This window comes from Rothia sp. BD8 (genome assembly GCF_044878465.1).
Classification (GTDB): Bacteria; Actinomycetota; Actinomycetes; order Actinomycetales; family Micrococcaceae; genus Rothia; species Rothia kristinae.
This window is the reverse complement of sequence record NZ_JANJES010000016.1, coordinates 1-41,947: the sequence shown is the minus strand read 5'-3', so window position 1 is coordinate 41,947 and position 41,947 is coordinate 1. Positions and strand designations below refer to the sequence as shown.

Sequence of the window (41,947 nt, the reverse complement as noted above, 5' to 3'; positions counted from 1 at the left end):
GGGGCGGCCCCCCCCCCCCCCCCGCCCGGCCGGCCCCGCTCCCCAACCCCCCCCCCCCCCCCCCCCCCCCCCCCCCCCCCCCCCCCCCCCCCCCCCCCCCCCCCCCCCCCCGGGGGGGGGGGCCCCCCCCTCCCCCGGGGGCGTCTGCCCGCTCGCGAGAGGCTTCAGAACCTCCCGCCGGGACCACCGCCGGGCCCGCCCATGCCGCCGGGCCCGCCCATGCCGCCAGGTCCGCCCATGCCCCCGCCGGGTCCTCCCTCCGGGCCGCCCCGCCCCATGCCGCCGCGGGAGCCGCCTCCGGGCCCGTCGCCCCAGCCGGCGCCCATCGCACGTCCCCTTCCGGCGCCCATCCCGCCGCCGAACAGGCCGCCGTTGAACACTCCGCCGTCGAACGGCCCCGTGCCGCCTCCGGCCCCGAAGCCCCGGTGTCGGCCGAACAGGCGGGAGAGCAGGCCGGGGCGACCGCCGACACCGTCCCCGCCGGTCAGCGAACCCCACACCGCGGAGCCCACGAAGCCCGCGGCCAGCGAGGCCAGCACCGTGCCGCCGGTCCCCAGCCCGCTGGAGCCGAGCACACTGCTGAGCGTGCCGGGCTTCCTCATCTCCAGTCGGGTCGCCGCCCGAGCCAGCGACGAGGAGGAGGTGTCCGCGGGGGTCTCGCCCGAGCCGGACAGTGCGGTGAGGACCTGCTGGCGCTCCTGCGCGCTCATCGCGGCGAAGGCCTCTTCGTGGGCCTTCTCGATCTGATCCGGGCTGCTCGTGGACAGCAGGTAGCGGTACCGTGCGACGGCGTCGCCGCCGGTCGCGGCGGTCGTGGTGGTGGAGTCCGTGGTCATGGCCGATCATCCCTTCCCCGGCGGGCCCCGGTCGGGGCCCCTGCCGATGTCTCCACGCTAGGAAGCCACCCTGTGCCCGGAGCCCCGTGCTCCTGTGCTCGGGCTGTGACCGAACGGTCCCCAGGCCTCGCCCCCCGGTACGGTGGAAGGGTGAGCGAGGAAACCACCACCGACACCGGCGCGCCTGCCGCGAGGACCGGCGCGGACACCACCGCCGAGCACCCGGACACCCTCGAGGATCCGGCCCTGGAGGTCCTGCGCACCGTCTTCGGCTACGACTCCTTCCGCGGGGACCAGGCCGCGATCATCCACCGGGTCACCGCCGGGGGCGACGCCGTCGTGCTGATGCCCACCGGCGGCGGGAAGTCCCTGTGCTACCAGATCCCGGCGATCCTGCGGGAGGGCACCGGCGTCGTCGTCTCCCCGCTGATCGCGCTGATGCAGGACCAGGTGGAGGCCCTGGAAGCGGTGGGCATCCGCGCCGCGTACCTGAACTCATCCCTGGACCTCGAGCAGGCCCGGACCGTGGAGCGCGGACTGCTGGCCGGGGACTACGACCTGGTCTACCTCGCCCCGGAGCGGCTCGTGCAGGAGCGCACCCTGGACCTGCTGGGCCGGACGCGCCTGGCCCTGTTCGCGATCGACGAGGCGCACTGCGTCTCCCAGTGGGGCCACGACTTCCGGAAGGACTACCTCGGTCTGTCCGTGCTGGCCGATCGCTTCCCCGGGGTCCCGCGCATCGCCCTGACCGCCACCGCCACCGCCGCGACCCACCGGGAGCTGACCGAGCGGCTCGCCCTACAGGGGGCCGAGCACTTCGTCGCCAGCTTCGACCGGCCCAACATCCAGTACCGCATCACCGAGAAGAACTCCGCCCGCCAGCAGCTGCTGCGCCTGATCCGCACCGAGCACGACGGCGAGGCCGGCATCGTCTACTGCCTGTCCCGACGCCGCGTCGAGCAGACCGCCGCCTGGCTGCGGGACCAGGGGGTGGACGCGATGGCCTACCATGCCGGGATGTCCGAGGCGCAGCGGGCCGAGGGCCAGCGTCGGTTCCTGCGCGAGGACGGGGTGGTCATGGTCGCGACCATCGCCTTCGGGATGGGCATCGACAAACCCGATGTGCGCTTCGTCGCTCACCTGGACCTGCCCAAATCCGTGGAGGGGTACTACCAGGAGACCGGGCGCGCTGGGCGCGACGGGCTGCCCGCCACCGCCTGGCTGGCCTACGGGCTGCAGGACGTGGTGCAGCTGCGGCGGATGATCGACGAATCCGAGGGCAGCGAGGAGCACCGGCGGGTGCAGCGGGCCCACCTGGACGCGATGCTCGCCCTGTGTGAGACCACCGACTGCCGACGGGTGCAGATCCTGCGCTACTTCGGGCAGGAGACGGGTCCGTGCGGCAACTGCGATACCTGCCTCAATCCGCCGGCCAGCTGGGATGGGACCGTTCCCGTGCAGAAGCTGCTCTCCGCCGTCGTGCGCCTGGACCGGGAGCGGGGCCAGCGCTTCGGCGCCCAGCAGATCATCGCGGTGCTGCGGGGCACCCCCAACGAACGCTCCACCCGCTCCCGCCACGATCAGCTCAGCGTCTGGGGGATCGGGGCTGACCTGTCCGAGACCGCCTGGCGGGCGGTCATCCGGCAGCTGCTGGCCCGCGGGATCCTCGCCGCGACCGGGGAGTACGGGACGCTGGAGCTGGCCGGGCCTGCCGGGCCCATCCTGCGCGGGGAGCAGACCGTGACCCTGCGGGTCACCCCGGAGCGCACCGCGAAGGTCGCCCGGTCCCGCACTGGTGCCACGGGGTCCCGCTCGACGGTGGCCGCGGAGCTGGGGGAGGAGGACCGGGAGGTCTTCGAGCGGCTGCGGGCCTGGCGCACCGAGCAGGCCCGGGAGCAGGGGGTGCCCGCCTACGTCGTCTTCCCGGACGCGACCCTGATCGAGCTGGCCCGCGCCCGGCCCAGCTCGAGCGCCGCGCTGGCCGAGGTCAGTGGGGTGGGAGCGAAGAAGCTGGAGCGCTACGGCGAGGCGGTCCTGCGGGTGCTGGCCTAGCCGCCGGACCCCCGGTACCTCCCGGTGGACCGGATCGTGCATCGCGAGCCGGATGATCCGGTCCGGACTGCACGATTCAGTCCCGACGCCGTCGGCCCCGTCGCTGCGCGAGGGTCCGGGCCACCATCCTGGCTGTCGTGCCCGGCTGGTGCAGCGCCCGGGCGGCGTCCGTGCGCAGGATGAGCCACCCCCGTTCCATGAGCTCCACTTCGCGTTTGCGCTCCTGGTAGATCGCCGCGTCGGTGGGCCCGAAGTCGAAGTACTTGGCGCGACCATCCACCTCGAGGGCCACCCGCTCCTCCTCCCACGCCATATCCAGCCCCCGCCATCCTCGCCCGGTGCGCACCGGCAGCTGGAGCCCCGGACGGGGCACCCCGTACCTCACCAGCTCGGCCCTCGTCTGGGATTCCAGCACGGACTCGGAGGCCGCATCGGCGGCGTCGAGCACCGCCTGCGCCCGGGCGCGGTGACGGGATCCGCCCCGGGCCAGCAGCTCGTATCCGAGCTCACGGGACAGTCCCCGGTCCAGCGCCTGATCGGCCAGCACCAGACCGTCGGCGAAGGGCAGGCTCAGCAGCGACTGCACGAGGGCCACCGGCGGGGCGACGGTGTCCACACCGTATCGATCCACGTGGGCGCCGGCCTGTGCGTACGGATCCTCGTGGGTCGTCACATCGGGGGCGTGGTGGTGCGGGCGCGGGCTTCCCGCCACGTGCAGGCGCGAGGGCAGAGCCACGAGGGAGAGCCCGTGCAGCAGGAGGGCCGAATCATGGGAGAAGACCGGCGGACGGGAGAGTGCGGCCGGGCGGGTCAGCGCGAAGGCCAGGTGGTCGGCGATGCAGCGCTCCCTCGGGGACAGCCGCCGCCACAGATCGGCATCGATGCCCGCACCCGGCCTGAGCCGGATGAGCCGTCCGGTGCGCAGCACCTCGTAGAGGGCGCGTCTGCTCATGCCCAGGCCCAGGACGTCGCGGGCCAGGAGGATGTCGGATGGCGTGACCGCAGAGGGCAGCTCCGGGGCTTCGGAGGGCTGGTGGTTCGCGGTGATCGGGGGCGGCGTGCGGTGGTCCATGGCCCCACTGTGACGCGTCGCCGACGTCGGTCCGGCGAGCAGAGACCCCGGGGCGGCCGACCTGTGGATCCGTAACGTCCGGGCGGGGTCCGGAAGGATCCTGTGGATGACGCCCGGCCCTGCTATCGGCGGTCTGCGGCGGCTCCGACAGGTCCCGGACCGGATCGTGCGACGTGAGTCGGATGGTCCGGTCCAGACTGCACGATCCTGCCCACGGCGGGTGGGAGGTGGGGGCGGGTCAGTCGGAGAAGGGGTCCTCCCAGCACTCCACCAGGTCCGCGACCGATTCGATGATGCGGGTGGGGCGGTAGGGGTAGCGGTCGATCTCCTCGTCGTCGGAGATCCCGGAGCGCACCAGCAGGGTGCGCATGCCCGCCTCCAGCCCGGACTTCACATCCGTGTCCATCCGGTCCCCGATCATCACCGTGGACTCCGAGTGCGCCCCGATGGTGTTCAGGGCCGAGCGCATCATCACCGGGTTCGGCTTGCCCACGTAGTACGGCTTCTTCCCCGTGGCCGCGGTGATCAGCGCCGCGACCGCCCCCGTCGCCGGCAGCACCCCCTCCGGCGCCGGGCCCGTGATGTCCGGGTTGGTCCCGATGAACCGCGCCCCGCCCCGGATCAGGTTGATCGCCCGGGTGATCGCCTCGAAGGAGTACGTGCGGGTCTCGCCCAGGACCACGAAGTCGGGCTCGTTCTCCCCGAGGATCCACCCGGACTCGTGCAGGCTCGTGGTCAGTCCCGACTCCCCGACGACGTAGGCGGTGCCCACCTCCCGCTGGGTGCGCAGGAAGTGCGCGGTGGCCAGGGCGGAGGTCCAGATCCGCTCCTCCGGGATGTCCAGGCCGGTGGCACGCAGCCGCGCGGAGAGGTCCCGCGGGGTGTGGATCGAGTTGTTCGTCAGGACCATGTAGTTGACGTCGTTGTCCTGCAGGGTCCGCAGGAAGCGGTCCGCCCCGGGGATCATCTCCCCCTCCTTGATGAGGACGCCGTCCATGTCGGTCAGGTAGGAGATCTGCGCAGTCATGCTCCCATTGTGCCCGACGCCGCCCCGCCGGACGCCGACGACGCCCCGCCGGCCGTGGGCCGGAGCGTGCATCGCGGACCGGATCATCCGGCGCACGTGGCACGATCCGGTCCGGGAAGCGAGACGACGGGCCCATACCCGCCCGACGCAGCGGCTCGCCGGGACTCGGCGCGTCACCTGGCGGACGGCCTCGCCTCCGGCGGGCGCCGGTGTGGCAAGATCCTGGGGGACACCGCACCGTCGAGAGACTCAGGATCCCCCGTGAGCCAGAACCCGCCATCGCCGCAGAACCAGCCACCTCAGAACGGCCGGGCGCAGACCCCGCCGCACCGGAACCCGCCGCATCAGCCGGAGCGCCACAGCCCCGCCGATCTGCCCGAACACGCGGGGGACCTGGCCCACGCGGATCGCACGAGCTCCGGGCAGGGCCCGGTCCGCCCCGGATCGGTCCTGACCCGGTGGGGGATCCTGCCGTGGGTGCTGCTGGCGATCGTGCTGGGCCTGGTCTGCGGGACCTTCTTCCCCGAGGGGCTCTCGCGGGTGTTCTTCACCTTCAACGACATCTTCTCCCAGCTGCTGAACTTCGCGATCCCGCTGATCATCGTCGGCCTGGTGGTCCCGGCCATCGGGGACCTGGGGCGCGGGGCTGGGCGCTGGCTGGGGCTGACCGCGGGCCTGGCCTACGCCTCCACGATCTTCGCGGGCATGCTGACCCTCGCCGTCGCCCTGTGGATCTTCCCGGGCATCCTGCACCGGGGCACCTTCTCCGACGTGCACGCCACCGAGGACGATCTCGCCTCGACCTCCGGGTACTTCACGATCGAGATCCCCGCGCCCTTGGAGGTTATGACGGCGCTGATCCTCGCCTTCGTGCTGGGCATCGGGCTGTCCATCGTCCCGCGCGGGGTGCTGCGCCGGGGCTTCCTGGAGTTCCGGGAGATCATCACCGCCCTGATCAGCCGGATCATCATCCCGCTGCTGCCGCTGCACATCTTCGGGATCTTCCTGAACCTCACCCAGTCCGGGGAGGTCGGGAAGGTCATCTCCACGCTGCTGGTCGTCGTCGTGGTGGTGCTGGTGCTGGAGGTCGTGATCCTCGGGACCCAGTACGGGATCGCCGGGGCGGTGAGCCGACGCAACCCGGTGAAGGCCGTGTGGACCATGAAGGACGCCTACCTGACGGCCCTGGGCACCTCCTCCTCGGCGGCCACGATCCCGGTGACCCTGCGCCAGACCCTGAAGAACGGGGTGCGCCACCCGGTCGCGAACTTCGTGGTGCCCCTGTGCGCGACGATCCACCTGGCCGGCTCCGCCTCCAAGATCACCGCCTTCGCGATCGCGATCGCCTTCACCCAGGGGGTCGGGGTCTCCACGGGGCAGTGGATCGGCTTCGTGTTCATGCTCGGCATCGTGATGGTCGCCGCCCCCGGGGTGCCGGGCGGGGCGATCATGGCCGCCGTCGGCATCCTGCAGTCCATGCTCGGCTTCGACGAGCAGCAGATCGCCCTGATGATCGCGACCTACATCGCGCTGGACTCCTTCGGCACCGCGACGAACGTGACGGGGGACGGGGCGATCGCGATGGTCGTGGATCGGCTGATCGGGCGCCGGCTGGACGAGAAGCAGCGGGTCGCGCCCACCCACGAGTACGTGCCCTTCGATCCGGACGCCTACATCGAGCAGGTCAGCTACGAATAATCCGCTCCGCCCGCCACGACGCCGCCCGGCCCTCGACGATGCGAGGACCGGGCGGCGTCGTCGTGAACGGGGGTGTCAGTCCGCCTTGGGGATGATCAGCCAGGCCACGAGGTAGAAGATCGCCTGCGGACCGGGGATCAGCAGGGAGAGGATGAACAGCAGGCGCACGCGGGCGGGGGACCAGTCCAGGGACTCGGCGATGCCGCCGCACACGCCGGCGATGATCTTGTGGGTGCGGGAGCGCTTCAGTGCCATGCCCTCACTCTAGGCCCTGCCCGCCGGGTCCTCGTCGACCCGCCCGGGCTGCTCCCAGGTGCGGGCCGGCTTGGAGCCGGCGGACCACTCGAGCAGCCAGCCCGGCACCTCGCGTCCGGCCGGCAGGGGGCCGGTGAGCTCGAGGACCTCGTCGTGGCTGACGGAGCCCCCGCCGCGGCGCAGGAAGCGGGCGCGCACCGCGGCCTGCGCGTACAGATCGGCGCCGACGGCGAAGATCTGCTCCAGGTAGATCCACCGCTCATCCAGGCCCAGCACCCGCGTGTGCACCGTGAACCGCTGGCCCAGGGTCAGGGAGCGGCGGTAGCTGATGGTCTGCCCGGCCACGACCGGATACCAGCCCCGACGCCGCAGCCGGGCCCAGAACCCCGAGCGGGTCATCAGGTCCAGCCGGGCCAGGTCCATGATGGTCAGGTAGCGGCCGTTGTTCATGTGCCCGAGCACGTCCAGATCGGTGGGGGCCACCCGGAAGGCGGTCACGGCGGTGTCCCAGATGCTCAGCGGGCGACCACCGCGGCCAGCGCGGGCCCGCAGGCTCATCAGCAGCAGACGCAGGTACAGATTCACGGGTGTCCCTTCGGGATCGGATGCGATGCGGATCACTGTACCGGAGCCTGCCGGGTACCGGCCCGGGCCAGGGGGGCGACGCCGGGGCGGAGGGGGCTGATAGGATCATCACCAGGCGCGATGCCCCGTCCGACGGGGGCGGCACCGCCCTTCCACTCGCGGCGAGGAGGTCCCGATGCAGCACGGCCAGTACCTGCTCCTGCTCGGCGCCTGCCTGCTGCTGACCCTGCCGCTGGAGTTCGTCTTCCGCGCCCGGGTCTACCGCCGCCCGCTGCTGACGCTGCGGGTGATCGGCGTCGTGCTGGTCCTCTTCGGCGCGTGGGACGTCATCGCCTACCATCGCGGCCACTGGACCTACGACGCCCAGTACTTCCTGGGGATCTCGATCCCGGGCGGGCTGCCCCTGGAGGAGATCCTGTTCTTCGTGGCGATCCCTCTGTGCGCCCTGCTGACCTACGGCGCCGTGGGCACCTGCCTGGGCTGGCTGCGCCGCCTGCGCCGCGGGACGGGAGCACTCGTGCGGGGTCCCCGGGATCCGCGGGCCCTCGGGGCGGGGGAGGGGCCGCATGCCTGAGTACACGCTGTGGACCCTGCTGGGCATGGCCGCGGTCCTGCTCGCGGAGATCCTGTGGCTGCGCACCGGGATCTTCCGGCAGCCGCGCTACTGGACCTCCCTGGCCATCATCCTGGGCTTCCAGGTGCTGGTGGACGGCTGGCTGACCAAGCTCTCCGCCCCTCTGGTGATCTACCACCCGCGGGAGTTCTCCGGGATCCGCTTCCCCTGGGACATCCCCCTCGAGGACTTCGGCTTCGGCTGGGCCATGGTCACCCTCGCCATCATCCTGTGGAACCGGTGGGGCGGAGCCGACGACGCCCCGGCCCGCCGCACCCCCGACGATCGGGAGATCCGATGACACCCCATCGCCCAGCCCCGGGCATCCGGGACCGCCGCGCCGAGCTGATCCCCGGGCCGGAGGGAGCCGAGCGGCCGGATGCGCGCCGCCGGGTGCTCGTCATCGGCGGCGGCATCGCCGGACTGGCCGCGGCCACCGGACTGGCCGAGCGCGGCGTCGAGGTGCACCTGGTGGAGAAGCACCCGCAGCTGGGCGGACGGGTGCGCTCCTGGCCCATCACGACCCCGCAGGGGCCGGCCACGATGGGCCGGGGCTTCCACGCCTTCTTCCGGCAGTACTACAACCTCCGGGCGCTGCTGCGGCGCCTGCCCCCGGAGGCCCCCGGGCTGGTGCCGATCCCGGACTACCCGCTGGTCTCCTCCACCGGGCTCGCCGACTCCTTCCGGCGCATCCCCCGCACCCCGCCGTTCAGCTTCATCGGATTCGTCCTGACCAGCCCCAGCTTCCGGCTCACAGACCTGCCGCGGGTGGACCTGGACGCGGCCCTGTCCCTGCTGGACGTGGACTTCCCGGACACCTTCCGCCGCTGGGACGGGGTCAGCGCCCAGCGGTTCCTGGATGAGCTGGGCTTCCCGCCGCGGGCCCGGCACCTGGCCCTGGAGGTCTTCGCCCGCAGCTTCTTCGCCGACCCCCGGGACTTCTCCGCCGGTGAGCTGGTGGCGATGTTCCACACCTACTTCCTCGGCTCGGCCGAGGGCCTGCTGTTCGACACCGCCGCCGAGGACTTCGACACCGCCCTGTGGCGGCCCCTGCGCGGACACCTGGAGGGCCTGGGCGTGCGCTTCGCGACGGATCGGGTGCAGGCCCTGGACCTGCGCGGGCCCGCGATCCGGGCCCGCTTCGACGACGCGGCGCCTGAGGAGTACGACGCCGCGGTGCTCGCCGCCGGCCCGGAGGGCATCCGCCGGCTCGTCGAGACGGCCGAGGGGGTGGAGGATGCGGACTGGCGCTCGCGGGTCGGGCAGCTGCGCACCGCCCCGCCGTTCGCGGTGTGGCGCCTGTGGCTGGACCGCCCGGTGCACCGCGACCGCCCGGCGTTCCTGGGCACCGCCGGGTACGGCCCGCTGGACAACGTCAGCGTCCTGGAGCGCTTCGAGGCCGGGGCGGCCCGGTGGCGCGCCGAGCACGGCGGCAGCGTCATCGAGCTGCACGCCTACGCCCTGCCCGAAGCGAGCGACCCCGAGCGGCTGCGCACGCGGCTGCGCGCGGAGCTGGCCCGGGTCTGGCCGGAGACCGCCGCGGCCGGGATCCGTCACGAGGAGCTGCTGATCGAACGGGACTGCCCGCTGATCGGCACCGAGCCGTGGGAGCGCCGACCCACCGTGGCCACCCCGGATCCCCGGCTGATGCTGGCCGGTGACTGCCTGCGCACGGACCTGCCGGTGGCGCTGATGGAGCGGGCCGCGACCACCGGCTGGCAGGCGGCCAACGCCCTGCTGGAAGGGTGGGGCGTGCGCGGACACGACCTGCTGTCCCCGCCGCGCACCGCCCGCGCCTCCTGGCCGGGGTGGGCCCGCCGGGCCCTGGGTGCCCTGCCCGGGGCGAGACGCGGCCGGAAATCCGAGGAGAGGCGCGGATGAGACCGACCGGACTGGACCTGTACGACGCCGCGGCCTCGGCCGGAGCCGGCACCGTGATCCGCCGCTACTCCACCTCCTTCGGGTTGGCCAGCCGCCTGCTCTCCCGGCGGATCCGCCCGCGCATCGCCGACGTCTACGCCCTGGTGCGGGTCGCCGATGAGATCGTCGATGGCCCCGCCGAGCAGGCCGGGTTCGATGCGGCCCAGCGCCGCAGCGAGCTGGATGCCCTGGAGGCCCGCACCGAACGCGCCCTGCAGATCGGCTTCAGCGGGGACCTCATCGTGCACGCCTTCGCCCGCACCGCCCGGGAGCACGGGATCGGCGTCGAGCTGACCCGGCCCTTCTTCGCCTCGATGCGCACCGACCTGCACCGACGCGAGTTCAGCCCGGAGCAGGCCCGGGACTACGTCTACGGCTCCGCGGAGGTCATCGGACTGATGTGCCTGCGGATCTTCGAGGCGGGCCGGACCCGCACCGCGCAGCAGGAGCGCATCCTCACCGCGGGGGCCCGGTCCTTGGGGAGGGCCTTCCAGCGGGTGAACTTCCTGCGGGACTGGGCCGCGGACACCGGCCAGCTGCACCGAGTCTACCTGCCCGAGGCGGCCGCGGGCCTGGACGGGCCCGCCCGGGACGCCGTCGTCGCCTCGATCCGGTGCGACCTCGCCGAGGCCGACGCCGCGATCCCGCTGCTGGATCCCGGCGCCCGCCCCGCGGTGCAGGCGGCCCGGGACCTGTTCGGGGAGCTGACCGACCGGCTGGCCCGGACCGACCCGCAGCGGCTGCGCCGGGACCGCATCCGCGTGCCCGCACCCCGCAAGGCCGCCCTGCTGCTGCGCGCCGCGACCCGAAGGAGCCGCGCATGATCCCCCGCCCCGGCCGACGCCGGAACCGACCTCGCCCGCAGACGCGCCGCCCCGCCGAGGAGCCGGTGATCGTGATCGGCGGGGGCATCGCCGGGCTGGCCACCGCCTGCCTGCTGGCCCGGGACGGGCACCCGGTCACCGTGCTCGAGCGCAACGAGCGGGTCGGCGGCCGGGCCGGCACCTGGGCGCCGGAAGGCTGGGTCTTCGACACCGGCCCCTCCTGGTACCTCATGCCGGAGACCTTCGACCACTTTTTCGCGATGCTGGGCACCAGCACGCGCCGGGAGCTGGAGCTGACCCGGCTGGACCCGGCCTACCGCGTCTACCCGGCTCCGCGGGACGACGGGCCCGCGGACCCGGTGGACGTGATCACCGGGGACGGGCCGGCCGAGCGGCTGTTCGAGCGGCTGGAACCCGGATCGGGGCCGCGGCTGCGCCGCTACCTGCGCTCGGCCACCCGCGCCTACCGGGCCGCCCTGGCCGCCTTCCTGTACAACCGGTTCTCCACCGTGCGGGACCTGACCCACCCGCGGGTGCTGGCGGCCCTGCCGGCGGTGCTGCCGCTGCTGGGGCGCTCGCTGTGGTCCTACGCCGCCGCCCGCTTCCGCCATCCTGTGCTGCGCCAGATCCTCGGCTATCCGGCCGTGTTCCTGGGCGCCTCGCCCTTCCGCGCCCCAGCCCTGTACCACCTGATGAGCCACCTGGACCTGCGCGACGGCGTGCGCTGGCCGCGCGGCGGATTCACCGGCGTCGTGCGGGCGCTGACCCGGCTGGCCGAGCGCGAGGGGGCGGAGATCCGCACCGGCTGCGAGGTCACCGCGATCACCTCCCGCGCCGGGCGCGCCGAGTCCGTGACGTACCTCCAGGCCGGTCGGGAGCACACCCTGCGGGCCCCGATCATCGTCTCCGCCGCGGATGAGCACCACACCGAGACCGAGCTGCTGGCCCCTGAAGACCGCACCTACGGCAGCCGACGGTGGTCCCGACAGGTCTCCGGGCCCGGGGCGGTGCTCGTGCTGCTGGGGGTGCGCGGGCAGCTGCCGCAGCTGGCCCACCACACCCTGTTCTTCACCGAGGACTGGCGGGAGAACTTCGCCGCGATCTTCGGGCCGCGGGCGCACGTTCCGGACCCGGCGTCGATCTACGTGTGCCGGTCCTCGGCCACCGACGACGTCGCCCCGCCCGGGCACGAGAACCTCTTCGTGCTCGTGCCCGTCCCGCCCGATCCCGGAATCGGGCGCGGAGGTGAGGAGGGGTCGGGCGATGCCCTCGTGGAGCAAGCCGCGGACCGGGTCATCGAGCAGATCTCCGAGTGGGCGGGGATCCCCGATCTGGCCGAGCGGATCGTGCTGCGCCGCACCATCGGTCCCGGAGATTTCGAGGCCGACTACCACGCCTTCCGCGGCAGCGCCCTGGGACCCGCCCACACCCTCGGGCAGTCCGCGTTCTTCCGCGGACGCACCGTCTCCCGCCGGGTGGCCGGCCTGTACTACGCGGGCTCGACCACCGTGCCCGGCGTGGGGGTGCCGATGTGCCTGATCAGTGCCGAGCTGGTGCTCAAGGCCGTGCGCGGGCGCGGCGGCCCGGGGCCCCTGCCGGAGCCGGCCCCGGACGGCGAGACCGCCCCGGACGGGGAGACGGCCCCGACCCCGGGAGAGCCCGGGTGAGCGGGCGGGCCGAGAGCACGGGGGCGAGTGCGGACGTGAAGTCAGAGCCGGGTTCGGAGGTGAGCGCGGAGCTGGGCGCCTGCCCGATCACCCGGATCCGGTCGATGGTCCGGGCCCGCCAGGTGCTCGGGCTGCGCGGGGCGAGCACCCAGGCCGGGTTCACCGCGGAGAAGATCCCCGAGGGGCTGTTCCGCCGTCGTCCCCTGCTGATCGCGGACGATCCCGGCCGGGACGAGCGGCGCCGGGAGCTCGGCCGGTTCTTCGCCCCGCCGGCCCTGCGGGGAGCCCACGAGCGGTTCATCCGGGCGATGGCCCGGCGCACCGCCCGCCAGCTGAGTGCGGACGGCGCCCCGCGGTGTCTGGACGAGGCGGCCCTGCGCTACTCGGTGGCGGTGGCCGCTCGGGTCGTCGGGCTGCCGGAGGACCGCATCCCGGCCACCGCGCGCCGCCTGGAGAGGTTCTTCACCCAGCCGCCGGTGGACTACGCCCGGCCCGACTACGGCCGCACCCGCCGCCAGTGGATCCAGGCGGCCGTGCGCGGGCTGCGGGCCGTCCTCGGTTTCTGGCACGGCGACGTCGCCCCCGCGATCCGCGCCCATCGGCGCGTGGTGCGCCGGGACCCGATCGGGACCCTGCTGGCCCACGGGGCGGGCCGGGTGGAGATCCTCGCCGAGGCGATGACCTGGGCCACGGCCGGGATGGTCACCACCCGCGAGTTCATCACGATGGCGACGTGGCGGCTGCTCGAGGATCCCGCCCTGGCCGAGGCCTACCGCGCCGCGGACGCGGACGGTCGGGATCTGCTGCTGCGCGAGATCCTGCGGGTGGAGCCGGTGGTGGGCCACCTGTACCGGCGGGTGCGCGAGCCCATCTCCGGCGCGGGCGGGCAGGCGCAGCTGCCGGTCGGGGCGTTCCTGGACCTGGACGTGCGGGCGGCCAACCGGGACCCGGAGGCCGTGGGGGAGCGTCCGGATCGGATCCGCCCGGACCGGGGCCTGCCGGGGTCCCGGGCGGCCGGGCTGAGCTTCGGGCACGGCACGCACCGCTGCCCGGGCGAGCCCCTGGCCCTGCTGGAGACGCGGCTGCTGATCGACGAGTTGCTGGCCCGCGGCGTCCGGATCGTCCGGGAGCCGCGGCGCGCGGAGGACCCGCTGATCGCCGGGTACCGGCTGCGCGGGATGCTGGTGCGCGTCGGCCCCGCGCCCACCCGTCCGGGGGGAGCTGGTCAGCGCAGGCGCAGCCCCCGGTAGCGGGAAGCGGCGGCGAGGATCTCCTGGCGCCGCGGCATCGCCAGGTCCCCGCGCGGGTCCCGCCGGGCCCCGCTCAGCCCGTCCAGGCCCTCCTGCTCCAGCAGCTCCACCACCCGGTCGGCCAGCTGCGGCAGGGAGGTCCGCCCGTCGGCCCACCGGGCCATCATCTCCAGGGACAGGGCGATCGCCGCGGTCTGCGGGGTGCCGGCCAGCTGCGCGAGGAAGGCCAGGTCGATGTCCTGGCGGCCGAACTGGATCGTGTGCTCCCCGCGGGCCCGGGCCGGCTTGCGCTTATCCTGTGGGTTCAGGCTCGCCGGGTCCGGCACGCGGGCCGGCACCGGCCGGGCGAAGACCTCGCCCCACCCCTCGTCAGGGGCGGGACCCTCGTCGGGGAAGCGCGCGGCGATCTCCCGGGCCCGGTCGGTGACCTCCCGCGGCTCGTAGGCCTCCATCGCGATCACGTGATCGGCCACGGGGAAGAACGCCCCGGAGCCTCCGGCCACCAGCACCGTGGAGATCCCGCGCTGCTCATACAGGGCGCGGATGCGCTGCACGAACGGGGTGATCGGCTCGGATCCGGCCGGGATGAGCTCGCGCATCGCCGCATCCCGGATCATGAAGTTGGTGGCCGAGGTGTCCTCGTCGATCAGCAGAGCGTTCGCCCCGGCCTCGAGGGCTTCGGCGAGGTTGGCGGCCTGGGAGGTGGACCCGGAGGCGTTCGCTGTGGAGAAGGCGGTGGTGTCCGTCCCGGAGGGCAGGTTCGTGATGAACGCGGAGATGTCCGTGCCGGTCACGGCCCGCCCGTCCTCGGCGCGCACGCTCACGGCGTCGGGATCGGTGAGCACCCACTCCCGCCCGTCCCCGCCGACGTGCGGGCACACGCCGCGTTCGATCGCGCGCAGCAGGGTGGACTTGCCGTGGTAGCCGCCCCCGACGATCACCGTGATCCCGCGGGGCACCCCCATCCCGGTGACGGTGCGCCCGCTGGGCAGCTCGAAGCCCACCCGCAGGGAGTCGGGGCTGCGGAAGGCGACGGCGTCGGGCAGGGGCTCATCCGAGACCCCGGAGGAGCGCGGCAGCACGGCCCCGTCCCCGAGGAAGGCCACCAGGCCCCGGTCCCGCAGGCCCTCGCGCAGGGCCAGCTGGTCCAGGTGCAGCGTGACGTGCTCGCGCAGGGCGGCCTCGTCCAGGCCGCCGAACAGCGCCGAGGCGCGCACGGCCTCCGGCAGATCCCCGGTGAGCAGTCGGGCCGCCGCGCGGCCCTTGATCCGGCGGCCCGCGGCGGGCAGGGCGGCGTTGAAGCGCACCTCGATGGTCTCAGCAGGCCCGTCGGAGTCTCCCAGCAGCACGACGCTGCTGCGCTCCAGGACCTCCTGCCCCGGTGCGGACAGGCGCAGGTCCCGGCTGGCTCGGTGCAGGCGGGTGTGCAGGTCCCGGGCCAGGAAATCCGCGACGGCGGTGCGCTGGGCGCGGGTGCGGGTCAGCTCGCCGGGCACCGCGGAGTCGGCGAGGCGCACGGCCAGGCGCAGGGAGGACGGCGGGGCGTAGGGATCGGACTGGACGTGGTCGATGATCAGCTCCGCCTCGCCCAGGTCATAGCGGCCGGTGATGCGCTTGTAGCCGCCGTAGCCGGAGCCGTCCAGGCGGTGCAGCGCGTCGATGAGGTCCTGGCGTGTGCGTGTCATGCCTCGATGGTAGACACACGGGCCTGGCGGGACGGGGCGGGGCGTCACCTCAGGAACAGCTCGGCGATGGGTTTGCGGATCAGCAGCACCCCGACGATCGCGGCCACCCACAGCAGGGTGTGCTCCGCCTGGCGCATCATCCACTCGGTGAAGCGCTGCAGCCGGGCGGTGAAGCCCCGGCCCAGGCTCAGGCGCAGCCCCGTCAGCAGCAGGGCCGGCAGGAACATCACCAGGCAGTAACCCGCCAGCAGGCTCATCTTCGCTGCGGCGGGCAGCTGCGCGGCGGTCAGCATCCCCAGGGCAGCCAGGTACGGCAGCATCCCGGCCAGCTCGATGACGCCCGCGGTCAGCCCCAGCCCGGCGGCACCCCGGCGGGTCAGCGGCCGGTCCAACCGGGACCGCCAGCGGGTCAGGCTCTTCTCCGGGTCCTTGGTGAGCACGCCCCACAGCACCAGTGCGGCCCCGACGATCAGCTGGACCCACAGCCCCAGGTCCGTGGTGCGCAGCTCGGAGGCCGCGCCGATCAGGTCCAGCCCGCCCAGCCCGAGAAGGCCGATGAGGAGGTAGAAGAGGAACAGCGTCCCGGCGTACCAGGGCAGCGCCCGGTAGGGCGGGGTGGACCGGGCCAGCAGCAGCCCCGGGATCACCAGGGTGCCGACGCTCGTGGAGTCCAGCAGGGCCAGGCCGGCCAGGGGCAGCAGCAGCGTGAGCATCTTCGCCCTCCTTTCCCCGGGGCCGGAGCCCGCGGCGGTAAAAAATACGACTGTGTTGAAAAGATAGCAGAGGCCCGCGCCTCTTAGGATGCGGATATGCCCAAGATCGTGGATCACCGCGTCCGCCGCGAGGAACTGGCCCAGGCGGCCATCGACCTGATGGCCGAGCAGGGCCTCGCCGCGGCCTCCGTGCGCGCCGTCGCCCAGCGGGCCGCGTGCTCGGCCGGGGCGATGCGCCACTACTTCCCGGATCACCAGGGCCTGCTGCGCTTCGCGGGGGAGCACCTGACCGAGCAGCTGGCCCAGCGGATCGGGGCCATCGGCTTCGAGGGCGCCGAGGAGGACGCCCCCGCCCGGGTCTGCCGCCTGTGCGAGGAGCTGCTGCCCCTGGATGAGCGGCGCCGTCGAGAGCTGATCGCCTACGCCGAGCTGGCCTCACTGGACCGGGAGGACGCCTACTGGCGCGGGTACCGCCAGGAGCAGAACCGCCGCCTGCGCGCCTTCGCCGCCCGCTGCGTCGGGCTGCTGGCCGCGGCGCGGGAGCGGGACGGGCAGGACCGGGAGGGGCCGGTCGGGGCGGACGACGCCCCGGGTCGGGAGCGAGGCCGACTCGAGCAGACGCAGCGCCTGGCGCGGCGGCTGCACTGGTGCCTGGACGGGCTGGCCGCTCAGGAGATCATCTACCCCGGGGCGCTGGACCCGCGCCAGATGCGCGAGCACCTCGCGGAGGTCGTCGCGGATCTCGACGCCGAGCTGGCCGACGGCCCCTGAGTCGCTATGGAAAAACGGGAGCCCTCCGGTGTTTCGGGAGCACTGCGCGTGCTCCCGAACCACCGGAGGGCTCCCGAAACGGAGCCGACGGCGCCGGGCCCCGAAGGCGGGTCAGGCCGGCAGGGTCACGACCTGGCCCGCGTAGGTGAAGCCGCCGCCGAAGCCCAGCAGCAGGGCCCTGCCGCCGCGCGGCAGCTCACCGCGGTGCCAGTACTTGGACAGCGCCAGGGGAACGGAGCCGGCCGAGGTGTTCCCGGATTCGACGATGTCCTGCAGCACCACCTGGTCCTCGCGGGCGCCCAGGGCCTTGGCCAGCGGCTCGATCAGCCGCAGGTTGGCCTGGTGGAAGGCCAGCACGTCGATGTCGTCCATGCTCAGTTCGGCGGCCTCCAGCACCCGCTGGGCCTGCTTGGCGGCCTCGGTGAAGGCCCAGCGCATCACCTGGCGCCCGTCCTGGCTGAAGGTGGTCGGGTCCCCGTCGATGGTCACGGCGTCGGCCATCTGCGGGACGGAGCCCCAGATGGTCGGGGTGATGCCCGGGGTCTCGGCGGCGGTGAGCACGACGGCGCCCGCGCCGTCGGCCACCAGGATGCAGGTGCGCCGGTCCGTCCAGTCCGTGACCGCGGAGAGCTTATCCGCCCCGATCACCAGGGCGGTGGAGGCCGAGCCGGCCCGGATCGCCTGATCGGCCACGCCCACGGCGTACTCGAAGCCCGAGCAGGCGGTGTTCACGTCCATGATCGCCGGGGCCGTGAAGCCCAGGCGCTGGCTGATCCGCCCGGCGGTGTTGGGGCTGTGCTCGGTGGTGGTCGTGCTGGCCACCACCACCAGGTCCACGTCCGTGAGGCCGGACTCCTCCAGGGCCATGCGCCCGGCGCGCTCGGCCATGTCCAGGACGGTCTCATCCTCGGCGGCGATGTGCCGCTCGCGGATGCCCGTGCGGGTCTGGATCCACTCGTCGTCGGTCTCCACCAGCTCGGCGATATCGAAGTTGGTCATCACGCGCTCGGGCTGGTAGTGCCCGAGGCCGATGATCGTGGAACCATGGTGCGTAGTCGACATGCCGTCGATTTTATCCTCCCGGGCCGCTCGGGCGCGCATCCGCCGCCCGGAGAGGTCCGCCCGCGTCCGCCCTCGAACCTCAGGAGCCCCGTGACCGTCCTCGCCCAGATCCTCGCCCTGCTCGCCGCCGCCCTGCATGTGGTGATCTTCGTCCTGGAATCCCTGCGCTGGGAGAGCCCCCGGGCGCGCGGGGCCTTCGGCACGAGCCCCGAGGAGGCCGCGGCCACCCGCGAGCTCGCCTTCAACCAGGGCTTCTACAACCTCTTCCTGGCCGTGCTGGCAGCGCTCGGGGCGATCTGCTGGTTCGCCGGGGCGGACACCGTGGGCCTGACCCTGGGCATCGCGGGACTGGGCAGCATGCTCGGGGCGGCCCTGGTGCTGTTCTGCTCCTCACCCGGCCAGCGCGGCGCGGCCATGAAGCAGGGGACCCTGCCGCTGCTGGCCCTGCTGTGCCTCGGTGCGGGGGCGCTGCTGGCCTGAGGGCCGCCCTGTTCGCCGTTGACCTGGAACGACGCCGCTTCCAGGTCTCGTCTCTGCGCGAAACGCCGGGGCGAGCTTCCGCGGGCGGGAGGACGATGGGGGGATGAATCAGAACCAGAGCATCAGCACCCAGATCCAGCTCGTGCACCGGCCCACCGGATGGCCCGAGGAGACCGACTTCCGCACCGTCAGCGTCGAGCTGCCGGACCTGGCCGAGGGCCAGGTGCGCGTGCGCAACGAGTTCATCTCCGTGGACCCGTACATGCGCGGGCGCATGGTGGATGAGAAGAGCTACGTGGAGCCCTTCGCCCTGGGGGAGACGATGGACGGCGCGGCCGTCGGGCGCGTGATCGCCTCGCGCAGCCCCGACCTGTCGGAGGGCACCCTGGTCAGCCACCAGCAGGGCTGGCGCGACCTGGCCCAGGGCGATGCCGCGGACTTCCGCGCCGTGCCCGAGCCGGGGGGCCTTCCGAGCTCCGCGTACCTGTCCGTGCTGGGCATGACCGGGCTGACCGCCTACACCGGTCTCACCCGCGCCGCCTCCTTCCGGGAGGGGGACACCGTGTTCGTCTCCGGGGCCGCCGGTGCAGTGGGTTCGATGGTCGGACAGATCGCCCGCCAGCTCGGCGCCGAGCGGGTCATCGGCTCCGCGGGCTCGCCCGAGAAGGTCCGGCTGCTCACCGAGAAGTACGGCTTCGACGCCGCCTTCGACTACAAGCAGGCCCCCGTGCGCGAGCAGCTGCCCGAACACGCCCCCGACGGCATCGACGTCTACTTCGACAACGTCGGCGGAGACCACCTGGAGGCCGCCCTGGACGTGCTCAACCGCGGCGGCCGGGTCGCCGCCTGCGGGGCGATCAGCCAGTACAACGAGACCGAGCGTCAGCCCGGCCCGGACAACATGGTGAACCTCATCAAGAACTCCCTGACCCTGCACGGGTTCACCGTGGGCGACTACCTGGACTGTGCCGAGGAGTTCAACCGGCGCATGAGCGGCTGGCTGGCCGAAGGGAAGATCGTCTGGGATGAGACGGTGGTGGACGGCCTGGACCACGCCGTGGAGGCCTTCCTGTCCATGATGCGCGGGGCCAACACCGGGAAGATGGTCGTGCGCATCTGACACGGGTGCGCCCGCGTCACGGAGGCTGGCCCGGGCCGCCGCCCGGGATAGGGTGGATCGAGGCCGCAACGACGAGGACGGGGAGCTGGAGCGACGTGCAGGACGGCGAGAAGAGCTGGGATGACACGCCGGCGGGCATGGACCGGGATCAGTACCGGGCCGGGGAGCTGATCGTGCGGGCCAGCAGGTTCGTGCGGGCCGCCTCCCGACACCGCGGACGCGAGCGCTCCGCCGTCGTGCTGCGGACCCTGTCCAACCTGCAGGCCAAGGGCCCCATGCGCATCGGGGATCTGGCCCACGCCGAGCACATCACCCAGCCGACCATGACCGGAGTCATCCAGCGCCTGCAGTCCCAGGGGCTGGTGGACCGGATGGATGATCCCGACGACGGCCGGGCCCGGCTCGTGCTGATCACCCCGCGGGGCCGCGCGGAGCTGCAGGAGTTCCGCCGATTGGCCTCCGACCGGGTGAGCCCGGCCATGGCGCAGCTGAGTCCCGAGGAGCGCGAGACCCTGTGGGAGGCCACCAAGATCCTGCGGCGGGTCACCCGCGAGCTGGACAGTGACGCCGACTGACCCGGGTCCCTGACCCGATCCGCCGAGGCGGGCAGCTGCGCCGCTCCGCTCAGCTCGACGGCCTGGTTCCCTCCGGGGAGAAGATCCCGGAGACCCCTCGCCGGTGGCTGCCGACCCAGTGGGTGTCCACCATCCCGATCGCCTCCATCAGCGCGTAGGCGCTGGTGGGCCCGATGAACCGGAAGCCGTTGCGCTTGAGCGTCTTCGCCAGGGCCGCCGAGACCGGAGAGCTGGTGGGCACCTGCTCCGGTGACTCCGGGTGCGGGGTGGTCTGCGGGCAGAAGGACCAGATCAGCGCGGGCAGGCCGGACGGGATCTTCAGGGGCTCGCCCGCCCACCGGGGCAGCGCGAAGCCGGTCAGCGGCACCGTCCCGGTGGCGTCCAGCCCGGTCCCGGGCCCCGGACGCTCCTCGGCCTGCCGGACCCGCTCCCGCAGCTGCAGCACGGCGCGGGCGTTGGTCACGGCGGCGGTGATCTTGGGCCGGGAGCGGATGATCGCGGCGTCCTGCATCAGGGCCTGGATCCGGTCCTCGTCGAAGGCGGCCACCGCCTCCGGGTCGAAGCCGTCGAAGGCCTGGCGGAAGGCCTCGCGCCGGGAGAGCACCGTGGCCCAGGACAGCCCGGCCTGGAAGCCCTCCAGACACAGCCGCTCGTAGAGCCCGCGCTCATCCGTGACGGGCAGGCCCCATTCGCGGTCGTAGTACGAGCGCATCATGGAGCTCGCCGAGGCCCACGGGGTGCGCGGCGGCGCCGTCTCCGTCGCCTCCGGCACGTCTGCCTGCCGTGGAGCATCCTCCCGCACGGTCTCCTCCCGCGCGCTCCCGTTCTGCCTATCGGTGGTGGGCCGCATCGTCGCCTCCTGTGCTGCCGCCGGGGTGGCGGCCTCCTGCCCCGGGACGCTATCACCGGCGCGAGTTCCGCAGGCGCCGCACACCCCCGGGAGACCGCACCCGCCCCGGCCGTCGGTGGATCCCGCGGGATCGCGGGCGGGCCGATCCACAGGATCCGGCCCCGGCCCGGGCATGCGCGAGGGGGCGGGGCACCTCGCGGTGCGCCCGGCCCCTCACCTCACCTCCTCGCCCCGCGGGCGCGGGGCGCGCGGGGCGAGGTCAGTGCTGCTCGACGTCCTCGTCCACCCAGTCCAGGGTGCGCTGCACGGCCTTCTTCCACAGCCGGTACTGGCGCTCGACCTCCTCCTCGGACATCTCCGGCTCCCAGCGCTTATCCTCCTGCCAGTTGTCCGTGACGTCCTGCTCGCCCTCCCAGAAGCCGACGGCGATCCCGGCCGCGTACGCAGCACCCAGGGCCGTGGTCTCGGTGACCTTCGGGCGGATCACCGGAACGCGCAGCAGGTCCGCCTGGAACTGCATGAGGAACTCGTTGGCGGTCATCCCGCCGTCCACGCGCAGCTCGGTCAGCTCCACGCCGGAGTCCGCGTTCATCGCGTCCAGCACCTCGCGGGTCTGGAAGGCCGTGGCCTCCAGGGCGGCGCGGGCGATGTGGGCCTTCTTGACGTAGCGGGTCATCCCCACCAGCACGCCGCGGGCGTCGGAGCGCCAGTGCGGGGCGAACAGCCCGGAGAAGGCCGGGACGAAGTAGGTCCCACCGGAATCCTCCACGGAGGTGGCCAGCTCCTCGGTCTCCGCGGCGCTGCCGATCAGCTCCAGGTTGTCCCGCAGCCACTGGATCAGGGAACCGGACACGGCGATCGAGCCCTCCAGAGCGTAGACCGGCTTCTGATCCCCGATCTTGTACGCCAGAGTGGTCAGCAGGCCGTTCTCGGAGATCACCGGCTCCTCGCCGGTGTTCATCAGCATGAAGTTGCCGGTGCCGTAGGTGTTCTTGGACATGCCCTTCTCGAAGCAGGCCTGCCCGAAGGTCGCGGCCTGCTGATCCCCGAGGATCCCGGCGATCGGCACCCCTCGCAGCAGGCCGCGGGCCTTGCGTCCGCGCCCGTAGACCTCGGCGGAGGAGCGGATCTCCGGCAGCATCGACATCGGGATCCCGAAGTCCTCGGCGATGTCCTCCTCCCACTCCAGGGTGCGGAAGTTCATGAGCATGGTCCTGGAGGCGTTGGTCACATCCGTGACGTGCACGCCGCCGTCGGTGCCGCCGGTGAGGTTCCACAGCACCCAGGTGTCGGTGGTGCCGAACAGCAGGTCCCCGTTCTCGGCCTTCTCGCGCGCGCCGTCGACGTTGTCCAGGATCCACTTGATCTTGGGTCCGGCGAAGTAGGTCGCGAAGTCCAGCCCGACGCGGTCCCGGTACTTGCCCGGCCCGTCCTGACCGGCCAGCTCCTCGCAGATCCGCTGGGTGCGGGTGTCCTGCCAGACGATCGCGTTGTACACCGGCTCCCCGGTGTTCTTATCCCACACCACGGTCGTCTCGCGCTGGTTGGTGATGCCCACGGCGGCGATGTCGTGGTGGTTGACCTCGGCCTCGGACAGGCAGTCGCCGACGGCGCGGCGGATGTTGCGCCAGATCTCCTGCGGGTCGTGCTCGACCCACCCGGCCTTCGGGAAGATCTGCTCGTGCTCCAGCTGTCCGACGGAGACGATCTCTCCCTTCCGGTCGAACAGGATCGCCCGGGAGCTGGTGGTGCCCTGGTCGATGGCCAGGACGTAGCGCTTCTCCTCGTCGTTGGTCTCGGAGTACAGGTGCTCGTTCTTCTTCTCGGTCATGGCGTCGGTGCCTTTCCAGATCGGCGGCGGCGGAGGGGGCCCTCCGGTCACCGCGGGGTGGGGGGGTCGCGGCCGCCGTGGGGACGGTCGCGGCGGTTGCTTCAGGGGAGGGAGTCGGTCACAGACTGACGAACAGGGGCACGATCAGCGCTGCCAGCACGCCGCCGACGATCGGGCCCACCACGGGGATCCAGGAGTAGGCCCAGTCCGAGGTGCCCTTGCCCTTGATGGGCAGGATCGCGTGGGCGATGCGCGGGCCCAGATCCCGGGCCGGGTTGATCGCGTAGCCGGTGGGCCCACCCAGGGACACCCCGATCGCCACGACCACCAGGGCCACGGCCAGCGGACCGACCTCGGTGGGGGTCTTCCCGGCGACGATGACGAAGGCCACCAGCACGAAGGTCGCCACGATCTCGGTGAGCAGGTTCCAGCCGTAGGAGCGGATCTCGGGTCCGGTGGAGAACACCCCGAGCTTGTCCGCGGCCGGAGCCTCCTCATCGAAGTGCTTCTTGTGGGTCAGGTACACGATGATCGCGCCGATGATCGCCCCGACCATCTGCCCGGCGATGTAGTAGAGCATGTTGGCCGCGGTGGCCGGCACCCCGTCGGTCAGCTGCCCGTCGCGCAGGGCCAGGCCGATGGTCACCGCCGGGTTCAGGTGCCCGCCGGTCAGGTACGCGGCGTAGACGCCGGCGTACACGGCCAGGCCCCAGCCGAAGGCCACCATGAGCCAGCCGCCGCCGTGGTTCTTGGTGCGCGGCAGCACCTGCCCGGCGACGACGCCGCAGCCCAGGACGATCAGGATCAGCGTGCCGAGGAATTCGGAGGCGAACATGCCCCAGCCGGTCGGCACCCCGGCGTCGGTGACCAGCCCGCCGGCGGTCAGGAGGGGGCCCGCGGAGACCGCGGACAGGACGGAAGCGAACATGGCGCTGCTTTCCGGCACGTCATCGTGCCTTGTCTCGAAAGGATCCGGCCGCGCCCCCGCCCGCTGCGCTCGGGGCCCGGGCGCAGCGGGCGGGGTTTCGGCTCGGCGTCTTCAGGTGAAGTCGGGGGGGGAGGCTACTTCCCGGAGCCGAAGGTCCTGCGGGGCACGATCTCCGGATCCGCGGTGATGATCCCGGAGGCCCCGGCATCGTCATCCAGCTCCTCGGCGCGCTCGATGTCGCGCACGCGGGTGGCATAGGAGTCCTTCTCCTTCGCGATCCGCTGCTCGTCCCAGCCCAGCTCGGCCGCCATGATCTCGAGGATCTCGTCGGCGGCGGCCAGACCGCGGTCGCGCTGCTCGATGTCCAGGCGCACCCGGCGCATCAGGACGTCCTCCAGATGCAGGGCGCCCTCGTGGCGCACGGCCAGCAGGGCCTCGGCCCGCAGGAACATCGGGGCGTGCTCCAGGGGCCGGCCCCAGGAGGAGTCCTCCCGGATCAGGTCCAGCACGTCGTCGATCTCGGCGCCGTAGCGGTCCAGCAGGGAGTCCACCCGGGCGGCGGTCCAGCCCTGCTCCTCGGCGATCCGCCCGGCGCGGGCCCGAGCCGCCTCGTAGCCGTGGGCCCCGACCAGCGGGGTGTGCTCTGTGATGGAGGGACGGATCTTCGCCGCCGAACCGAGGGCGAAGTCCACGGCGTCGCGGGCCATGACGCGGTAGGTGGTCAGCTTCCCGCCGGCGATCGCGGACATGCCCGGTGCGACCTCGGTGACGGTGTGCTCGCGGGAGACCTTGGTGGACTGGGTGTCATCGCCCTTGGTGCCCGGCTGCAGCAGCGGGCGCAGCCCGGCGTAGGTGGAGACGATGTCCTCACGCGTCAGCGGCTTGTCCAGGATCGCGTTGGCGTGCTCCAGGATGTAGTCGATGTCCTGGGAGGTGGCCACGGGGCGGGCGACGTCCTGGTCGTAGGGGGTGTCGGTGGTGCCGATGACCCAGTACCGCTGCCAGGGGATGATGAACAGCACCGACTTCTCGGTGCGCAGGAAGATCCCGGCCTCGGCGTTGATGCGCTCGCGGGGCACGACGATGTGCACGCCCTTGGAGGCCAGCACCTGCAGCCCGGAGTCCGGAGCGGCCAGCTTCTCGGTCTCCTCGGTCCACACGCCGGTGGCGTTGATGACGTGCTTCGCGCGCACGGTGTGCTCCCGCCCGGTCTCCAGGTCCGTGACCACCGCGCCCTCGACCCGCCCGGTGGCGGACTTGATGATGCGGGTGACCTGGGTGCGGGAGGCCGCCAGGGCGCCGTAGCCGGCGGCGGTGCGGATCAGGTCGATGACCAGGCGGGCGTCGTCCACGCGGGCATCGTAGAAGCGGATGGCTCCGGTCAGCTCGGAGGACTTGATGTCAGGGAACAGCCGCAGCGCGCCCTTCTTGGAGTAGTGCTTCTGGGTGGGTACGGTCTTCTTCCCGCGGGCACCGGCGATGGCCATCGCGTCGTACATGCCGATGCCGATCGCCGAGTAGGAGCGCTCGATGACCGGCATCTTCAGGGGCCACAGGAAGGGCTGGGCCTTGACCAGGTGCGGGGCCAGCGACGTCAGCAGCAGTCCGCGCTCCTTCAGCGCCTCGGCGACGAGCTTGAAGTCCAGGTTCAGCAGATAGCGCAGCCCGCCGTGCACGAGCTTGGAGGACCAGGCGGAGGTGCCGGAGGCCCAGTCCCCGGCGTCCACGACGGCGGTGCGCAGCCCGCGGGTCGCGGCGTCCAGGGCGATGCCGGCGCCGGTCACGCCGCCGCCGATCACGAGGACGTCCACGCCCTCCTCGTCGGACATCGCCGCCAGCGCCTCGGCGCGGGTCTCAGCGGTCAGGTGGGTTGCGGGGGTATTCACGGGTGCTCCTTGCGTCGCGGACGTGGTTCGTATCACTGCCCACCAGTTCTACCGCGTCATGAAAGGATGGTCAGCACCGGTGGAAGAATGTGCAGGTGCGGAGGGTGCTCGGTGAAAGAACGTGATGATCTGGCGTGGGAGGTGGCCTCGAGCTACTACCGCCAGGAGCGGACCATGGACTCCATCGCCCACGACCTGGGCATCTCCCGGGCCACGGTCTCCCGCCTGCTCAAGCACGCCCGGGCCACGGGCCTGGTGCGCATCGAGATCGCCCCGCGCTCGACGGGCCGCACGGCGCTGGCCGATCAGATCCAGCGTGGCTTCGGGGTCACCGCCGACGTCGTGCCGGTCGCGGCGGGGGTCTCCGAGCTGGTGCGCCTGGAGCAGGTCTGCCGGGTCGCCGCCGAGCACCTGGACGGGCTGCTGGAGCCCGGCACCGTGCTGGGCCTGGCCTGGGGCTCGACCATCACCGAGTTCGCCCGGCACCTGTCCCACCGGCACATGCCCGACTCCGTCGTCGTCCAGCTCAACGGGGCCGGCAACGCCAGCCGCACGGGCATCCCCTACACCGGGGCCATCCTGGATGCGGTGGCCGAGGCCTACGGCTCCCGCGTCGTGCACTTCCCGGTCCCGGCGTTCTTCGACTACCCCGAGACCAAGCAGGCCATGTGGCGCGAACGCAGCATCCGCGGCGTCTTGGAGGTCCAGCGCGGCGCCCGCGTGGCCGTGTTCGGCGTGGGAGCGCTGCACGGGGCCGTGCCCTCCCACGTGTACAGCTCCGGGTACCTCGAGGAGCGCGACTACGCCGCGATCGCCCGGGACCGGGTGGTCGGCGACGTGTGCACGGTGCTGCTGCGCGAGAACGGCACCTGGGCAGACGTCGAGCTGAACCGCCGGGCCACCGGTCCGACCCCGGAGCAGCTGGCCCGGATCCCACGGCGGCTGTGCGTGGCCTCCGGGGCGCACCGGGTCCCCGCCCTGCTGGGGGCGCTGCGGGCCGGGGCCATCACGGACCTGGTGATCGACGAGGCCACGGCCCGCCTCCTGCTGGAGCGGGCCGCCCCCGCCCGCGGGTGACGCCCGATCCTCCGGGCGCCCGGCTCAGCGCCGCTGCCAGGGGTGCGCGTGCGCGGGGGCCGGGCGCAGCAGCCGGTCCAGGCGCGCGCGCCGGTCGGCGTCCAGGTGGCGCCAGGCGATCCGCTGCAGCAGCAGGGTCGTGACGCCGGCCACCAGCAGGCCCAGCACGTTCAGACCCAGCTGGGAGGCCGAGCCGGCGATCTCCGCCGCCGAGCCGATGGCCACCCCGAGGGCGAGGTTGCCCGCGGCGGGCACCGTGGTCACCGAGATGAAGACCCCCACCATCGCGCTGGTCTTGTCCGTGGTCTGGGCCCACACCCCGGCGGCGCCGGCCAGCAGAGCCACGACGAAGGACCAGATGTCCGGGCGCCAGATGAAACCCGTCTGGGGTCGGGCGCGGGTGACCTCCTCGGGGGTGAAGGCCCCCGCGTGCAGGGCGGCGAAGGCCGCCACCGCCACCACCGCCGTGACCAGGGCGAAGCTCCAGACCAGCAGCCACAGGGCCCGCCCGGCCAGCCGCCACCGGCCCAGCACCGCCCCGGTGCACGCCGCGGCCACGACGGAGAAGTCCGGGCCCACGACCATCGCCCCGACCACGAGCACCGCGGAGTCGGTGAGCACGGCGATCCCCGCCAGGGCGACCGCGATGAGCAGGAACACCAGGTAGCTGGGGGTGGCCCGGCTGGCGGCCTGCGCCTCGTCCTCGACCAGGGACCAGATCACGGCATCATCCGGATCCCCGCGGGCGGCCCGCTCGGCGTCCTCGGCGGCGGTCGACGGGGTGCCCAGCGGCTGGCTGATCGCGACGCCGCCGCGCTCGCGCACCCCGGCCCGGTCCAGCTGCTCGAGGATGTCGCTGGCCGCCTCGCGGGCGACGTCGGCCTCCAGCAGATCCCCCGAGGGGCGCACCGCCCCGGGCAGGTGCACGACGTCGATCAGGCGCGGATCGTCCAGCCAGCGGCGGAGGATGTCGCGGGCGAGGTCGGCGGGGGCGGTGACGCGGAAGTGCACGAGCATGGCTGCGATTATCCCCGATGCCCGGTCATCGCCGGCCGTCGTCCTCCGGCCGATGACCGGAGCCCGAGGCCGGAACCGCACAGTGCGGAGGGTCTCAGCCGTGAGCCAGCATCTCCAGGCCGATCAGGGCCAGGCCCAGCACCGACTCGGCCCCGAGCAGGAGCAGACGCTGCCAGCGCGGCAGCCGCGTGGTGCGCACCGCCAGGCGGGCGACCACGGCCAGTCCCGCGATGAGGGCGATCATGCTGCCGGTCAGGGCCGCAGCGACGTCCCACACGCCCAGCCAGCCCAGTCCCAGGAAGATGATGGGCAGCGAGACCGCATCGATCGCCCCGAAGGAGACCGCGGCCTGGCGCCTGAGCGCGGCAGCATCCGGCAGCCGCCCGGTCACGGCGGTGGTCGAGATGACGCCCGCGGTGAAGACGGCCAGCAGGGAGCCCAGCAGGGTGATGACGAAGGTCAGCAGCGCCTCGGAGGCCTCCGGGAGATGACCGTGCGAGCGCATGGTCGGCCCCGCAGGGCCTCACCCGGGCAGGGGCAGGGCCTGCGCGGCGTCGTGCAGGCAGGAGCGCACCGCCTCGATGGCCGGGCGCGGGGCCATGTCCCGGCGCGCGGAGGTGAACACCTCCCGGTGGGGGTCCCCGGGCAGCGGCACCCACCGGATGCCCGCCGGGGCGTTCACGCAGGCCAGCCACGGCAGCAGGGACACCGCGTGCCCGGCGGCCACCAGATCCGCGTGGGCCCGCACGTCGTCGAACTCGAAGCGCACCTCCGGCTCGAAGCCCGCCGAGCGGCACACGTGCAGGGCCCAGTCGCGGCTGGCGTTGCCCGCCGGCTCCATGGCCCACGGCAGGTGGGCCGCCTGGGCCGGGGAGGCGATGTCGGCGTCGCCCGGCACCGCCAGACGCACGGGGTCGCGCAGCAGCTGCCGGGAGTCGACCTCCGGGAACTGGGCCACCGCGTGGTGCGGGTACTGCTCGGCCACCACCAGGTCCACCTCTCGCAGCTGGGTCTGGGCCAGGGCCGCCTCGGGCTCGCGCTGGACCACCTGGACCCGCACCAGCAGATGCCGCCGGGCCAGCAGGTCCAGGGCGCGGGGCAGCAGGGCGGAGGCGGCGGTCTGGAAGATGGCCAGGCGCACCCGCCCGGCGGGCTCGTCCTGGGTGCTCTGCAGCGCGGTGACGGCCAGGTCCATCTCGTGCAGGATCCGCTCCGTGTGCTCGATCAGGGTCCTGGCCTGCGGGGTCAGCACGAGGGCGCGGCCCTGCCGCTGCACGAGGGGGACCCCGCACTCCCGGGCCAGGGCGGACAGCTGCTGGGAGACCGCCGAAGGGGTGTAGCCCAGGGCCCGGGCGGTCTCGGTCACCGTCTCGCGTCGGGACAGCTCCTGCAGCACCCGCAGCCTCTTGACGTCCAGCATCGGAACCTTTCAGAAGATCTTCAGATGAACTGTCAGAAAGTGTCATTTCTGCTTCATCGTGTTCTCGACCATACTGGATCCCAGCACCCGGCGGACCGCGCGCTGGGCACCGTGCCCCGCCGGATCGCCCCGGCGAGATCTCGAGGAGGAGTCCCCATGACCACCCACCCCTTCGACGCCCCCGAGCTCCAGCGCCTGGCCGAGCAGGCCGGTGAGCTGGTCTCCCGCTGGGTCGAGGCCTCCGCCGAGATCCCTGAGGACAAGGCCGCCGAGCAGCTGGCCGGGGTCCTGAAGGACCCGCACGGCCTGGAGTTCACCGTCGGCTTCGTCGACGGCGTGATCCGCCCGGAGGACGACGCCGCGGCCGGGCACAACCTCGGGCGCCTGGCCCCGATCGTCCCGAAGTTCCTGCCCTGGCACCTGCGCGCCGCCGTGCGCGCCGGCGGGCTGGTGGCGCCCAAGGCCTCCTGGCCGACCATCCCGCTGGCCCGGCGGGCCCTGCGCGAGATGGTCGGGCACCTGATCGTGGACGCCCGGGACGAGAAGCTCGGCCCCGCCATCGAGCACCTGACCGCCGGAGGCAACAAGCTCAACATCAACCTGCTCGGAGAGGCCGTGCTGGGCGATGCCGAGGCCGAGCGGCGCCTGCGCGAGACCGAGCGGCTGCTGCGCCGCGACGACGTCGACTACGTCTCCGTCAAGGTCTCCGCCGTCTCCGGCCCGCACGCCCCGTGGTCCTTCGACGAGGTCGTGGACACCGCGGTGCGCCGCCTGACCCCGCTGTACGAGTACGCCGCCTCCGCCCCGACCCCCAAGTTCATCAACCTGGACATGGAGGAGTACAAGGACCTGGACCTGACCATCGCGGTGTTCACCCGCATCCTGGATCAGCCGCAGCTGCGGGGCCTGGAGGCCGGCATCGTGCTGCAGGCCTACCTGCCGGACACCCTGGCGGCGATGCAGCGGCTGCAGGAGTGGGCCACCCGGCGCGTGGAGACCGGCGGCTCCCGGATCAAGGTGCGCCTGGTCAAGGGCGCCAACCTGTCCATGGAGCTGGTCGAGGCCGCCGTGCACCAGTGGCCCCTGACCACCTGGGACTCCAAGGAGGCCACGGATGCCAACTACAAGCGGGTCCTGGACTGGGCGCTGCGCCCCGAGCGCACCCGCAGCATCCGCCTGGGCATCGCCGGGCACAACCTGTTCGACATCGCCTTCGCCCACCTGCTCAGTCAGCAGCGCGGGGTGCAGGAGGACGTCGAGTTCGAGATGCTCATCGGCATGGCCGCCCAGCAGGCCGAGGTGGTCCGCCGCGACGTCGGCGCGCTGCTGCTGTACACCCCCGTGGTGCGGCCCGAGGAGTTCGACGTCGCCATCTCCTATCTGGTGCGTCGGCTGGAGGAGAACGCCTCGAGCGAGAACTTCATGTCCGCGGTCTTCGACCTGGCCGACAGCCGGTTCCTGTTCGACCGGGAGAAGGTCCGCTTCCAGCGGGCCCTGGCCGCGGTCACCGACGAGGTCCCCGCCCCCAACCGCACCCAGGATCGCGCCGCGGAGACCGAGCAGAGCGTGTTCCGCCCCGAGGACGGCTTCGCCAACTGCCCGGACACCGACACCTCTCTGGCCGCCAACCGGGAGTGGGGCCGGCGGATCCTGGAGCGGGTGCCGGGATCGAGCCTCGGGCAGGAGCTGATCGAGGAATCCTTCCTGACGGACGAGGAGCAGGTCCGGGAGGCCCTGGCCACCGCCCAGAGGGCGGGTCGGGCCTGGGGCGAGCGCCCGGCGGCCGAGCGGGCCGCGATCCTGCGCCGGGTCGGCGTCGTGCTGGGGCTGAAGCGGGCCGAGCTGCTGGAGGTCATGGCCAGCGAGGCCGGGAAGCTGCTGGATCAGGGCGACCCGGAGGTCTCCGAGGCCATCGACTTCGCCAACTACTACGCCCAGCTGGCCGAGGAGCTGGAGCGGGTCGACGGCGCGCAGTTCCACCCCGTGGACGTCACGCTGGTGACCCCGCCGTGGAACTTCCCCGTCGCGATCCCCACCGGATCCGCGCTGGCCGCCCTGGCCGCCGGCTCCGCGGTGATCTTCAAGCCGGCCGCCGAGGCCCAGCGCTGCGGCGCCGTGATCGCCGAGGCCCTGTGGGAGGCCGGGGTCCCGCGGGAGGCGCTGCAGCTGGTCCAGGTGGACGAGAAGGCCCACGGGCGCCAGCTGGTCAGCGCCCCGGAGATCGACCGGGTGATCCTCACCGGCGCCTACGAGACCGCGGAGCTGTTCCGCTCCTTCCGCCCGGACCTGCAGCTGTTCGGGGAGACCTCCGGGAAGAACTCCATCATCGTCACCCCGCACGCGGACCTGGACCTGGCGGTCAAGGACGTCGTGCAGTCGGCCTTCGGCCACGCCGGGCAGAAGTGCTCCGCGGCTTCCACCGTGATCCTCGTCGGCACGGCAGCGACCTCCCGGCGCTTCCGCAACCAGCTCGTGGACGCCGTGCGCTCCCTGCACGTGGCCCACCCCGAGGACATCACCGCGCAGATGGGTCCCGTCATCGCCGCCCCCGAAGGCAAGCTGCTGCGCGGACTGACGCAGCTGGGGGAGGGGGAGCACTGGGTCATCGAGCCGCGGCAGCTGGATGAGACCGGGAAGCTGTGGTCCCCCGGGGTGCGCGCCGGGGTGCGCCCGGGCAGCGAGTACCACCTCACCGAGTACTTCGGGCCGATCCTCGGGGTCATGACGGCCGAGACCCTGGAGGAGGCCATCGAGCTGCAGAACGCCCCCGAATATGGGCTGACCGCGGGGCTGCACTCACTGAACTCGGAGGAGCTGGCCCTGTGGCTGGACCGGGTCCAGGCCGGCAACGTCTACGTCAACCGCGGCATCACCGGGGCGATCGTGCGGCGCCAGTCCTTCGGCGGCTGGAAGAAGTCCTCCGTGGGCACCGGCACCAAGGCCGGCGGGCCCAGCTACCTGATGGCCCTGGGGGAGTGGACCTCGCGTCCGTCCACCGCGATCGCCACCCCCAGCGCGGAGCCGGTCAAGGAGCTGCTGCGCCGCGTGCGCGAACCCCACGCCCTGAGTGCCGTCCAGCGGGAGTTCCTGACCCGCGCGACCAGCTCGGATGCGGCCGCCTGGGCGGCGGAGTTCGGCCTGGGCCACGACCCGTCCCAGCTGGGCGTGGAGCGCAACATCCTGCGCTACGTCCCCCAGCCGGTGCACGTGCGCGCGGATGCGGACGCGGACCTCGCGCACACCCTGCGGGTCCTGGCCGCGGGCCTGGCCGCGGGCGCGCCGATCACCTTCTCCACGGCCCGGCCCGTCCCCGTCTCGGTGGCCGGGGCCCTGGAGCAGGCCGGGGTGCGCATCGTCGAGGAGTCCGACGACGCCTGGCGCGACGCCCTGCGCGGCATCCGCCGGCGAGGCCCCCGGGAGCTGGCCGGAACCCGCTTCGAGGGCATGCGCATCCGGCTGATCGGCGCGGATCACGCCTCCGTGTACGAGGCCCTGGAGGGGCGCCCGGATCTGGGGATCTACCACGGCCCGGTCACCGAGGCCGGGTGGGTCGAGATGCTGCCGTTCCTGCGGGAGCAGGCCGTGTCCATCACCGCCCACCGCTTCGGCAACCCGGACCGGTTCTCCGAGGGCGTCATCTAGGCCCGGTCGGGTACGCGCCCTCCGGGCTGTGACCGGCGCGGCAGGGTAATGTGTCCTGTGCAATTCGAGCGCGTCCGCCCGCAGCGAGTTCCCTCGGGATCCTGCGGGCGGGCGCGCAGCGATCCCCCACACCCACGCATGAGAAGAGGCCATCGCCGATGAGCGCCGTCCCCACCGAGTTCTCCTACACCGCCGAGCACGAATGGATCTCCGCGGCCGATGCCGACGGCGTCGTCACCGTGGGGATCACCGACCACGCCCAGGACGCGCTGGGCGACGTCGTCTACGTGGACCTGCCGGAGGTCGGGGACTCCTTCGCCGCCGGGGACTCCTTCGGCGAGGTCGAGTCCACCAAGTCCGTCTCGGACCTGTACCTGCCGGTGGCCGGGGAGATCGTGGCCGTCAACGAGGCGCTGGGGGACAACCCCGGGGCCGTCAACGAGGACCCCTACGACGCGGGCTGGCTGATCCGGCTGCGCCCGGATGATCCCGCGGACCTGGCCGGTCTGCTGGATGCGCAGGCCTATCGCGACCAGCTGTCCTGACCGACGCGGCGCGGACCGGGCCGGCACAGACCGGGGCCGAGGGCTGAAGCCCGCGCCCGCGCCGCATCGGCCCGCTAGACTGGGGATCCGGGATCTTCCCCCGCGCCCCCGATCGGTCGGCGCCGGGGTGGGACCCGCCGCGGCCGCACCACGGATCCGGGAGACCGGGACCGTGCCGGCCGGAACCGACCGCCGCTCATGACCCGAGGGGAAGACATGTCAGAGCACGAGCAAGCATCACCGGAGACCACCGTCATCCGGGTCAACCCGTCGCAGGAGCGCCCCGTGCGCCGCCGCCTGGCCGACGAGGAGGCCGCCGCCGTCGCGGCCCTGCCCGCCGATTCGGCGCTGCTGATCGCCCAGTCCGGCCCGCACGGCAGCGCCCGCTTCCTGCTGGATGCGGACGCCGCGAAGCCGGATCACGGCATCGTCGCCGGGCGCCACCCGGACGCGGACATCTTCCTGGACGACGTCACGGTCTCCCGGCGCCACGCCAGCTTCTCCTTCAACGCCGGGGCCTTCGAGATCACCGACGCCGGCTCCCTGAACGGCACCTACGTCAACGGGGACCGCGTGGATCACGTGAGCCTGCAGGACGGGGACGAGGTGCGCATCGGCAAGTTCGTCTTCGTGTTCTGCGTCGGGCGCAGCCGCTGAGGCGGGCGAGCCCACCCATGGACGCCGCCGAGGACGCCACCGCACCGGAGCAGGTGACGGATAAGACCATCGGCCAGGTGCTCAGCCACCTGGACGCCGAGTTCCCGGGACTGAGCGCCTCCAAGGTGCGCTTCCTGGAGGACCGCGGCCTGATCTTCCCCCAGCGCACCGCCACCGGCTACCGCAAATACTCCGCGCAGGACATCGTGCGTCTGCGCTACATCCTCACGCTCCAGCGTGACCGCTATCTTCCCCTCAAGGTCATCAAGGAACAGGTGGACGCGGTGGAGCGCGACGGCGGGGACTTCGCCCTGCCCGAGGCCGAGGGCCCCGGCCCGGCCCCGGAGGTGGCCACGCCGACGGCGCGGACGGCCGGGGCGCGCACCTGGTCCATGCGCGAGCTGTCCAAGCACACCTCGGCCCCGCTGCCGCTGCTGCGGGAGCTGATCTCCTACGGGCTGATCAGCGAGGGGCCGGAGGGCACCTTCGACGAGCACGCCGCCCAGACGGCGACCCTGTGCGTGCGCCTGACCTCCCACGGCCTGCAGCCCCGACATCTGCGCTTCTTCCGGGCGGCGGCCGACCGGGAGGTGGGGCTGGTGGAGCAGGCCGTGGCCCCGCTGGCCGGGCGCCGCGACGAGCAGTCCCGGGAGCGGGCCGCGGCCACCGCCCGGGAGCTGTCCGGGCTGTGCACGCAGCTGCACGCCGAGCTGGTGGCCGACCGGGTCCAGCGCACCTGGTGAGCCCGCCCCGGCGGACACGCGGGGCCCGGTGGGCCGATGTCTTTGACCGGACCCCGGGTTGCCTCTAACGTCGAGGGAGTGGATCCGGATCCCGTCCCCGACGGCGCGCCGGGCTCACCGGCCGGGGCGGGAGCGCCCGCCCCGGACGTGCTCTTGCACCACCGCGCGCCAGCGCCGACCGAGGAGACGACCAGGGTGAGTCGAGACGGATCCCAGCAGGACCCCCACCGGAACCCTCCGGCGTCCCTGCACGCGGCCCCCGCGCCCTCCTACCAGGAGCAGCAGCTGCCCGGGATGGAGACGGTCGCCCCGCCCACCGGCCGCCAGGGGCTGCTGTTCGACGAGGACCTCGTGGCCCTGGACGAGAGCATCGGCTACCGCGGCCCCGTGGCGTGCAAGGCCGCGGGCATCACCTACCGACAGCTGGACTACTGGGCGCGCACCCACCTCGTGGAGCCCACCGTGCGCGGGGCCAAGGGCTCCGGAACCCAGCGGCTGTACGCCTTCCGGGACGTCCTGGTGCTGAAGATCGTCAAGCGCCTGCTGGACACCGGCGTCTCGCTGCAGCAGATCCGCTCCTCCGTGCAGCACCTGCGCTCGCGCGGGGTCGAGGACCTCGCCCAGATCACCCTGATGTCCGACGGGGCCAGCGTCTACGAGTGCACCTCCCCGGATGAGGTGATCGATCTGGTCCAGGCGGGGCAGGGCGTGTTCGGCATCGCCGTGGGCCGGGTCTGGCGGGAGCTGGAGACCAACCTCTCCAGCATGCCCGGGGAGGATCTGCGCGCAGCGGAGCACTCCGCGCAGCAGCAGCCGGCCCCGTCCGCGCCCGACGAGCTCTCCGCCCGGCGCGCGCGGCGAAACCTGGCGGGCTGAGCCGGACTCGTCCGCGGCGACGCCGAGCTCTCGGCCGGCCGGTTGTCAGCCCGCCGCCGTCGGTGGGGTGGCTGCGGGATCAGCCCCGCAGCAGTCCGGCGAGGATCGCGTCGTAGGCCTCGGCCAGGGCCCTGGCCTCCGCCCCGCCCCAGGCGTGCACGGGGTGCGCCGAGCCCTGGATCTGCTGCCACACCGGAGACTGCGGGATCGCGGGGGAGACCAGCAGGCGCCCGAACATCCCCTCCATCTCCTCGATGCGGTAGCGATGCTCGGGCCAGTCCTCCTGCACCTTGTTGACCACGACGCTGGCCGCGCGCACCTTCAGGGAGCTCTCCGACTCGAAGCGGGCGATCGCGCGCATGGTGCGCTCGGTGCCGGCCACCGAGAACAGGGAGGGCTCGGCCACGGAGAGCACCTTGTCGCTGGCGGCCCAGGCGATCATCGTCAGGGTGTTCAGCGCGGGCGGGCAGTCGATGAGCACCAGCTCGTAGCCGGAGGCCCCGGCCAGGGCCTCGCGCAGGCGGCCCAGCTGCCGCCGGTTCGGGCGCAGGTGCTCGTAGGCGGCCGAGCGGGCGGATCCGGCCAGCACATCCAGCCGGGTCCCGGACGCGGCGTCGCTGCGGCGCAGCCACCCGGCCGGGGTCGCGGCGCGGGCCACGGCCCGGCGTCGGCCCGGGGCTGCCAGGACCTGCGCGACGTCGGTCCCGTGCGCGTGGGTCGCGGACAGTCCGAGCCCCGTGCTGGCGTCCCCGTGCGGATCCAGATCCACCACGAGCGTGTCCACCCCGCGGTGCAGGGCCGCGGAGGCCAGGCCCAGGGCCACGGAGGTCTTGCCGACCCCGCCCTTCAGGGAGCTGACGCTGACGATCTGGGACACACACACCTCGCGCGGGATGGGCCGGGTTTTTTCGGAATCGGCCCCATCATAGCGGCCCGGGCGCCCGATGCCGTGTCCCGAGGGTGCGGCGGATTCCTCCCCGGGGTGTGATCTGACATATATTGTTCGGGACACCTCCTGTCCGGCCAACCAAGCTCCCGCGCGTCCCGCTTCCGGTCGGAAGCGGCGCGATGCGGGACGGAAACGGTGGAATCCCCGATGTTCTCCAAGATCCTGATCGCCAACCGCGGCGAGATCGCGATCCGCGCCTATCGCGCCGCCTACGAGCTCGGCGCCAAGACCGTCGGCGTCTTCCCATACGAGGACCGCAACTCGATCCACCGCCAGCAGGCCGATGAGGCCTACCCGATCGGGGAGGAGGGCCACCCCGTCCGGGCCTACCTGGATGTGGACGAGATCATCCGGGTGGCCCGTGAGTCCGGTGCGGACGCGATCTACCCCGGCTACGGGTTCCTGTCCGAGAACCCCAAGCTCGCCCAGGCCGCGGCCGAGGCCGGGATCACCTTCATCGGCCCGCCCCCGGAGGTCCTGGACCTGGCCGGGAACAAGGTCGCGGCGCTGAAGGCCGCCCGGCGCGCCGGGATCCCCGTGCTGGATTCCACCGAGCCCTCCGCGGACCCGGAGCAGCTGCTGGCCGAGGCCGGGCGGATCGGCTTCCCGATCTTCGTCAAGGCCGTGGCCGGCGGCGGCGGTCGCGGCATGCGCCGGGTCAACACCGCCGAGGAGCTGCCGGATGCGCTGGCGGCGGCGATGCGCGAGGCGGAGACCGCCTTCGGGGACCCGACGGTCTTCCTGGAGCAGGCGGTGCTGCGGCCCCGGCACATCGAGGTGCAGATCCTCGCCGACGCGCAGGGGCACATCGTGCACCTGTTCGAACGCGACTGCTCCCTGCAGCGTCGGCACCAGAAGGTCGTGGAGATCGCCCCGGCCCCGCACCTGGACGAGCGGATCCGCCAGGCCCTGCATCGGGATGCGGTGAAGTTCGCCCGGGAGCTGGGCTACGTCAACGCCGGCACCGTGGAGTTCCTCGTGGACACCGCGGGGGAGCGGGCCGGGCAGCACGTGTTCATCGAGATGAACCCGCGCATCCAGGTGGAGCACACCGTGACCGAGGAGGTCACGGACGTGGACCTCGTGCAGGCCCAGATGCGCATCGCCTCGGGGGAGACCCTGGAGGACCTGGGCATCTCCCAGGAGACCCTGAGCGTCAAGGGTGCGGCCCTGCAGTGCCGGATCACCACCGAGGACCCCACCAACGGCTTCCGGCCCGACGTCGGGAAGATCAGCGCCTATCGCTCCGCCGGCGGTGCCGGGGTGCGCCTGGACGGGGGCACCGTGTACGCCGGGGCGGAGATCTCCCCGCACTTCGACTCCATGCTGTGCAAGGTCACCTGCCGCGGCCGGGACTTCCGCACCGCCGTGCAGCGGGCCCAGCGGGCCCTGGCCGAGTTCCGCATCCGCGGGGTGGCCACCAACATCCCCTTCATCCAGGCGGTGCTGGAGGATCCGGTGTTCCAGGCCGGGGACGTCTCCACCCCCTTCATCGACGAGCACCCGGAGCTGCTGACCAAGAAGCACTCATCGGACCGGGGCACCCGGGCCCTGAGCTACCTCGCCCAGGTCACGGTCAACCGCCCCCACGGCCCCCGCATCGAGGGCATCGACCCGCGGGACAAGCTGCCCCGCTACCCCGGGGACAAGATCGCCGAGCCGTACCGCAACCCCTTCGACGGCGGGCACCACACGCCCCCGGACGGGTGGCGCCAGGTGCTGCTGGAGAAGGGCCCCGAGGGCTTCGCGAAGGCGCTGCGCGAGTCCGAGGCTCTCGCGGTCACCGACACCACGTTCCGCGACGCCCACCAGTCCCTGCTGGCCACCCGGATCCGCACCCGGGATCTGCTGGCCGCGGCCCCGGCCTACGCCCACGTGCTGCCCGGGCTGTTCTCGGTGGAGGCCTGGGGCGGGGCCACCTACGACGTCGCCCTGCGCTTCCTCTCCGAGGACCCCTGGGAGCGCCTGGCCCACCTGCGGGCGGCCATGCCCAACCTGCCGATCCAGATGCTGCTGCGCGGGCGCAACACGGTGGGCTACACCCCGTACCCCGAGGAGGTCACGGAGGCCTTCGTCAAGGAGGCCGCCGAGACCGGGGTGGACATCTTCCGGATCTTCGACGCCCTGAACGACGTCTCCCAGATGGCCCCGGCGATCCGGGCGGTGCGCGAGACCGGCACGGCGGTGGCCGAGGTGGCCATGTGCTACACCGGCAACCTGCTGGACCCGCAGGAGCGGGTCTACACCCTGGAGTACTACCTGGATCTGGCCCAGCAGATCGTCGACGCCGGCGCGCACATCCTGGCGATCAAGGACATGGCCGGCCTGCTGCGCCCGGAGGCGGCCCGACGCCTCGTCGCGGCGCTGCGCGAGCGCTTCGATGTGCCCGTGCACCTGCACACCCACGACACCGCCGGCGGGCAGCTGGCCACCCTGCTGGCCGCCGCCGAGGCCGGGGTGGACGCCGTCGACGTCGCCGCCGCCTCCCTGGCCGGGACCACCAGCCAGCCGGCCGCCTCCTCGCTGGTCGCCGCGCTGGCCGACACCCCGCGGGACACCGGGCTAGGTCTGGAGCAGGTCAGCTCCCTGGAGCCGTACTGGGAGGCCGTGCGGGCGATCTACCGGCCTTTCGAGATGGGACTGAGCTCCCCGACCGGGCGGGTCTACCGCCACGAGATCCCGGGGGGTCAGCTGTCCAACCTGCGCGCCCAGGCCACCGCGCTGGGCCTGGCGGAGCACTTCGAGGAGATCGAGGACATGTACTCCGCCGCGGACCGGATGCTGGGGCACATCGTGAAGGTCACCCCCTCCTCGAAGGTCGTGGGGGACCTCGCCCTGCAGCTGGTGGGCATGAAGGCGGACCCGGCCGAGTTCGAGCAGAACCCGCAGAAGTTCGACATCCCCGACTCCGTGATCGGCTTCCTCAACGGGGAGCTGGGCACCCCGCCGGCCGGCTGGCCCGAGCCGTTCCGCACCAAGGCCCTGGAGGGGCGCCACGCCAAGCCGAAGATCACCCAACTGTCCGAGGAGGACCGGGAGGGTCTGACCGGGGACTCCCCGACCCGCCGCGCCACCTTGAACCGGCTGCTGTTCCCGGGCCCTGCCGCGGAGTACGCGAAGGCCAGGGAGGAGTACGGGGACCTGTCCGTGCTGCACACCCGGGACTTCCTCTACGGCATGGTCGAGCACCGCGAGCACGTGATCTCCCTGGGCCGCGGGGTGCGGCTGCTGGCCACGCTGCAAGCGATCTCCGAGCCCGATGAGAAGGGCTACCGGACCGTGATGTGCACGCTGAACGGCCAGCAGCGCTCGATCGACGTGCGCGACGAATCCGTGGAGACCAGCTTCCAGGCCGCGGAGAAGGCCGACGCCTCCCGCCCCGGGCACGTGCCCGCCCCCTTCGCCGGGGCGGTGAGCGTGATCGTGGAGGAGGGCCAGGAGGTGGCCTCCGGCGAGCAGGTCGCCACGATCGAGGCCATGAAGATGGAGGCCTCCATCACCGCGCCGGTGGCCGGGACCGTGCAGCGGGTCCTGGCCCGGGAGGTCACCCAGATGCACGGGGGAGACCTCGTCATCGTCATCGATCCCGCCTGATCCTTGCGCGCCCGCCTCCCGGCGGGAATGCGCGGCTACGGTCCGGACGTTGAGCCGAGGGACGGGGCCGCGCGCCCCGGGCCAGGGCCCCGACGGACCGCGCGGGGCCGGCGCGACCACGAGGAGGACCATGTCCGAGACCCGCGAGTACGATCTGGTGATCCTGGGATCCGGATCCGGCAACACCATCATCGACGAGTCCTGGCGGGACCGGCGGGTCGCAATCGTGGATTCCGGGATCTTCGGCGGCACCTGCCTGAACGTCGGGTGCATCCCCACCAAGATGTTCGCCTACCCGGCGGCCACTGCCCTGCACGGGCTGGACCTGGAGCGGCTCGGCGTGCGCATGCGCCGCACCGGGGCGGACTGGCCGGGCCTGCGGGACCGCATCTTCGGCCGGATCGACCCGATCTCCGAGGGTGGGCTGTCCTACCGGCAGGGCCAGGACTTCGTGGAGGTGTTCACCCAGGAGGCCCGCCTGCAGGATCCGCACACCCTGGTGCTGGACGACGGGACCCGGATCCGCGGGCGGCAGCTGGTCCTGGCCGCCGGCGCCCGGGCCGTGCTCCCGCAGATCCCCGGCATCGATCTGCCCGGGGTGCACACCTCGGACACGATCATGCGCCTGGAGGAGCTGCCGGAGACCGTGGTGATCGTCGGCGGCGGGTTCATCGCCGCGGAGTTCGCGACCGTCTTCACGGGGCTGGGCTCGCGGGTGATCCAGGTCAACCGCTCCGAGCGGCTGCTGCGCGAGCACGACGCGCAGATCGCCGAGCGCTTCCGCCGCGAGGCCGCCCGGCGCTGGGACCTGCGCACCGGGACCGAGATCGAGCGGATCGAGCAGGGCCCGGAGGGTGGCCTGCAGGTGCACCTTCTCGACGGCGAGGGCTCGCGGGAGGCGGTGTGCGCGGACGTCGTCCTGGTGGCGACCGGGCGACGGTCCAACGCGGACCGGATCGGGGCGGCGGAGGCCGGGCTGGACGTGCGCGACGGGGTCGTGGCCGTGGACGCCCAGCAGCGGGTGCTGGCCGACGGGCGGCCCGTGACCGGGGTGTGGGCGCTGGGGGACATCTGCTCCCCGGTGCAGCTGAAGCACCTGGCCAACGCCCAGGCCCGCACCGTGGCCCACAACCTCACCCACCCGCAGGACCTGCGGGCCACCGACCAGCGCTACGTGCCCCACGCGGTGTTCTCCGACCCGCAGATCGCCGCCGTGGGGCTGACCGAGGAGCAGGCCCGCAGGCTCGCGGAGCGGGAGGGCTTCGCGATCACCGTGAAGGTCCAGGACTACGGCGACGTCGCCTACGGCTGGGCCATGGAGGATTCGGCCGGGCTGGTCAAGCTCATCGCCCGGAAGGACACCGGTCAGCTGCTCGGGGCCCACCTGATCGGCACGGAGGCCTCGATCCTCATCCAGCCGCTGGTGCAGGCGATGAGCTTCGGGCTGGACGCGCACACGATGGCCCGGGGGCAGTACTGGATCCACCCGGCGCTCAGCGAGGTCGTGGAGAACGCCCTGCTGGGCCTGGACGTGCCCGGCACCCCGGGGCTGCCGGACTGACCCGCACCCCGCGGCCGGACCGACGTCGGTCCGGCCGACCGCGGCCCCGCCGCCCGCGCGGCGGCCGACGTGCGCCGCCGGGCCGGGGGGGCGGCGGGGCCCCGGCGGGGGGGGGCGGGGCCGGTACCGGGGGCGGGTTGGGGTGAGGATATAAACACGAAGTCCG

36 protein-coding genes are annotated in these 41,947 nt (G+C 73.0%); 20 read left to right on the top strand and 16 right to left on the bottom strand.

Features of this window, described 5'->3' with window-relative positions; translation table 11 throughout:
- Positions 1-164 precede the first annotated feature (164 nt).
- The gene (locus NQ707_RS10055; protein ID WP_166637405.1) at positions 165-836 is read right to left on the bottom strand and encodes a hypothetical protein; all 672 of its coding nucleotides are present in this window, start codon (positions 834-836) and stop codon (positions 165-167) included.
- A gap of 150 nt (positions 837-986) precedes the next feature.
- Between NQ707_RS10055 and recQ the strand changes: the two genes are divergently transcribed.
- On the top strand, positions 987-2,888 hold the full coding sequence (recQ, locus tag NQ707_RS10050) for a DNA helicase RecQ (protein WP_404435679.1): 1,902 nt from the start codon (positions 987-989) through the stop codon (positions 2,886-2,888).
- A 76-nt stretch (positions 2,889-2,964) separates the two neighbouring features.
- On the opposite strand, the gene NQ707_RS10045 is transcribed toward recQ, so the two are convergent.
- Together NQ707_RS10045 and NQ707_RS10040 are read right to left on the bottom strand one after the other, a co-directional pair.
- Positions 2,965-3,960, bottom strand: coding sequence for a hypothetical protein (locus NQ707_RS10045; protein ID WP_404435678.1), 996 nt, complete (start codon positions 3,958-3,960; stop codon positions 2,965-2,967).
- A gap of 238 nt (positions 3,961-4,198) precedes the next feature.
- On the bottom strand, positions 4,199-4,987 hold the full coding sequence (locus tag NQ707_RS10040) for an HAD-IIA family hydrolase (RefSeq protein WP_055684716.1): 789 nt from the start codon (positions 4,985-4,987) through the stop codon (positions 4,199-4,201).
- A 261-nt stretch (positions 4,988-5,248) separates the two neighbouring features.
- Here NQ707_RS10040 and NQ707_RS10035 point away from each other — a divergent pair, with 261 nt between their 5' ends.
- The gene (locus NQ707_RS10035) at positions 5,249-6,685 is read left to right on the top strand and encodes a dicarboxylate/amino acid:cation symporter (protein WP_279751989.1); all 1,437 of its coding nucleotides are present in this window, start codon (positions 5,249-5,251) and stop codon (positions 6,683-6,685) included.
- 75 nt (positions 6,686-6,760) lie between these two features.
- Here NQ707_RS10035 and NQ707_RS10030 read toward each other — a convergent pair whose 3' ends face one another.
- Both NQ707_RS10030 and NQ707_RS10025 read right to left on the bottom strand, forming a co-directional pair.
- Entirely contained in the window at positions 6,761-6,940 is a 180-nt protein-coding gene (locus NQ707_RS10030; RefSeq protein ID WP_055684686.1) for a PspC domain-containing protein, read from the bottom strand.
- Between the two features lie 9 nt (positions 6,941-6,949).
- Positions 6,950-7,525: an acyl-CoA thioesterase gene (locus NQ707_RS10025; RefSeq protein ID WP_404435675.1), complete on the bottom strand. Its 576-nt coding sequence runs from the start codon at positions 7,523-7,525 to the stop codon at positions 6,950-6,952.
- Between the two features lie 175 nt (positions 7,526-7,700).
- On the opposite strand from NQ707_RS10025, the gene NQ707_RS10020 reads away from it, so the two are divergent.
- The 6 genes from NQ707_RS10020 to NQ707_RS09995 are packed head-to-tail and all read left to right on the top strand — an operon-like array spanning position 7,701 to position 13,799.
- Entirely contained in the window at positions 7,701-8,099 is a 399-nt protein-coding gene (locus NQ707_RS10020; RefSeq protein WP_404435673.1) for a lycopene cyclase domain-containing protein, read from the top strand.
- Entirely contained in the window at positions 8,092-8,439 is a 348-nt protein-coding gene (locus NQ707_RS10015; RefSeq protein ID WP_100464713.1) for a lycopene cyclase domain-containing protein, read from the top strand. Before NQ707_RS10020 ends, NQ707_RS10015 begins: the two co-directional genes overlap by 8 nt.
- Positions 8,436-10,019: an FAD-dependent oxidoreductase gene (locus tag NQ707_RS10010; RefSeq protein ID WP_404435671.1), complete on the top strand. Its 1,584-nt coding sequence runs from the start codon at positions 8,436-8,438 to the stop codon at positions 10,017-10,019. The genes NQ707_RS10015 and NQ707_RS10010 overlap by 4 nt, the downstream gene beginning before the upstream one ends.
- Entirely contained in the window at positions 10,016-10,882 is an 867-nt protein-coding gene (locus tag NQ707_RS10005) for a squalene/phytoene synthase family protein (RefSeq protein ID WP_058731737.1), read from the top strand. The genes NQ707_RS10010 and NQ707_RS10005 overlap by 4 nt, the downstream gene beginning before the upstream one ends.
- Complete coding sequence (gene crtI, locus NQ707_RS10000; protein WP_081046193.1) at positions 10,879-12,549, top strand: phytoene desaturase family protein; 1,671 nt, start codon at positions 10,879-10,881, stop codon at positions 12,547-12,549. Before NQ707_RS10005 ends, crtI begins: the two co-directional genes overlap by 4 nt.
- Before the next feature lie 35 nt (positions 12,550-12,584).
- The gene (locus NQ707_RS09995; RefSeq protein ID WP_404435668.1) at positions 12,585-13,799 is read left to right on the top strand and encodes a cytochrome P450; all 1,215 of its coding nucleotides are present in this window, start codon (positions 12,585-12,587) and stop codon (positions 13,797-13,799) included.
- Here the strand turns inward: NQ707_RS09995 and NQ707_RS09990 are convergent.
- Both NQ707_RS09990 and NQ707_RS09985 read right to left on the bottom strand, forming a co-directional pair.
- Positions 13,775-15,484, bottom strand: a complete 1,710-nt coding sequence (locus NQ707_RS09990; RefSeq protein ID WP_404435666.1) for an ABC-ATPase domain-containing protein — start codon at positions 15,482-15,484, stop codon at positions 13,775-13,777. The genes NQ707_RS09995 and NQ707_RS09990 overlap by 25 nt on opposite strands.
- A 44-nt stretch (positions 15,485-15,528) precedes the next feature.
- Positions 15,529-16,197 (bottom strand): GAP family protein, encoded by a 669-nt coding sequence (locus NQ707_RS09985; protein WP_404435665.1) that lies wholly within the window; start codon positions 16,195-16,197, stop codon positions 15,529-15,531.
- 96 nt (positions 16,198-16,293) lie between these two features.
- Between NQ707_RS09985 and NQ707_RS09980 the strand changes: the two genes are divergently transcribed.
- The gene (locus tag NQ707_RS09980; RefSeq protein WP_404435663.1) at positions 16,294-16,968 is read left to right on the top strand and encodes a TetR/AcrR family transcriptional regulator; all 675 of its coding nucleotides are present in this window, start codon (positions 16,294-16,296) and stop codon (positions 16,966-16,968) included.
- Between the two features lie 111 nt (positions 16,969-17,079).
- Here NQ707_RS09980 and NQ707_RS09975 read toward each other — a convergent pair whose 3' ends face one another.
- Positions 17,080-18,030, bottom strand: a complete 951-nt coding sequence (locus NQ707_RS09975; RefSeq protein ID WP_055684679.1) for a beta-ketoacyl-ACP synthase III — start codon at positions 18,028-18,030, stop codon at positions 17,080-17,082.
- A gap of 90 nt (positions 18,031-18,120) precedes the next feature.
- On the opposite strand from NQ707_RS09975, the gene NQ707_RS09970 reads away from it, so the two are divergent.
- The 3 genes from NQ707_RS09970 to NQ707_RS09960 all read left to right on the top strand — a co-directional run bounded on the left by NQ707_RS09970 (position 18,121) and on the right by NQ707_RS09960 (position 20,205).
- Complete coding sequence (locus tag NQ707_RS09970; RefSeq protein WP_197939441.1) at positions 18,121-18,510, top strand: DUF1304 domain-containing protein; 390 nt, start codon at positions 18,121-18,123, stop codon at positions 18,508-18,510.
- Between the two features lie 103 nt (positions 18,511-18,613).
- Positions 18,614-19,630 (top strand): NADP-dependent oxidoreductase, encoded by a 1,017-nt coding sequence (locus tag NQ707_RS09965; protein WP_404435661.1) that lies wholly within the window; start codon positions 18,614-18,616, stop codon positions 19,628-19,630.
- Positions 19,631-19,725: 95 nt separating this feature from the next.
- Complete coding sequence (locus NQ707_RS09960; RefSeq protein ID WP_058731730.1) at positions 19,726-20,205, top strand: MarR family winged helix-turn-helix transcriptional regulator; 480 nt, start codon at positions 19,726-19,728, stop codon at positions 20,203-20,205.
- A gap of 49 nt (positions 20,206-20,254) precedes the next feature.
- Here NQ707_RS09960 and NQ707_RS09955 read toward each other — a convergent pair whose 3' ends face one another.
- From NQ707_RS09955 to NQ707_RS09940, 4 genes are all read right to left on the bottom strand, one after another.
- On the bottom strand, positions 20,255-21,055 hold the full coding sequence (locus NQ707_RS09955; protein WP_100464706.1) for a DNA-3-methyladenine glycosylase I: 801 nt from the start codon (positions 21,053-21,055) through the stop codon (positions 20,255-20,257).
- 259 nt (positions 21,056-21,314) lie between these two features.
- Positions 21,315-22,886 carry a glycerol kinase GlpK gene (gene glpK / locus NQ707_RS09950; RefSeq protein ID WP_058753909.1) on the bottom strand — a complete coding sequence of 524 codons (1,572 nt, stop codon included), beginning with the start codon at positions 22,884-22,886 and terminating at the stop codon, positions 21,315-21,317.
- Positions 22,887-23,004: 118 nt separating this feature from the next.
- Positions 23,005-23,814, bottom strand: a complete 810-nt coding sequence (locus NQ707_RS09945) for an MIP/aquaporin family protein (RefSeq protein ID WP_207543981.1) — start codon at positions 23,812-23,814, stop codon at positions 23,005-23,007.
- Positions 23,815-23,948: 134 nt separating this feature from the next.
- Positions 23,949-25,643 carry an FAD-dependent oxidoreductase gene (locus NQ707_RS09940; RefSeq protein ID WP_404435681.1) on the bottom strand — a complete coding sequence of 565 codons (1,695 nt, stop codon included), beginning with the start codon at positions 25,641-25,643 and terminating at the stop codon, positions 23,949-23,951.
- Between the two features lie 168 nt (positions 25,644-25,811).
- Here NQ707_RS09940 and NQ707_RS09935 point away from each other — a divergent pair, with 168 nt between their 5' ends.
- Entirely contained in the window at positions 25,812-26,777 is a 966-nt protein-coding gene (locus NQ707_RS09935) for a sugar-binding transcriptional regulator (RefSeq protein ID WP_055684674.1), read from the top strand.
- A 24-nt stretch (positions 26,778-26,801) separates the two neighbouring features.
- Here the strand turns inward: NQ707_RS09935 and NQ707_RS09930 are convergent, their stop codons facing one another.
- The 3 genes from NQ707_RS09930 to NQ707_RS09920 form a co-directional block, all read right to left on the bottom strand.
- The gene (locus NQ707_RS09930; RefSeq protein WP_055684673.1) at positions 26,802-27,794 is read right to left on the bottom strand and encodes a DUF389 domain-containing protein; all 993 of its coding nucleotides are present in this window, start codon (positions 27,792-27,794) and stop codon (positions 26,802-26,804) included.
- Positions 27,795-27,888: 94 nt separating this feature from the next.
- Complete coding sequence (locus NQ707_RS09925) at positions 27,889-28,299, bottom strand: hypothetical protein (protein WP_404435657.1); 411 nt, start codon at positions 28,297-28,299, stop codon at positions 27,889-27,891.
- 18 nt (positions 28,300-28,317) lie between these two features.
- A complete protein-coding gene (locus tag NQ707_RS09920) occupies positions 28,318-29,214 on the bottom strand; it encodes a LysR family transcriptional regulator (protein ID WP_404435655.1) in 897 nt (298 codons plus the stop codon).
- A 156-nt stretch (positions 29,215-29,370) separates the two neighbouring features.
- Between NQ707_RS09920 and NQ707_RS09915 the strand changes: the two genes are divergently transcribed.
- The 5 genes from NQ707_RS09915 to NQ707_RS09895 all read left to right on the top strand — a co-directional run bounded on the left by NQ707_RS09915 (position 29,371) and on the right by NQ707_RS09895 (position 35,677).
- Positions 29,371-32,856, top strand: a complete 3,486-nt coding sequence (locus NQ707_RS09915) for a bifunctional proline dehydrogenase/L-glutamate gamma-semialdehyde dehydrogenase (protein ID WP_358293998.1) — start codon at positions 29,371-29,373, stop codon at positions 32,854-32,856.
- Between the two features lie 158 nt (positions 32,857-33,014).
- Positions 33,015-33,401 carry a glycine cleavage system protein GcvH gene (gene gcvH, locus NQ707_RS09910; protein WP_055684669.1) on the top strand — a complete coding sequence of 129 codons (387 nt, stop codon included), beginning with the start codon at positions 33,015-33,017 and terminating at the stop codon, positions 33,399-33,401.
- Between the two features lie 216 nt (positions 33,402-33,617).
- Entirely contained in the window at positions 33,618-34,058 is a 441-nt protein-coding gene (locus NQ707_RS09905; protein ID WP_254303317.1) for an FHA domain-containing protein, read from the top strand.
- Between the two features lie 17 nt (positions 34,059-34,075).
- On the top strand, positions 34,076-34,801 hold the full coding sequence (locus tag NQ707_RS09900) for a MerR family transcriptional regulator (protein WP_363835211.1): 726 nt from the start codon (positions 34,076-34,078) through the stop codon (positions 34,799-34,801).
- A 294-nt stretch (positions 34,802-35,095) separates the two neighbouring features.
- Complete coding sequence (locus tag NQ707_RS09895; protein WP_055684707.1) at positions 35,096-35,677, top strand: MerR family transcriptional regulator; 582 nt, start codon at positions 35,096-35,098, stop codon at positions 35,675-35,677.
- 79 nt (positions 35,678-35,756) lie between these two features.
- Here the strand turns inward: NQ707_RS09895 and NQ707_RS09890 are convergent, their stop codons facing one another.
- Positions 35,757-36,554, bottom strand: a complete 798-nt coding sequence (locus NQ707_RS09890; RefSeq protein ID WP_055684666.1) for a ParA family protein — start codon at positions 36,552-36,554, stop codon at positions 35,757-35,759.
- A 219-nt stretch (positions 36,555-36,773) separates the two neighbouring features.
- On the opposite strand from NQ707_RS09890, the gene NQ707_RS09885 reads away from it, so the two are divergent.
- Both NQ707_RS09885 and NQ707_RS09880 read left to right on the top strand, forming a co-directional pair.
- Complete coding sequence (locus NQ707_RS09885) at positions 36,774-40,220, top strand: pyruvate carboxylase (RefSeq protein ID WP_129358132.1); 3,447 nt, start codon at positions 36,774-36,776, stop codon at positions 40,218-40,220.
- Positions 40,221-40,350: 130 nt separating this feature from the next.
- Positions 40,351-41,781 carry a mycothione reductase gene (locus tag NQ707_RS09880; RefSeq protein ID WP_055684664.1) on the top strand — a complete coding sequence of 477 codons (1,431 nt, stop codon included), beginning with the start codon at positions 40,351-40,353 and terminating at the stop codon, positions 41,779-41,781.
- Positions 41,782-41,947: the final 166 nt, after the last annotated feature.

Bases quoted from the DNA above. Each gene is read 5' to 3' on its own strand.
- NQ707_RS09905 (WP_254303317.1), top strand. From the start codon at position 33,618: ATGTCAGAGCACGAGCAAGCATCACCGGAGACCACCGTCATCCGGGTC.
- NQ707_RS09955 (WP_100464706.1), bottom strand. From the start codon at position 21,055: ATGCGGCCCACCACCGATAGGCAGAACGGGAGCGCGCGGGAGGAGACC.
- glpK (WP_058753909.1), bottom strand. From the start codon at position 22,886: ATGACCGAGAAGAAGAACGAGCACCTGTACTCCGAGACCAACGACGAG.
- NQ707_RS10045 (WP_404435678.1), bottom strand. From the start codon at position 3,960: ATGGACCACCGCACGCCGCCCCCGATCACCGCGAACCACCAGCCCTCC.
- NQ707_RS10015 (WP_100464713.1), top strand. From the start codon at position 8,092: ATGCCTGAGTACACGCTGTGGACCCTGCTGGGCATGGCCGCGGTCCTG.
- NQ707_RS09880 (WP_055684664.1), top strand. From the start codon at position 40,351: ATGTCCGAGACCCGCGAGTACGATCTGGTGATCCTGGGATCCGGATCC.
- NQ707_RS09975 (WP_055684679.1), bottom strand. From the start codon at position 18,030: ATGTCGACTACGCACCATGGTTCCACGATCATCGGCCTCGGGCACTAC.
- NQ707_RS09915 (WP_358293998.1), top strand. From the start codon at position 29,371: ATGACCACCCACCCCTTCGACGCCCCCGAGCTCCAGCGCCTGGCCGAG.
- NQ707_RS10040 (WP_055684716.1), bottom strand. From the start codon at position 4,987: ATGACTGCGCAGATCTCCTACCTGACCGACATGGACGGCGTCCTCATC.
- NQ707_RS09965 (WP_404435661.1), top strand. From the start codon at position 18,614: ATGAATCAGAACCAGAGCATCAGCACCCAGATCCAGCTCGTGCACCGG.
- NQ707_RS09930 (WP_055684673.1), bottom strand. From the start codon at position 27,794: ATGCTCGTGCACTTCCGCGTCACCGCCCCCGCCGACCTCGCCCGCGAC.
- NQ707_RS10010 (WP_404435671.1), top strand. From the start codon at position 8,436: ATGACACCCCATCGCCCAGCCCCGGGCATCCGGGACCGCCGCGCCGAG.
- NQ707_RS09900 (WP_363835211.1), top strand. From the start codon at position 34,076: ATGGACGCCGCCGAGGACGCCACCGCACCGGAGCAGGTGACGGATAAG.
- NQ707_RS09985 (WP_404435665.1), bottom strand. From the start codon at position 16,197: ATGCTCACGCTGCTGCTGCCCCTGGCCGGCCTGGCCCTGCTGGACTCC.
- NQ707_RS10005 (WP_058731737.1), top strand. From the start codon at position 10,016: ATGAGACCGACCGGACTGGACCTGTACGACGCCGCGGCCTCGGCCGGA.
- NQ707_RS09920 (WP_404435655.1), bottom strand. From the start codon at position 29,214: ATGCTGGACGTCAAGAGGCTGCGGGTGCTGCAGGAGCTGTCCCGACGC.
- NQ707_RS10030 (WP_055684686.1), bottom strand. From the start codon at position 6,940: ATGGCACTGAAGCGCTCCCGCACCCACAAGATCATCGCCGGCGTGTGC.
- crtI (WP_081046193.1), top strand. From the start codon at position 10,879: ATGATCCCCCGCCCCGGCCGACGCCGGAACCGACCTCGCCCGCAGACG.
- NQ707_RS09895 (WP_055684707.1), top strand. From the start codon at position 35,096: ATGGAGACGGTCGCCCCGCCCACCGGCCGCCAGGGGCTGCTGTTCGAC.
- NQ707_RS10020 (WP_404435673.1), top strand. From the start codon at position 7,701: ATGCAGCACGGCCAGTACCTGCTCCTGCTCGGCGCCTGCCTGCTGCTG.
- NQ707_RS09980 (WP_404435663.1), top strand. From the start codon at position 16,294: ATGCCCAAGATCGTGGATCACCGCGTCCGCCGCGAGGAACTGGCCCAG.
- NQ707_RS09925 (WP_404435657.1), bottom strand. From the start codon at position 28,299: ATGCGCTCGCACGGTCATCTCCCGGAGGCCTCCGAGGCGCTGCTGACC.
- NQ707_RS09940 (WP_404435681.1), bottom strand. From the start codon at position 25,643: ATGTCCGACGAGGAGGGCGTGGACGTCCTCGTGATCGGCGGCGGCGTG.
- NQ707_RS10055 (WP_166637405.1), bottom strand. From the start codon at position 836: ATGACCACGGACTCCACCACCACGACCGCCGCGACCGGCGGCGACGCC.
- NQ707_RS09945 (WP_207543981.1), bottom strand. From the start codon at position 23,814: ATGTTCGCTTCCGTCCTGTCCGCGGTCTCCGCGGGCCCCCTCCTGACC.
- NQ707_RS09990 (WP_404435666.1), bottom strand. From the start codon at position 15,484: ATGACACGCACACGCCAGGACCTCATCGACGCGCTGCACCGCCTGGAC.
- NQ707_RS09885 (WP_129358132.1), top strand. From the start codon at position 36,774: ATGTTCTCCAAGATCCTGATCGCCAACCGCGGCGAGATCGCGATCCGC.
- gcvH (WP_055684669.1), top strand. From the start codon at position 33,015: ATGAGCGCCGTCCCCACCGAGTTCTCCTACACCGCCGAGCACGAATGG.